The organism is Labilibaculum sp. K2S, from assembly GCF_030372765.1.
Lineage (GTDB): Bacteria > Bacteroidota > Bacteroidia > Bacteroidales > Marinifilaceae > Labilibaculum.
The window spans coordinates 57,672-115,342 of sequence record NZ_JAUCMW010000015.1; the positions used below are offsets into that span (position 1 = coordinate 57,672).

A 57,671-nucleotide genomic window follows, 5' to 3' on the forward strand; every position below is an offset into this window, starting at 1 on the left:
GGAGATCATGACCATGTATTTTAATAAATTCGATTTCTTAAACCTGGCAGTGGGTATTAAGTCGGCGGCAAACGTATATTTTAATACAACACCTGATTCTCTTAAGATTGAACAAGCTGCAATGCTTGTAGGAATGGCAAAAAACCCATCATATTTTAACCCGCTGAGACGTCCGGAGTTGACATTGAACCGACGTAATGTTGTTTTATCCCAGATGGTAAGATATGACTACTTGTCGAAAATGGAATTTGATTCGTTGAAAAACCTTCCTTTAGGAATTGATTTTCAGAAAGTGGATCACAAAAGGGGAATGGCTCCTTATTTTAGAGAGTATTTACGTACTTCTTTAACAGCGAATGAGCCATTAAGAGACAGGTATCCATCTTATGCTGATCAACAATTTGTGAAAGATTCGATTGAGTGGGAAACCAATCCTTTTTATGGATGGTGCAATAAAAATGTGAAAGCAGATGGAACTCCATACAATATATATAAGGATGGACTTAAAATATTTACAACCTTAGATTCCAGAATGCAGCGATATGCAGAAGAGGCTGTGGTTGAGCATCTAGGCTTGAATTTGCAAAAGGCATTTAACCGAGAGAAAGAGAATCATAAATACCCACCTTTTTCGGACGATTTAGCTAAGGAAGATGTAGAGCAGAATATCGAAACTTCCATGAGAAGAAGCGAAAGATATCGCGTTTTAAAGAAAAATGGCATGAGCATGGACTCCATTCGATTGGTATTCAAGAATCCAACGAAAATGAAAATTTTCACATGGAAAGGAGAAAGGGATACTATCTTGAGTCCTAATGATTCTATGCTTTACATGAAGGGATTTTTGCGTGCGGGATTTATGTCGATGGAACCTCAAACCGGAGAAGTACGTGCTTATGTAGGAGGTCCTAATTACGAGCATTTCATGTACGATATGGTTAATGTGGGTAAGCGACAGGTGGGATCAACTATAAAGCCATTTTTATATACGCTTGCCATGCAGGAAGGCCTGGGGCCTTGCGATAAGGTTCCCAATATCCCTCAGACTTTTATTTTGCCTGATGGAACACCTTGGACATCAAAAAATTCCACTGATGCCAGGAGCGGTGAAATGGTGACTTTAAAGTGGGGATTGGCTAATTCTGTGAATTATATATCCGCTTGGGTTTTGAAACAAACCACACCAGAATCGGTTGTTAAAATGGCTCATGAAATGGGTGTTATTAGTGAAATTGATCCAGTCCCATCTATCTTTTTAGGAACCTCAGAGATTACGGTATATGAGATGGTTGGCGCGTACTCAACTTTTGTAAATAAAGGGGTTTACATTAAACCAAGTTTCATCACTAAAATAGAAGATCACAAAGGAAATGTGCTTGCTCAATCGGTTCCTCGAAAACATGAAGTAATGGATGAACGAACAGCCTATTTAATGACAAATTTATTGCAAGGTGTTGTTCAGAGAGGAACCGGTAGAAGATTACGATTTACCTATGGTTTAAATAATCCGATAGGAGGCAAAACAGGAACGACACAGAATCATTCGGATGGGTGGTTCATGGGAATTACTCCTGAATTAGTTTCCGGCGTATGGGTTGGTGCTGAAGATCGTTCCGTTCATTTTGAGGGAATTTCGCTGGGACAGGGAGCAAATATGGCATTGCCAATTTGGGCTCTTTATATGCAGAAGGTTTATGCTGATAAAAGTTTGGGACTTACTCAGGGTGATTTTGAAAAACCAAGGGGTGTAAGTATAAATCTGGATTGCGATGATGAATCTAATGAATCAAATAACAAAGAATTGATAGAGTCGGAGAATGAAGATTTCTTTTAGATTTTCAGCAAATTTTTAGTTGGAAGATCAATATATTTTCTTTAAAATTGTAGTGAGTTTCGGGTTCCCGAAAGGGAATAATAGGGAATCCTGTTTAAGCAGGAGCTGTCCCCGCAGCTGTAGATTCCGGTTCGTTTTTCGAATCAATATTTTAAGCAATAAAACCACTGTTTCGGATGGGATGGGAAGGTGTTTAAAATTGGAATAAGCCAGAAGACCTGCCTGAGATCATGGATTTTAGCTTTCGGTGGAAAAAAGCGGAAAGATTCAGTTTATTTCTTTCTTATTCCGACGCTATTTGATTCGAACTGCCATACTCGAATCAACAAATTCATAGTAACTGTTAAAGGCCGAAACGTAAGTTTCGGCCTTATTTTTTATCTAAAAAGGGTTTGGAATACTTCTCCAACCTTGCTTACCAAATGAATTTTTATTTTAAATTTTGAGGTGTCAAGTCCTTTGGAATTATGCTTTGGAATGAAAATTTGCTTGAATCCCAACTTCTCAGCCTCACTAATTCGTTGATCTATTCTATTAACAGGTCTAATCTCTCCGGATAAACCTATTTCCCCTGAAAAACAGACTTCCTTAGGAATAGAAATATCTGTACTCGATGATAGTACAGCAAGAATTACTGCCAAATCGATAGCAGGATCGTTTACTTTAATTCCTCCTGCAATATTTAAGAATACATCCTTGGTCGAAAGCTTAAAACCGGCTCGCTTTTCCAAAACGGCTAAAAGCATATTTAATCGACGAAGATCGAAACCTGTTGATGAACGCTGAGGCGTTCCGTAAGCAGCAGAGCTAACCAGAGCTTGTATTTCGATAAGAAATGGACGCATTCCTTCTATCGATGCAGAAATAGTCACACCGCTCAGGCTTTCATCTTCCTGTGAAAGAAGAAGCTCTGATGGGTTCGATACTTCCCGGAGTCCATTGTGCTGCATTTCATAAATTCCCATTTCGGAAGTGGAACCGAACCGATTTTTTGTAGATCTTAATATTCGATACATGTGGTTTTGATCTCCCTCAAACTGAAGAACTGTATCCACCATGTGCTCCAAAATTTTTGGACCGGCTAAACTTCCATCTTTAGTGATATGGCCAATTAAAATTACAGGCGTTGATGATTCTTTAGCAAATCTTAATAGTTGCGATGTACATTCTCTGATTTGTGATACGCTGCCAGGACCCGATTCTATTGTTTCGGTTGCCAGAGTTTGAATAGAATCAATAACGATAATATTCGGAGAAGTGTTTTTTACATGAGAAAAAATATTCTCCATTGAGGTTTCGCTAACGATCAGACAGTTTTCGTTATCGGAATTTATACGATTGCCACGCAGTTTTATCTGTTGGGCACTCTCTTCACCCGACACATATAAGGTAGTATAACTTTTTAAATTTAGAGCAATTTGAAGTGCAAGTGTTGATTTACCAATTCCAGGTTCACCTCCAATTAATATTAGCGATCCGGGAACTAATCCTCCTCCTAAAACTCGATTTAATTCACCGTTTTTAGTGTCGAATCGGGACTCTTCAGTTGAAGATATTTCAGATATTTTTTGAGGTTTGTTTTTTTTGCCCTGTCCATTGATTCCAGCTATTGCTGATGTCGTTGATTTGACAACAACTTCCTCAACAAAGGAATTCCATTCTCCGCAAGAGGGACATTTTCCTACCCATTTTGTAGATTCTACTCCACAACTCTGACAAAACCAGGCACTTTTTGTTTTTGCTTTGGTGGCCATGTGTAATCAATTAGTAATTATTAATTAACAATTATGAATTGTTAAGAATTTTTGAGATTGATAATTATTTAAAGAGTCTGGTTTGCTTCTTTTTAATCTCTACCCTTTTTCTTTTATTTTATTGATGATACCCGTTGAAGAGAATCCTTCAATGAAATCAAGTGTTTTAATTTCCCCTCCTTTGGCTTTTACAATATCGTATCCAACAATGTCTTCAGTATTGTAATCGCTTCCTTTAACCAGAATGTCCGGCTGAACAAAATTAATTAACTCGTAAGGTGTTTGTTCTTCAAAGTAAATTACCAGATCTACAAAGCTTAATGATGCTAATAGAAAAGCTCTTGAATATTCATCAATAATTGGTCGGTTGGGACCTTTTAATTTTTGAACGGAGGCATCAGTATTTAAACCAATAACCAGCTTATTGCCCATAGAAGCTGCTGAAGCTAAATAGTTTAAATGTCCGCGGTGAACCAGATCAAAACAGCCATTGGTGAAAATAATTTTATTTTCCTTGAATCTCCAGGTTTGAAGGAGGTTGAAGGCATTTTCTTTATCAGATATGATCTTATTTTTTACGATATCAAGTTTATTCATTGGGCTGACTATATTTAAAGCTAATAATTTACAAGTATAGAGTATCGGAAACAAAGTATCAAGATTCGTGATCAAAATTGTTCAATTTCTATTCTTGAAATAGAATAGATAAGGCCATAAAAAAGGGCTGATCGGTTAGAACAGCCCTGTACTTATTACAGTAAATAAGGTAATTTAAATTAATTTGTTGGTAGCGGTATCAGGAAAAACCAAGCTAGGTTCCCATGATTTCGCTTCCTCAAATTCCATAGATGCATAAGAGATGATGATAACAATATCACCAACAGCACATTTTCTGGCGGCAGGGCCATTCAAGCAGATGATACCAGAGTCTCTTTCACCACGAATAACATAGGTTTCTAATCGTTCTCCGTTGTTTACGTTAACAATTTGAACTTTCTCATTTTCAATTAAATTGGCTGCATCCATCAAGTCTTCATCAATGGTTACACTTCCAACATACTGAAGATCAGCACCAGTTACTGACGCTTTGTGAATTTTCGATTTACAAACTTCAATGTACATATCGTTTTTTAACTAATTTTAAAAAGTAACGTTATCTATCAGGCGGGTTTTCCCAACCTGAACCGTAATACAGCCTATCTTATTATTTGACTCACTCCAGTCGTTAATCACCTCAAGGGTTGTATCGTTAACAATCTCAAAATACTCGACAGAAAGATAATTGTTTTTATTGATTTCTTCAACAACCCAGTCTTTCAATTGAGAAACACTTAATTCCGCTGCTAAGTTACGAGCTTTAAATAAAGTTTCAGAGATTTTACAAGCATTTTTTCTCTGATCTTCAGAGAGCAAAACATTCCTTGAGCTCATGGCTAAACCGTCCTTTTCCCTGATAATAGGGCAGGGAACGATATTAACATTTAACTTAAGATCTTTTGTCATCTGCTTAATAACAGCTACTTGTTGGAAATCTTTTTGTCCAAAGTAGGCATTTTCAGGGCTTACGATATCGAAAAGTTTGCTAACAACCTGAGCAACACCATTGAAATGACCCGGACGTTTTTTCCCTTCCATAACCCTATCAAGCACACCGAAATCAAAAATTCTGGTGTCAGGTTCAGGATAAATTTCATTTACTTCCGGAATAAAAATTAGGTCTGGTTTGCAGGCCGAAAGTTTCTCCAAGTCCTCTTCAATAGTTCTTGGGTAAGTCAATAAATCCTCGGGATTATTGAACTGTGTTGGGTTTACAAAAATACTAACAACTGTAATATCATTGTTTTTTACAGATGTATCGACAAGAGACAAATGCCCCTTATGAAGAGCTCCCATTGTAGGAACAAATCCGATTGTCTTTCCTTCTGCCTTAAACTTGCTGATCTTACTTTTAATCTCAGCAACAAGCTTTACTATTTCCATTCCTTGAATTGTGTCTGTAAAATCTAATTGATTTTTATTTGAGACTGCAAATAAAATAAATAAATATAAATTGGAGAAATATTAATTGCATTTAATTGTATTGTAGGAGCTTTAAGCTTCGCTTTCGGACAGGTATGTTAATTATTTTTACTAATTTTGCGCAGATAATCTGTATTATATTATTAGCGACTATATGGAAAAGACAAAAGTATTGTTTGTTTCACAAGAAATTACCCCTTATCTTCCTGAAACTGAAATGTCTGCAATAGGTAGATATCTACCTCAGGGAATCCAGGAAAAAGGAAAAGAAATCAGAACTTTCATGCCCAGATATGGGTGTATCAACGAGAGAAGAAACCAGTTGCATGAAGTTATCCGCCTTTCGGGAATGAATTTAATAATTGATGATACAGATCATCCATTAATTATTAAAGTTGCCTCGATTCAAGCTGCTCGTATGCAAGTTTACTTTATTGATAATGAGGATTATTTTCATAGGAAAGAGATTTTGTTAGATGAAAACGGAGATGCTTTTGAGGATAATGATGAAAGAGCTATTTTCTTTGCAAGAGGGGTACTTGAAACAGTTAAAAAATTAAGATGGGCGCCGGATGTTGTACATTGTCAAGGTTGGTTCACCGGTTTGGTACCTTTGTATTTGAAAAAATCATTTAATGAGGATCCATTATTTACAGATACAAAAGTAGTTTTCTCCATGTATGATGATGAATTCTCAACAAAATTCAGTAATCGGTTTAGAGAGAAATCAATTATTGAGGGAGTTAGTCAGGAGGATGTTAGTATTTTAGAAGATGCCAGTTATGTTGCACTTCATAAATTAGCAATTGATCAGTCTGATGCGTTGATTATGGGGAGTCCTCAGATAAACGAAGAAGTGATGGCATATGCGGTTGCTTCAGGAAAACCTTTTCTGGAGTATAAGAACAAGGATGAATATGTATTGGCTTATTCAGAACTTTATGACGAATTAGTAGCAGAATAGTTACGATATTACAATATATTCAAAAAGGTGTATTTAAGCATTTGCTTACTTACACCTTATTTTTTTATTCTTTAATATACTTTAAGAAGTTTGGAGAGCTTTCTAACTTATCGTATTTTTAGCTGGATTTATGATAATTCAATCGGTGATGCGTATTTTGATGCTAACTTATTGCTTACAAGATATGTATCTTTATTTGATGAATTGTTTTTTTAACAAGTTTCGTGTGGTACCGAAACTGAAATAATTGTATTTATGTGTGGAATAGTTGGTTACATTGGGGATAAGCAGGCTTATCCTATACTCATTAATGGTCTGAAAAGATTAGAATACCGAGGGTATGATTCTGCAGGAGTTGCTCTTCGTACAAATCGAACTCAGGTATTTAAGTGCAAGGGAAAGGTTTTGGATCTGGAAAATCATGTAAAAGGAAATGATGTTTCGGGAACCATTGGCATAGGACATACTCGTTGGGCAACTCACGGGGAACCTAACGATGAAAATGCTCATCCTCATAGTTCGATGAATAATAAATTTGTAATTATTCATAACGGAATTATTGAAAACTACTCAATTTTAAAGGATAAGCTGATTAAGAGAGGATATGCTTTTCAAAGTGATACCGATACTGAAGTTTTGGCAAATCTGATTGAGTATATTTATTTGAAAGGTGAAGTTTCTGCAGAACTTGCAGTTCGATTGGCTTTAACAAAAGTGGTTGGAGCTTATGGTTTGGTTGTTATTTGTGAAGATGAACCAGATAAATTAATTGCAGCCAGAAAAGGAAGTCCGTTGGTGGTTGGAGTAGGAAACGGAGAATATTTTCTTGCTTCGGATGCCACACCTATTATTGAATATACGAATAGTGTTATCTATCTGAACGATAACGATGTTGCAATTATAAGCAGAGATGAATTGGTTTTGAAAACCATTCAGAATGACAAATTAACTCCCCATATTCAACAATTGGATTTGGATATTGAGCAAATTGAAAAAGGTGGCTACGATCATTTCATGCTAAAAGAAATTTTCGAACAGACCAGCTCTATTCATGATACTATCCGGGGAAGAATCTCTACAACAAGTAAAGAGGTGTTTTTAGGTGGGATAAATGATGTTATTCCGCAATTGGTGAATGCTCGTCGAATATTAATTATTGGATGTGGTACATCATGGCATGCAGGAATGGTAGGTGAATATTTGTTTGAAGAATTTGCCAGAATTCCCGTTGAGGTAGAATATGCATCTGAATTCCGTTACAGAAATCCTGTGATATTTAAGGATGACATCGTTTTGGCGATTAGTCAGAGTGGTGAAACTGCCGATACCTTGGCGGCTATTAAATTAGCAAAAGAGGCTGGAGCTACTGTTCTTGGTATTTGTAATGTGGTCGGATCAAGTATTCCCCGTGAAACTCATGCGGGTGTATATACTCATGCTGGTCCGGAAATTGGAGTTGCTTCTACAAAGGCATTTACAGCTCAGGTTACCGTGCTAACTATGATGGCAATGCTTGTTGGATACCGCAGAGGAACTCTGGCTAAGGATGTATATGAAGAGCTTATTGCAGAGTTTGCAAATCTTCCGGAAAAGATAAAAAGAATCTTGGATAAAGAAGATGATATTAAAGAATTATCGAAACAATACATGAATTCTACCAATGCTCTTTATTTAGGACGAGGTTTCCTATTTCCGGTAGCTTTGGAGGGTGCTCTAAAACTAAAAGAAATTTCCTACATACATGCCGAAGGATATCCTGCCGCAGAAATGAAACACGGACCGATTGCTTTGATTGATGAGCAAATGCCGGTTTTTGTTGTTGCAACAAAGGATAAATCTTACGAGAAAATCGTTAGTAATATTCAGGAGGTAAAGGCAAGAAAAGGACATGTAATAGCTATTGTAACTGAAGGCGATACTGTAATTAGTAAGATGGCCGATTTCGTGGTTGAAATTCCAGAAACCTTGGAACCATTGGCACCATTGTTAACGGTTATTCCTTTCCAGCTGATTTCTTATTATATCGCTGTGTACAGGGGCTGTAATGTTGATCAGCCAAGAAATTTAGCAAAATCTGTTACTGTAGAGTAACTTAAGATTTAAGAATTATAAATAGAGCGGTGTGATTGTTTCACATCGCTCTTCTTTTTATCGGTTAGTATATTGTTGTTCGTAGAACTTTTCGTAGTCACCCGACAGAATATTTTCCATCCAGTCTGAATTTTTCAGATACCAGTCAATTGTTTGCTCAAAACCTTCTTCGAATTGAATGCTTGGTTTCCACCCCAATTCTTTTTCAATTTTTGATGCATCTATAGCATAACGTTGGTCATGACCTGCTCTGTCCTTCACAAAAGTGATTAGTTGCTGCGAACTTCCTGTTTCACGATTCAGTTTCTGATCCATAATATCACAAAGTTTTTTCACTAAATCCAAGTTAGTCCATTCGTTATCTCCTCCAATATTATAGGTCTCTCCAATTTTCCCATCATGATAAATGGAATCAATAGCCAAAGCATGATCTTCCACAAACAGCCAGTCTCTTATATTATCTCCTTTGCCATAAATAGGCAATGGTTTAGAATTTTTAATGTTATTTATTACCAAAGGAATGAGTTTTTCGGGAAACTGATTTGCACCGTAATTATTGGAGCAATTCGACAAAACAACCGGAAGTTTGTAGGTGTGAAAGTAAGCTCGCACCAAATGGTCTGAGCTTGCTTTTGAAGCCGAATACGGACTTCTCGGATCGTAAGAAGTTGTTTCGGTAAATTTTCCTGTTTTTCCTAAGGAACCGTATACTTCATCAGTGGAAATATGATAGAATTTTTTACCTTCCATATCGTTGACCCAACATTCTTTAGCTGCACTAAGAAGGTTTACAGTCCCAACAATATTGGTCATAATAAAGGCTAAAGGATCTGAAATTGATCTATCGACATGAGACTCTGCGGCTAAATGCAGAACACCTTCAAATTTATAATCTTTAAAAAGGTTTGATACGAATACCAGGTCTGTAATATCACCTTTTATAAAAGTGTAATTTGCTTTGGAGTCGATATCTTTTAAATTCTCAAGGTTCCCGGCATAAGTCAGTGCGTCAAGGTTAATGATTTGATAATTTGGATATTTGTTTACAAACAGACGTACCACATGAGAGCCAATAAATCCGGCACCTCCCGTAATTAATATATTTTTTTTCACGTTCAGATAATTTTTATAGTTATTTCACCTTAAAATACTCATAATATTTTCAAGGGTGAAAAATATTGGAAACAGTTTAAGTATTATTTTGATTGATATCAAAAATACAATAATTTACTTGACAGCTTCTCTTTCTAAAGGATGCATAATTCTTTTTGTGTTACGAAAGGCTTGGTTTATAGTTGATTACTTTTTTTACGATAAATTCAATTTGAGTGGTATGTATTTTTGATTATATTTGTGTATTATGCTGGAAGTATCAAAATATATTAAAGACCTTTTATTTATTCATGATTGCGTGATATTACCTGGGTTTGGTGGATTTGTTGCCAACTATAAACCTGCTAATATCGACGATAATTTGAATATTGTTTTTCCTCCATCCAAAGCTATTGGATTTAACCGTAATTTATCGAAGAATGATGGTTTGCTGATTAATAGATTGGCTGAATCGGAAAATCTGAGTTATTCAGAGGCTGAAAAATCTGTTCAGTTTTTTACTGAAGATATCCGTGTACGAATACAGCGTGGCGAAAGAGTTGTGTTGGATCAGATAGGATGTTTTTATAATGACAGAAGGCATAACATGCTGTTTGAGCCTTCAAAAGAGCTTAATTATTTGGTAGATGCATTTGGTTTGGAGCAAATAGATCTTCCTAAACTATCCTTATCTATAGAAGAAAAAATTCATCCGTCAATTATATCTCAAGCTAAAGTAAGGACACTTTTTACGACAAAACGTTTGTGGTATGCTGCAGCAGCTATTCCTTTTGTATTGACAATTGCCTTGCTTCCGATGAATTCTGAACGTTCATTCCTTGGTAACGAAGCTTCTATGGGAATGATGGAAGGAAAGAAAGAAATTACAGAGAAAATTATTCAATTAAAACCTGTAATTTCTCCACCGGAAGAAATGGTGATATTTGAGCCTAAGCTTACAAAAGAAGTGAAACTGGATGAGTTGTGTGAAGGCAGATTTTATTTGATTTCGGGTAGTTTTACTTCAATGAAAAATGCAGAAATATTAAAACAGGAATTGATTTCTAAATCTTATCCTGCTGTGATAATTAAAAATAAAAATTTGTATTCTGTTGCGATCAATCAATTTGAGAAGAGAACAGATGCAGATCAATTTAAAAAGAAGGTAATTGCTAAGAATTCAAAAGCTTACTGCTGGGTTCTGAAAAAATAATAATCTAAAAAAACGCTTTCTATCGGAAAGCGTTTTTTTTATCTTAAATTTTCAGTCCTGAATTATCTGATTTCAGAACCGGGTTTTATATTTTGATCCGGAGAAACAAAAGATAATTTTCCATCGGCATCTTCAGCCATCAAAATCATCCCCTGAGATTCAATTCCTTTTAATTGTTTTGGCTCCAGATTCACTAGTATACTAACCTGCTTGCCAATAATTTCTTCAGGTTTGTAGTGTTCTGCAATGCCGGAAACAATAGTTCTTTGATCAATTCCAGTATCAACAGTTAGCTTTAAAAGCTTTTTTGTTTTTGCCACCTTTTCAGCAGCTGTAATTGTTCCAACACGAACATCCAGCTTCATGAAATCATCGAAGTTGATATTTTCTTTGGCTGGAGCAACTACTTTTTTCTCTGCTTCGTTAGCTGCTTTTGTTGCCAAAAGCTTGTCTACCTGAGCTTGTATTGTTTCATCTTCAATTTTTTCGAAAAGTAACGATACTGTATTTATTCGATGACCATCTGCTATAACATTAGCACCAATATTTTCCCAGGCCAGAACTTCGATGTTCAAAAACTCACGAAGTTTGTTGGCAGTAAATGGCAAAAACGGCTCGATTAAGGTCGACAGATTAGCTGTAATCTGAAGACTAATATTCATGATCGTTTTAACTCTTTCTTCATCTGTCTTAATCAGTTTCCATGGTTCTGTATCTGCTAAATACTTATTTCCCAAGCGCGCTAAATTCATTGCTTCTTTTAGTGCTTCACGGAAATGGTAAGTTTCAAGGTTTTTTTCCACTTGTTCTTTAAGAACAGGAATCTGGGCTAATGTTTCTTTATCGAAATCGGTTAATTCTCCTTGTGCAGGAATTATTCCATTGTAGTATTTGTGAGTAAGAACTAAAGCACGATTCACAAAGTTTCCTAGAATTGCTACCAGCTCATTGTTGTTTCTTGCCTGAAAATCTTTCCAGGTAAAGTCATTATCTTTAGTTTCCGGAGCATTTGCAGTCAAAACATATCTTAAAACGTCTTGCTTATCTGGGAATTCCTCCAAATATTCATGCAGCCAAACTGCCCAATTTCTACTTGTCGAAATTTTGTCCCCTTCCAGGTTTAAGAATTCGTTGGCAGGAACATTTTCTGGTAAAATATAAGATCCTTCAGCCTTAAGCATAGCTGGGAAAATAATGCAATGGAATACGATATTGTCTTTTCCAATGAAATGAACCATTTTCGAATCATCAGCTTTCCAGTATTTTTCCCAATCAGGGGTTAATTCTTTTGTGGCCGAAATATATCCTATTGGAGCATCGAACCAAACGTAAAGAACTTTTCCTTCTGCGCCTTCAGCAGGAACAGGAACACCCCAATTTAAATCACGGGTTACTGCTCGTGGATGCAATCCGGTATCCAACCATGATTTACATTGTCCGTAAACATTTGGTTTCCATTCTTTATGATCTTCTAAAATCCATTTCTTTAGATCATTCTCATATTTATCTAAAGGTAAATACCAGTGTTTGGTTTCTTTTAATTCTGGCTTATTTCCTGTAATCGAAGAGGTAGGATTGATTAGATCAGTTGCATTTAGTGAAGTTCCGCAACTTTCGCATTGGTCACCATATGCACCGTCGTTGTTACAATGAGGACAAGTTCCGGTAATATATCTGTCTGCAAGGAATTGATTTGCAACAGCATCATAATATTGCTCACTTGTTTTTACGATAAACTCACCTTTTTCATTTAAGGTCTTAAAAAATTCAGAGGCAGTTTCGTGGTGTGTTTCTGAACTTGTTCTGGAATAAATGTCAAACGTAATTCCGAACTTCTCAAATGAATCTTTTATGATATTGTGATATTTATCCACAACATCCTGCGGGGTAATACCTTCCTTTTGTGCCTTAATAGTAATAGGTACACCATGTTCGTCTGAACCTCCAATTAGTAGTACATCTTCTCCTTTCATTCTAAGGTATCTTGTGTAGATATCTGCAGGAACATATACTCCAGCCAAATGACCAATATGAACCGGTCCGTTTGCATAAGGTAAAGCCGTGGTTACAAGTGTTCTATTAAATTTCTTCATTTGTGATTATATTTTTTCTTAAGGAATTGCCTTTTATTGTTTTGAGATTAAGGATTCCTCTGTTAATTTTGTTTACTGATTATTGTTCAAAACTTTGACTTTTGGTCGAATTGTTTGCAAAGATAAGATAGAATTGGCAAAAATGTAGTTATCCATTTGTATTTTATTCTTAATTTGTTCTTACTTCAAAAAAAACTAAATAGATATGTATCAGCCGGCTGCTTTAGTAAAAGGAGATAAAATTGGAATCATATCGCCTGCGGGAAAAATTAATCCCGAAAAGGTGGGAATTGCTGTTGTTAGGTTGGAAGATGCGGGCTACAAAGTCGTTCTGGGTAATCATGTTTTTGATGTTGAAAATCAATTTGCAGGCAGTGATATGAATCGGTTGTGTGACTTTCAGCTTATGTTAGATGATCCCGAAATAAAAGCAATTCTCTGTGCCAGAGGTGGATATGGTAGTGTGCGAATATTGGAGCATTTAGATTTTGACTTGTTTATTCGCAATCCAAAATGGATCGTGGGATATAGCGATATTACTGTATTTCATAGCTATTTGAACAACATATTAGGAGTGGAAAGTTTACATGGGATTATGCCTGTTAATTTTCCTTCAGAGAAGGAGGAAGAGAATAATTCGGTATCAACTCTTTTGCATTCATTAGCTGGTGATTTGGAAAATTATGAAATTTCTTCTCACGAATTAAATCGAAATGGGGTAACAGAGGGAGAATTGATTGGGGGAAATTTATCTATTCTTTATAGTTTACGGGGAACCGTAATGGATTTTGAATCGGATGGGAAAATTCTTTTTATTGAGGATGTTGGAGAAGAATTGTATCATTTGGATCGAATGATGAAGAATTTGAAAATGGGTGGTAAATTATCTGAACTTCAGGGATTTATTGTTGGAGGGATGAGCGATATGAAGGCTGGAAATCCTGATTTTGGGAAAACTGCTTATGAAATCATTTTAGAGTCCGTTGAGAATTATTCTTATCCGGTTGTTTTCGATTTTCCTGCCGGTCATATCAAGGAAAATTGGGCTTTGCCGTTTGGAAGATTTTTAAGGTTGAATGTAAGTGAAAAAGGAGTGAAGTTTACATGGGATAAATGTTAGGGAATGGAATAATTATGGCTGCACACAATGACTTAGGGAAAATGGGGGAAGACCTTGCTGCGAAGCATCTGCTTGAAAATGGATATAAAATTCTGGATCGTAATTGGATCTATCAAAAGAAGGAGTTGGATATTGTAGCTGTAAAAGATGATCTTTTGGTTGTTGTGGAAGTAAAATCGAGATCAACCGAATATTTTGAGCACCCGGCTGATGCCATTACACTCTCAAAAATTAAATTTTTGGTACGCGCAACACAGGGGTATGTCGATTTAAAAGAAATAGTACAAGAAGTACGATTTGATGTAATAAGTGTGATAAAAAAAGAGTCAAAATTTGTAATTGAACACATCGAAGATGCTTTTAGCGCACCAGTTGATTAATCGGCAAGATATTTATCGATAGTTGATAAAAGTTCCTCAAAACGAATTGGTTTGGATAGATAATCGTCACATCCGGCATCCAATATGCGTTCCTTGTCCCCTTCAAGTGCATATGCAGTTTGAGCAATAATTGGAATTTTTTTATGATTTTTTTTGATTCTGCGGGTGGCTTCACACCCGTCCATTATAGGTAATCTAATATCCATTAAAATGACATCGATATCATCTGATTCTTCAATGATATCAACCGCTTCTTTACCATTTTTCGCCCACAACAGTTTCGACTCAGTTCTACTTAGAGCTGCATCGAAAAACATGTTGTTTATCTCTTCATCTTCAACAATGAGAATTCGTTTGTTTTTCCAATTGTATTTTTGGGCGTAGCCAGTTTCTTTCATGAGTATATCTATCTATTTCTTACTTTTCTGTGAACTAAATATACAAAATTGAGAGAAGTAAAAAAAAAATCATTTGTTTCTTGGTTAAAAATATTTTTTTAGCGTTTAACAAAAGCCTCGTTAGTACTATTAACAGTTGAATTCTGTTTATAGCAAGGAGGTTTATGTTTGCAAATTTACAGGGACTTAAGAACCACATTTGTCTTCATCTTAATACATGAAAATTTAGGCTTTTATTTAAAAGTATTTATATTTGTTTTCATTGTTTAAATTGCAATCTAACAAATATATACAAATGAATATTGAGGAATTAAGAGAGTATTGTCTTTCAAAAATTGCTGTAAGTGAGGGATTTCCATTTGATGAGGAAACCTTGGTTTTTAAGGTGTTGGATAAAATGTTTTTGCTCACAAATATAACAGGTGAACTTCAAATGAATGTGAAGTGTGACCCCGAAAAAGCCATTGAGTTACGGGAGATGTATTCTTCGGTATTGCCTGGATATCATATGAATAAAAAATATTGGAATACGGTTGTATTAAATGGTAGTGTATCTGACAGGCAACTTGAAGAATGGATTAACGACTCGTATGATCAGGTTGTGAATAAGATGACTAAAAAGAAACAGAATGAATTAATGAATTTGAAATAGACTAAATAATAAGGTCCTTTAGATTATAATATACTAACAACAAATAAGTACTAAAACGATGAAGAAAACATTTTTAACAATCATTATTCTTGCCTTTTTTAGTGTTAATCTGACGATAGCACAAGAAACAACGAAAGAGGAAAAGGTTTATTCTACATTGGTAGATATTCCTACAACATCAGTTAAAAATCAGCAAAGTACAGGAACCTGCTGGTGCTTTGCCGGAATCTCGTATATCGAAACAGAATTACTGCGCATGGGAGCTCCAGCGATTGATTTATCAGAAATGTATATTGTTCGATTAGCTTATTCTCAGAAAGCCAAAAGATATTTTCGTTATCATGGCAAAGGAAACTATAGTGAAGGCGGACAAGCTCATGATGTTCTAAATGTGGTAAAAGAAAATGGATTTGTTCCGGAAAGTGTTTATTCCGGGAATAGGTATGGCGGCGGTTTTCACATCCATAAAGAGATGGTTCAATCGACCAAAGCTATGCTGGATGAGGTTATTAAAAATCCAAATAGAAAAATCACACCTGTTTGGGAGGAATCTGTAAATGCAGTGTTGGATACTTATATGGGAAAAGTGCCGAGTAATTTTGAATTGGATGGAGTTGAATATACTCCTGTTTCTTATGCAGAGAAGTTTGGCTTTAATCCGAATGATTACATTGAATTGACTTCTTATAATCATCATCCTTTTTATCAGAAAATTAATTTGGAGATTCCGGATAATTGGTCAGATGATTTGTATTATAATGTACCAATGGATGATATGATGGAGGTAATTAACTATGCTCTTAATAATGGCTTTTCAGTTTGTTGGGACGGCGATGTCAGCGAAAAAGGATTTTCTCATCGAAATGGGTATGCTGTTTTGCCATCAGAAAAAACTGTAGATATGACTGATTCTGAAATTGCAAAGTGGGAAAAAGATATTGCAAAGTATGAAAAAGGAAAAAGTAAAAAAGATATTGAGCCCGAAGTAAGTCAAGAGCTTCGTCAGGTCACCTTTGATGATTTTGAAACGACAGATGATCATTTGATGCATTTAACAGGAATTGTTAAGGATCAGTATGGAACGATTTATTATAAAACAAAAAATTCCTGGGCCGAAAACAGCAATCAATTTGGTGGCTATTTAAACATGAGTGAAGCTTATGTGAAGCTTAAAACGGTTGCTGTAATGGTTCATAAAGATGCCATACCTAAAGAATTGAGAAAGAAATTGGGATTGTAATAAGGATTGGTAAATAAGTGAAAGGATGTTCGTTGGACATCCTTTTTTTTGTATCAGTGATTTAAAAATTTGAATTTTATTTTGTGCATTAAAAAGTAAATTTTAGATCGTTTAAGGAAAATACTTGGTTGATAATTAGCATTATTCTGAAAATAATTTATAATATTGTTAGACCTGTTTTAATATTATTAACCACTACCAATTATGAAAACCTTTGATCAAACTTTCCTAAAGTTATTTAGGAATGGTAATCAGGACTCATTTAAAATCTTGTACGACAAGTATTTTGATGCGCTGTTTCTGTTTGGTAATAAATATGTTTCGGCACAAGATGTTGTTGAAGATATAATTCAGGAAAGTTTTATTAAAATTTGGGAAAAAAGATCATCTTTTTATCATGAAGGGGCAATGCGCGCATTTTTGTACAAAACAGTTCGTAATTCATGCTTAAATCAAATTGAACATCAAAAAGTCCGTAAATCTTACGAGGGGCAATCCGATAAAAATATCTGTGATGAGGATTACTTTCTTCATAATGTGATTGAAGAAGAAGTGAGTCGAATTATTAAGGAAACAGTTCATAAATTGCCTGAATCAGCCAGATTAATTTACTTATTAAGCCTAAAGGGATTAAAAAATGCTGAAATAGCTGAAGATTTGGATATATCTATCAATACTGTTAAGACGCAAAAGCAAAGAGCAAGTAAATTTTTAAAAGAGAATTTAAAGAATTTGTTCTCGATTCTATACTTCATTTAGAATTGAGTAGAAGCGAAATATTAAAAAGGGTGGTAAAAGTTAAAACTTTTGTCACCCTTTTTTTCATGTCACCTGTTATAATAAATGTTAATCGCACACAGAAAATTGTAATATGACTAATTTACCATCTGGTTTTAAAATTGCAGATTTAATTGTGAAGAGGCTTGAGGGGAAGCTGAACGCAGAAGAAGAGCAGTTTTTGGAGGAATGGAAATACGCGAGAGAGGAAAATCTTGTGCTTTTTCATAAACTTGCTCAAAACCCGGAGAAACTGTACTTCAAGAAAGAAGTAAAACTTGAAAGTGCAAATAAAGAAGATGTTTGGAGGCAAATACAAACTAAAGTACGAAGAGACAGGCGAATTCAATTAAAGCAACAGGTAATGAAAATTGCTGTAATGCTGATTGTTGCCGTAGGTGTTGGAGGCTTTTTGTATACTATTAGCAACAATCCTGTTCACGATGAGCCCATTGCTATTTTGCCTGGTAAAAATCAAGCCCTGCTGGTATTAAGCGGTGGTGAGAAATATCAGTTGAGCGAGAAAGTTAATCTGGAAGAAAAAGGTATGCAGATATCTAATAATTCTAAAGAGTTGGTTTATAGTAAGGTTGCAAAAAATGTAAGTGAGGAACAGCTGACATACAATACCATTATTATTCCCAAAGGCGGTGAATACAAGCTGACACTTGCTGATGGAACTAAGATTTGGTTGAATTCAAATTCTAAATTGAGATATCCTTCTCAGTTTGGAACGGGAGTGAGAAAAGTACAATTGGAAGGGGAAGCCTTTTTTCAGGTGGCAAAAGATAAGGAACATCCATTTATTGTTGATGTAACTACTGCTGAGGTTAAAGTTTTAGGAACGTCCTTTAATGTAAATGCATATAACGATCAGGATGAGATTTTCACGACTTTGGTTGAAGGCAAGGTTGAGGTTAACGATGATTTTCGTGGTACTAGTCAGAAATTATTACCGAATGATCAATTGTGTTTTAATAAATTGAATGGTAAAACTTCAAAAAAGATTGTTGACACAAGATTATATACGGCTTGGAAAGACGGACGTTTTGTTTTCGAAAACAAAAATTTGGAGGATATAATGATTAGATTGTCAAGATGGTATGATGTTGATGTGTTTTTCTTGACCAATTCCATAAAACAATTAAAATACACAGGAGATGTTGCCCGCTATGATAATATTAACAGCATTCTTGATATGATAGAAGTAACTGAAAAAGTAAAATTCACAATAAAAGGTCGTAGTGTTATGATCGAAGAAAATCGCAAATAAAAAAGCCGGAGTTTGCAGCCACAAACCCCGGCAAAGTCAATAAACATTTCTTTTTGAGGAGAAATGTAGTACTAACCAAATCACATTCAAAATTATGAAAAAAAATCGGGAAAAGTCTTTTATGCAGAAAAGAAAACCATTTCTTGCAAAAAGACTCTTGCTTTTGTTTCTGGTAGTTAATGTCTTTAGTTTTCAGACATTAGCAAACCTTCAGGGCGAAATTCTGGAGTTGGAAATGACAGGAGGTTCTTTAATTGAGGTTTTCGCAAAAGTTAAGGAGAAAACCAATTACACATTTCTTTACAATGTTGATGACATTAAAGAAGTGAATAACGTTACTATAAGCGCTTCACCCAAAAGCGTTCAAACCATATTAACGGATTGTTTAAAAGATACCGGACTTACGTACGAAATTAGAGACGAGGTAATTATTATTAAGCCGGAAGCTAAACCTGTAACTCCTGCAAAGGAAGCAAAACCTGTTGTGGAGGAAAAAAAGGTTGGCGGTGTTGTAACTGATAATACAGGTGTCGGGGTACCAGGTGTTTCTGTTTTTATTAAAGGTACAAGTATTGGAACTACCACAGATATTGACGGAAAATACAACATTCAATTGCCGGATGCATCAGAGGCCATTTTGGTTTTCTCATTTATTGGTATGGACACTCAGGAAATCACTGTTACGAATCAAAAAGTAATAGATGTTGTTCTTACTGCCGGTTCAGAACAAATTGATGAGGTTGTTGTGACTGGTATGGCCGTATTTGATAAGCGTTTGTTCACAGGAGCAAGTGAGAAATTAAAGGGTGACGAGATAAAATTGGCTGGTTTAGCTGATGTAAGTAGAGGATTGGAAGGTAGAGCGGCAGGCGTATCTGTACAAAATGTATCGGGTACATTTGGTGCAGCACCGAAAATTCGTGTACGTGGTGCTACCTCTATTTATGGTAGTTCAAAACCTTTATGGGTAGTTGATGGTGTTATTCTGGAAGATGTTGTTGAACTGAGTTCCGACGCTCTTTCTTCGGGAGATGTAAATACATTGATTAGTTCAGCTGTTGCAGGATTAAATGCAAATGATATTGAAAGTTTTGAAGTGTTGAAAGATGGTTCAGCAACTTCAATTTATGGTGCCAGAGCTATGGCTGGGGTAATTGTAATTACCACTAAGAAAGGTAAGGCTGGAGTTAGTAGAATAAATTATACAGGAGAATATACTTATCGATTAACTCCATCGTATAATGATTTTAATATCATGAACTCGCAGGAGCAGATGTCCGTTTATGAGGAGATGCGCGAAGGTGGTTGGTTGAATTATGCAGATGTAGCCAATGCTAACGAGAGTGGAGTTTACGGAAGAATGTATCAAATGCTTAATCAAACTGATGCTTCTGGAAATTTTTTATTGGCCAATACTAATGAGGCAAAAGCAGCCTTTCTTCGTAAGGCAGAATATAGAAATACAGATTGGTTTAAGGAATTGTTCAATACCAATATTATGCAAAGTCATTCGGTGAGTATGTCATCAGGGACCGAAAAATCGACTTATTATGCTTCCATTAGTGCATTGGTTGATCCGGGATGGACTCAATCGAGTAAGGTAAATCGCTATACTGCAAATTTTAAATCGAATTATAAGATTTTGGATAATTTGTCAATTAATACTATTAGTAGTGCGTCATATCGTAAGCAAAAAGCACCGGGAACTTTGGGGCAAGAGACTGATGAAGTTACAGGTAAAGTAAAAAGGGATTTTGATATTAATCCATATTCTTTTGCTTTAAACTCATCTCGAACCCTTGATCCAGATGCTTTTTACACTCGCAACTATGCACCATTTAGCATCAAAAAGGAATTAAATGAGAACTATGTAGATTTGAACGTCGCTGATGTAAAATTTCAAACTGAGTTGAATTGGAAGGTAACGTCTAAAGTTGCTTTGAGTGCATTAGGTGCTATCAAGTATTCGTCAACTTCACAAGAACACAATATTACCGAGTTTTCGAATCAAGCAGAAGCGTATAGGGCTATGCCAAATTCAACCATTCGGGATAAAAACTCTTTCCTATATACTGATCCTGATGATCCATATGCGTTGCCAGTAAGCATTTTACCACAAGGAGGTATTTATAAACGTACCGATTATAATATGATTGGTTATGACTTTAGGACTACTGCTTCTTACAAAGATGTATACAATGATGTTCATATCTTGAATCTGTATGGAGGAATGGAGATCAATTCTGCTGACCGTAAAAGAACAAATAATACAGGTTGGGGAATGCAATACTCTATGGGTGAGATTCCTTTTTATGACTATCTGTTGTTTAAAAAAGGAATTGAAAACAACAACCTGTACTACGGTATGGAAAATACAAGATACCGTAATTTAGCTTTCTTTGGGAATGCTACTTATTCGTACAAAGGAAAATATACACTTAACGGTACCCTGCGTTACGAAGGATCTAACAAATTAGGAAAATCAAATAGTGCCCGTTGGTTACCAACATGGAATATATCTGGAGCATGGAATGCTCATGAGGAGGTATTTTTTGAACAATTAAAACCTGTTCTTTCGAATTTTACATTGAAGGCATCATATAGTTTAACTGCTGACAGAGGACCTACTAATGTAACAAATTCTTTAATCGATATCAGAAGTAAGACCCCTTGGAGACCAACTGCTGGAGTTAAAGAAAGTGCATTATATATTAAATCTTTGGAAAATAGTGAACTAACTTACGAGAAAAAGCATGAATTTAACGTTGGTGCAGAGGTTGGGTTTCTGAATAACCGTATTAACACGACAGTAGATTGGTATACCAGAAATAACTACGATTTGATTGGTATTGTAAATACTCAAGGTCTTGGAGGTGAAGTTGAAAAATTTGGTAATGTTGCTACTATGAATTCGCATGGTTTTGAGTTTTCTGTTTCTTCAAAGAACATAAATACTAAAGATTTTTCATGGATAACTAACTTTGTTTACTCAAAAGCCATAAATAAGATTACAGATTTGACAACTCAATCGAAGGTTATTGATATGGTTAAAGGAAATGGATTTGCCCGTGAAGGTTATGCGGTTCGCTCTATTTTTTCAATTCCATTTAAAGGTCTTAATGATCAGGGATTACCAACATTCTTAGATCAAAATGGAGATATTACTGTTAGCGATGTCTATTTTCAGGAAAGAGAGAATCTTGATTTCTTAGAGTACTCTGGTTCTGCAGACCCTACGGATATTGGTAGTTTAAGTAATATATTTACTTATAAAGGTATTTCTTTAAATGTTTTCATGACCTATTCATTTGGAAATGTGGTTCGTTTAGATCCTGTCTTTAGTAATTCGTATTCAGATCTGATTGCTCTTCCTCGTGAATTTAAAAATCGTTGGGTAAAACCGGGTGATGAAAAATATACAAATATTCCTGCTCTTGCCACAAGTAGACAAGAAGATAATATTGGTAGATCTGACTTGGCTATAGCATATAATGCTTACAACTATTCTTCGGCTCGAATTGCTAAAGGTGATTTTGTAAGAATGAAAGAGATATCAATTGGATATGCATTTCCAAAAACTTTAGCTACCAAGATGGGAGTGAATACTTTATCTGTTAAAATACAGGCAACCAATTTGTTTTTATTGTATTCTGATGATAAATTGAATGGTCAGGATCCAGAATTCTTTAATTCAGGAGGGGTGGCAACACCAATACCAAAGCAGTTTACTTTTACTTTAAATTTAGGTTTATAAAAGCAAAAAAGTTATTAACATGAAGAAAATAAATATATTATATATTGTCCTGCTTTCTTTGTTTGCCATTTCGTGTGATAGTTATCTTGACGAAACCCCAGACAACAGAGCAGAGGTAGATAGCCAGATCAAAATTAGAAAATTGTTGGTTTCAGCCTATTCGGAAGGGAGTCCTACATTGGTTACAGAGTTATCTTCGGATAATATTATTGACATGGGAAGTTCTAATCCAAATACGACTCGTTTTTATGAGCAATTGGCTAATTGGGAATCTGTAACAGAAACAGATAACGATGATCCTAAAAGTGCATGGGAAGCTTCGTATGGCGCAATAGCTAACTCGAATGAAGCCTTGGCAGCTATTGAAAAACTTGGTAGTGAGAATTTGTTGCCAGAAAAAGGTGAAGCCTTAATAACAAGAGCTTATGCTCATTTTGTTTTGGTTAATGTGTTTTGTAAACATTACAATTCACAGTCGAGCGCTACTGATTTGGGAATTCCTTATATGGAAAAATCAGAAACAACTCTTAATCCAAAGTATGAGAGGGGTACTGTAAAAGAAGTTTATGAAAAAATTAATGCTGATATTGAAGCTGCATTGCCTTTAATTAGTGATGATATGTATGAAGTTCCCGCATATCATTTTACAAAAAAGGCTGCTTATGCTTTTGCTGCTCGTTTTAATTTGTATTACGAACAATGGCAAAAAGCAAAAGATTATGCAAGTACTGTGTTAACTGTAAATCCTGCTACACTGTTAAGAAGTTGGGATGACTTAGGCGCCCTGCCACGCTCACCAGGTCCTGTTACAAATGCATATATTAATAATTCGGCTAATCTGTTAGTTCAAACTGATGGATCCAATTTGGGATTGTATTTTGGAGCATATTATACAGGATCTCGTTTTAATCACTCAAGAAAAATTGCAGATGAGGAAACCTTATTTGCGCCTGCTCCTTGGGGTGGAGTGGCTAGTTCCGCCTATCATTTAAGGCCTTTTGTATACTCAGGCAACAATTTGGATAAAACTCTATTCATGAAAATCCCTTATCTGTTTGAATATACTGATCCTGTAGCTGGAATAGGTTATCGAAGAACTGTTGTAGTACCGTTTACAACGGATGAAACTTTATTGGTTCGGGCAGAAGCTGAAGTAATGCTGGGAGAAAATGATTTGGCTATGACTGACCTAAATACATGGAGTAAGAATTTCTTTGTAGATAAGGAGACAACATTGGAAGCTGTGAATACGTTTTATTCAAATTTGCCTTATTCAACAGCTGATGTTCCCACACAAAAAAAAGTGTTAAATCCCAAGTTTACGTTAGCTGCTGGTGTACAAGAGAATTTAATTCACTATGTACTTCAGTGTCGTAGAATTTTAACCTTACATGAAGGTTTGCGTTGGTTCGATATTAAACGTTATGGCATTGAAATAAATCGTCAGCAAATTCAGTCTGATGGTACTACAGCCATTGTGTTGGATGTGTTGAAAGTGGATGATTTACGTAGAGCTATTCAGTTGCCTCAAGATGTGATTGATGCAGGTTTGGTTTCAAATCCACGATAAATAATAATTCTTAAAATAAATATTATGAACAAAATAAAATATTGGTTGTTCGTTATGGTTATGGTATTCGTTTTGAGTGCTTGTTCCGAAGATGATGAACCAAATCCAGATGAAAGTGTGATTAGCGTTGAAGCTGCTGAAAAAAATGATTTTGACAGATATTTAGAAAAAACGTTTGTTGATACCTATAATATCAGTTTTCAATATAAATTGCAGGATATAGAATCGGATATGAATTATGCCTTAGTGCCTGCATCTTATGAGAATTCTATTAAAATGGCAAACTTGATTAAGTATTTGTGTTTAGATGCTTATGAAGAAGTTGCACCTGAAGGATTCTTAAAGAAATATTTTCCTAAAATGTTTATGATGGTTGGTTCTGCTGGTTGGCATAACAATGGAACTTATACACTAGGTACCGCTGAAGGAGGATTGAAAATCACACTGTACTTAATTAATGATTTAGATGTTACAGATGTTCAGACTCTGTATTCACATTATTTTCGAACTATTTTTCACGAGTTTTCTCATATTTTACATCAAACCAAAGATTACACAACTGATTTTGATAAAATATCAGTAACAGATTATGTTGGAGATTCATGGAATGATGCCTGGGATGGACAATCTTCTTTAGCCAGAGGTTTCATTAGTGATTATTCCAGCAAGGAAGCAAACGAAGATTTTGTGGAGTTGATCGCTCATTACATAACCAATACACCAGAATCTTGGGACGCAAAAATTGAACCCGCAGGTGATACAGGTAAAGCAATTTTAGCGCAGAAGATGGCGATTATAAAATCTTATTTGAAAGAGGTTTGGAACATTGATATTGATGCTTTACGCAATGCAATTCAAACTCGGGCTGAGAAGTTGGGTGAACAAGATCTTGATAATATAACTATAGAATAAGAACTATGAAAAAAAATATTTATATAGTACTGTTTGGTTTGTTATTAAGTATGGGTGTTGTTTCATGTGACAATAATACCGATTTACTTTTTGATGAATCTGCAGCACAGCGAAAAACAACTGCTATTACTGAGTATAACGAAGCCTTAAAATCTGCTGATCAAGGATGGTTATTTCAATATTTTCCAGAGGAGACTCAAAAATATGGCGGATATAATTATGTGGTGAAATTTAATCAGCATGATAGTGTTACCGTTTGGTCTGAATTAATGCCGGATGTAACCAAACCAGAAATATCTTTTTACGATGTGATTTCTTATGGTGGACCAGTGTTAACATTTAATACTTATAACCCACTTATGCATTATTTTGCTAATCCTTCAGCTGGAGAATACCTTGCAAAAGGGGGTGATTACGAGTTTTTAATCATGTCGAACGAAAAGGATGTGATGACTGTAAAAGGTATTAAGACGGGAAATACGATGCATTTGATAAAGATGAATGAGCCTGTTGATGTTTATTTAAGTAAGTTGAAAGGAAATACTGATTTTATTGGGCAGGGATCCTTTGATGCTAATGTAGATGGGACTGAAGTTTCAGTACAGGAAATGAATCGTAATTTTACCTTTAGCTATTCTGAGAATGACGAAGTAAAGTCGGTTACGGCACCATACATTGTTACTGAAACAGGATTGTCATTTTATGAGCCAGTGGAGATTTTGGGGCAAACTTTTCAGGATTTTACTCTGGACAAAGCGTCTTATCAGTTAATTTCCAACGAAGGAGATATGAAGATTATCATTGTTATACCTCCTATTGATTTGAATCAAGCTACTTGGTATTTAGATATCAGCACTGAAACTGATCGTTCGGATGCTGTGTTGGCTGGTTGGCAAGCTGCCTATGATGCCAATGATCAGGCTTGGGGTGAACAATTAGCTAGTTTTATTGCAATGGGTGAGGCTAGTGCTACCTATGGTGATTATGGAATGTCGTTTTATTCATATCCTGGACCATATCGTTCTCACTATAACATAGCTTTTGGCGGTGTTGCAGGTCATTCTGATTATCTTGATATAATTAAGCTATCAGCTGGTTTCAATTGGAATTGGTATACACACCTTTCTGTTATGGTAGATTTGGTAGTGGATAATGCTCCGTATATTGTTGAAATAGATGATCCGGAGGCTCCAATGGTAGTAAAATTAACCAGTGTTGCAAATTCTGATGTTTGGTTTATTCTTCGAAAATAAACTTAAAGAATTTTTATAAACAGTTTAGTATGTGGTTAAAAAGACAGTCCTTGTGGCTGTCTTTTTTTTTGGTTGATACTTTTAATGGAATAAATCGACCAGATCACCAACCAGTACCTAACAGTTGAAAAAATGATTATATTTGTTTTTTCAATTACGATCTAAATATCAATGCAATATGCCATCGAACATCTTTACAGTATCTGCAGAGTCTGGAATTCCTAAGTACAAACAGTTGATAAATTCTTTGTATCAATCTATTGAAAATGGGGATGTTGCTATTGGCGATCAGTTGCCTTCAATTAATGCGATTTGTAAGGAATTCAATTTGTCCAGAGATACTGTATTGGTTGCCTTTAATGAGTTAAAGGCTCGTGGTGTTATTTCATCTGTACCGGGAAAAGGATATTATTTGGAGAGCAATATTACTCAGCTGAAGCACAAAATTTTCTTGTTGTTCGAGGAGTTTAATGTATTTAAGGAGATTTTGTACAATTCATTTTTAGAAAGTTTAAAGGGGCTGGCTACTGTTGATATTTACTTTCATCATTTTAATGAAAGGGTATTTAAAGAGTTGATTGAGAATAACAATGGGAAATATACGTCCTACGTTATTATGCCGGCAAAATTTACAGATGCCTATTCGGTACTAAAACAGTTGCCTCAGGATAAAGTGTACATTTTGGATCAAACCAATGCAAATTTAAAGAAGCATTATCCTGCAGTCTATCAGAATTTCGAAAAGGACGTTTTTACTGCACTTTCTTCAGGAGTTGATTTGTTAAAGAAATACAGGAAGTTGTTTTGGGTTTTTCCTGGGGGAAAAGAACCGGTTGGACAGATGAAGGGATTTAAGAAATTCGCAAAAGAGTTTGCAAGCCAATGGGAATTTAAAGTAATTGAAAGTATTCAGGGACATGCAATTAGTAAATCAGAGGCGTACATAGTTCCCAATGACAATGACCTGGTCTATTTGGTAAAAGAGGCAAATAGTAAGCGGTTTAAAATAGGAGAAGAGCTTGGGATTATTTCTTACAATGACACACCGCTAAAAGAAGTTGTTGCCGATGGAATAACAACGATAAGTACTGATTTTAAAGAGATGGGAGAAATCTTGGCAGAAATGGTGTTGGGATCGAAAAAAGACTTGATAGAGAATGAATCCCGTTTGATTCGTAGAGGATCTTTGTAGGGAAATTAAAACAGATAAATTTCAAATAGTAAAAATTTTTTTGGGAATTAATTAAAAACATCTATATTTACCGACCAGTACCAACCAGTAAGAAAAAGTTATGCGTGTTGATAATTTGAAAAAAGAGTTTGAAAATTTTTATGGAGCCGGTGATTGTAATGTCTATTTTTCGCCGGGCAGGGTAAATTTAATTGGAGAACATACTGATTATAATGGGGGATTTGTTTTTCCATGTGCATTATCATTCGGGACCTATTGTTTGATTCGTAAAACTGAACGAAAGTCTTTCCGTTTTCGCTCCTTGAATCAGGAGATTGTACAGGAAATTGATTTGGATTCTTTATGCAATCCTTTGCCTAAAGGAACATGGGTAAATTACGCAATTGGTGTAATTGCTCAGTTTGTGAAGAACGGACAAAAGCCTAATACCGGTGCCGACATTTTAATTTGGGGAAATGTGCCAAATGGTGCAGGTTTATCTTCCTCTGCTTCATTGGAAGTGGTAACAGGTGTTGCAGTTAATGAGGAATTTCAGTTTGGTCAGGATCGGTTGACCATCGTAAAGTACAGTCAGAAAGCAGAGCATGAATTTGCAGGTGTGATGTGCGGAATTATGGATCAATTTGCTTCCGGAATGGGAAAAAAGGATCATGCAATTTATTTGAACTGTGATAGTCTTGAGTACGAATTGGTACCTGTAAAACTATCAGGAGTTAAAATTATTATCGGAAATACAAACAGTCCGCATAGTTTGGATGCGGGAAAATACAATGAACGGGTTGATGAATGCCGGGCTGCTGTTGATGCAATTACCCCCTCAAAGTTAATTGCCAACTTGGGTGAATTAAGTCCGGCAGAATTCAACTCTTTATCAGCAAGTATTGAAAACGATATTGTACGAAAAAGAGCCCGCCACGTGGTTAGTGAAATTGAGCGTACTAAAAAAGCAGTTGAAGAATTAAAATTGGGTAACTTGTTGGCTTTTGGGGAATTAATGAATCAATCGCACGATTCGCTTCGCGATGATTATGAGGTGACTGGAAATGAGTTGGATGCAATGGTTACTGCAGCCCGAAAAATTGAAGGAACCATTGGTTCCCGAATGACTGGAGGTGGTTTTGGTGGTTCAACAGTAAGTTTGGTAAAAGATGAATTTGTTGATGAATTTATTGAAAAAGTGGGCGCCGAATATTTCGAAAAAACGGGAATAAGAGGAGAGTTTTATGTTGCTGAAATTGGCGATGGAGGCAAACGTGTAGAATAATGAGTGTTGAATTATGAACTAAAGAGAATTGTTTTTAACAGATGAGTAAAAGCTTTCTTTTTAGTTCATAACTCATAATCAATAATTGATAATGATGGATAAGTTTGATTATATAGAGAATCCTCACAGAAGGTACAATCCTTTAACCGGAGAATGGATATTGGTTTCGCCTCACAGATCGAAACGGCCTTGGCAGGGACAGGTTGAAAAAGTAGTGGAAGATGTTCGTCCGCCTCATGATCCAAATTGTTACCTATGCCCGCGTAATGAGCGTGTTGGAGGCGAAAATAATCCTGATTACAAGGATGTGTACTCTTTTCAGAACGATTTTAGTGCTTTGCTGCAGGATACTCCGAAAGGGAAATTTGAAGATGGTGAACTTTTTAAAGCGGAGAGCGAATCAGGAGTATGTAAAGTGCTTTGTTTTAGTCCTGATCATAGTTTAACAGTTCCGGAAATGGAAGTGGATAATATCCGTAAAGTGGTTGATCTTTGGTGTAAAGAATACGACGAACTGGGATCCAGAGAGGACATTGGCTATGTTCAGATATTTGAAAATAAGGGTGCTATTATGGGATGTTCGAATCCGCATCCGCATGGTCAAATATGGGCTTCGGCATTGGTTCCTTTAGAAACTTCGAAAGAATCGGAAACTCAGAAAGAATATTTCGATAAGCACGGAAGAACTATGCTGTTCGATTATTTGAATAGTGAATTGGAGAAGAAAGAACGTATTTTAGTTGAAAATGATTCGTTTGTTGCTCTGGTTCCGTTTTGGGCAGTATGGCCTTTCGAAACCATGATTATTAGTAAAAGACCAGTTTCTAACTTATTGGAATTAACCGATGAGGAAAAAACTGATTTAGCAGATATATATAAGAAACTGACAATAATGTATGATAACTTATTTGAGGTTTCTTTTGCGTACTCAGCAGGATTGCATCAAGCACCAACCGATGGTGAAGAGCATCCGGAGTGGCACTTGCACATGCATTTCTATCCACCATTATTACGCTCGGCTAGCGTTAAAAAATTTATGGTTGGATACGAAATGTTGGGCACGCCGCAAAGAGATATCACAGCCGAAGGTGCAGCATTGCGATTACGGGAACTTTCGAAAGTACATTATAAATCAAAAACTAATAAACATCCTTAAATATGGAAAATGCGTTTTCAACTCTGGATTATATCATCTTTATTTTATATGGATTAGTAATTGTTGGAGTAGGCTTATGGGTATCCCGCGATAAAGAGGGACATCAAAAAAATGCCGATGATTACTTTTTGGCTAGTAAATCGTTGCCATGGTGGGCAATTGGAGCTTCCTTAATTGCTGCAAACATTTCTGCAGAGCAGTTTATTGGAATGTCAGGTTCTGGTTTTGCAATTGGTTTGGCTATTGCTTCCTACGAATGGATGGCTGCTCTAACTTTAATAATTGTAGGTAAATACTTTTTGCCAATTTTTATTGAAAAGGGATTGTATACCATTCCTGAGTTTGTGGAGAAACGGTTTTCGACCAATCTGAAAACCATTCTAGCCGTATTTTGGATTGCATTGTACGTATTTGTAAACCTAACTTCTGTACTTTATTTGGGAGCATTGGCTATGGAAACGATTATGGGGATTCCTATGATATATGGAATTCTTGGTTTGGCTTTGTTTGCTGCCAGTTATTCTCTTTACGGTGGACTTTCTGCTGTGGCATGGACTGATGTTATTCAGGTTGTATTTTTAATCATGGGAGGTTTGATTACAACCTATTTGGCCTTAAATAATGTATCTGGTGGTGAAGGTGTTGTTGCGGGCTTTAAACACATTTATGAAGCGGCTCCGGATAGTTTTCAAATGATTTTGGATAAAGCAAACAGTCAGTATGTAAATCTTCCTGGAATTGGAGTAATTGTTGGGGGTTTATGGGTTGCAAATTTATATTATTGGGGATTTAATCAATACATTATTCAAAGAACTTTGGCTGCAAAATCTTTGGGCGAAGCTCAAAAAGGAATTGTATTTGCAGGTGTTCTGAAATTGATCATTCCTTTAATTGTTGTGATTCCTGGTATTGCTGCTTTTGTAATGGTTAACGATCCTGCAATTATGGCTCGCTTGGGTGTGGGAGCGATGGATAACATTCCAACAATGGATGCTGCGGATAAAGCATATCCATGGTTATTGCAGTTTCTTCCGTCAGGATTGAAAGGGGTAGCTTTTGCTGCGTTGGCTGCGGCTATTGTATCTTCATTGGCATCTATGTTGAATTCTACTTCAACTATTTTCACAATGGATATTTACAAACCATATATTAATCCGAATGCTACCGATAAGGAAACTGTAAATGTTGGTCGTCTTTCTGCTGCAGGTGCTTTATTAATCGCTGGAATTGTTGCTCCGTTATTGGGAGGTATAGATCAGGCATTTCAGTTTATTCAGGAATATACCGGTGTGGTTAGTCCGGGTATTTTAGCTGTTTTCTTGTTAGGATTGTTCTGGAAAAAGACAACAAATAAAGGTGCTATTATTGGTGTTTTATCATCAATTCCTATTGCTATGTTCTTTAAAATTGGTCCAAAAGGCTGGTTGGCAGGAAGCTCTTTTGAAGGCATTTTCCCGAATGTTCCTTTTCTGGATCAAATGGGATATACTGCTTTGTTATCTGCAGCTGTTATTGTATTGGTTAGTTACATGCAAAACAAAGGGGCAGATGATGAAAAAGGAATTGAAATTAATAGAAAAACATTTGCTACAGGCAAGGTTTTCAATATTGTATCTTATGCGATCTGCATTGTTCTTGTTGTTTTGTATTCAATTTTTTGGTAGTAAAACTAAATAGTACATTCGATATTTTTGAATAAAGTTGAATGTATACTAATATAGGTGAAAGAAATAATTCTTTTAGAATCTAGATTATGGTGAATAAAGTATTAGTAACAGGGGGAACCGGATATATTGGTTCCCATACTGTAGTCGAACTTCAAAATAGTGGATGTGAAGTAGTGATTGCAGATAATTTATCAAATTCTAAAATTGAAGTTTTAGATGGTATTGAAGCAATTACCGGTATTCGTCCATTGTTCGAAAAGGTAGATTTAAGTTGTGCAAAAGAGTGTACAGAATTCTTCACGAAACATACAGGAATAAATGCAATCATTCATTTTGCAGCCTCAAAAGCGGTAGGGGAATCGGTTGTGAAGCCATTGTTGTACTACAGAAACAATTTGAATTCATTGATGAATATTTTGGAAGCAATGAAGGAATTTAATGTTCCCAATTTGGTTTTTTCTTCATCGTGTACGGTTTACGGACAGCCTGATAAATTGCCTGTAACAGAGGCCACACCTCGTAAAGAGGCAGAATCTCCTTACGGAAATACAAAAACGATTTGTGAAGATATCATAAGAGATACGACCAAAGCAAATCCGGAATTAAAAGGAATCGCCTTGCGTTATTTCAATCCGATCGGGGCTCATCCATCAACAAAAATTGGCGAATTGCCTTTGGGTGTTCCTGGTAATTTAATTCCGTTTTTAACACAAACAGTTGCAGGAATGCGTTCTGAGTTAAGTGTGTTTGGAAATGATTACAATACGCCTGACGGTTCTTGTATCCGCGATTATATTAATGTTGTTGATTTGGCTAAAGCTCATGTTGTAGCAATAAACAGATTGATCGGTGAAAAACAGAAGGCGAATTATGAATTCTTTAATATTGGAACAGGAAAAGGAGTTTCAGTATTGGAACTTATTGAATCGTTCGAACGGGCTACAGGAGAAAAAGTACCTCATAAAATTGTGGGACGACGCGCCGGTGATATTGAACAAATCTATGCAGACACTACTTTTTCAAATAAAGAATTAGGATGGAAATCTGAAAAAAGCCTTGACGAAACCTTGCTTTCAGCTTGGAACTGGCAGGTAGCTTTAAATAAATAAGCATTAAAAATCTAATGTTAGGTTCCTTTTGGTAGGGGGATCTATAAGCATCAAATAGAGTTGGTTTACATTCATTAAACTCTATTTGGTGTTTTCTTTTTTACTCATTCACCAGCAAATTGCAGCCTCTGATATCGGAATGGTCAAAACGACCCAGAATTTCGAAGCTTCCATCTGCATGAATCCGGCCCAAATCCTGTGTTTCGATAAAGGAACAAGAGTGTATGTTGGCCAGATCAATAACATTAACGCCTCCGCTTCTGCCTTGCTGTTCGTAAGAAAAAGGATCGTAAGTATCCCGAATCAATATCTTCATCCAGCTTGGCGTAAAAAACAGACTGTCTCCTTTCGAGTAAGCCTGCGATAAAAGTTCTGTCATTCCATATTCCGAATGAATTTTTCCAACACCCAATCGTTGGGTCAGAAAAGCATGCAATTCCTCTCGTGTAATTTCTTTTCTGCGTCCTTTCATTCCCCCCGTTTCCATTACTATTACGTCATCTAAATCTAGCTGGAATTTTTCAGCCAGATCGAGCAAAGCGAAACTGACACCTAACAAAAGAATCTTTTGATTCTGTTTTTTCAGATCAGAAATGGTCGCAATCAATTCTTCATGATTGTGCAGGTAAAAGCCACTTTTTTCATGTTTGCTGTCCTTTATCAACTTCTCCATCATATAAATAAGAGAAGAGCCTTCCCGCTCCAAATATGATGGCAATAGAGCCAGAATGCAGTAATCACTTACAGCTCCGTAGTATTGTTCAAATCCTTTGGTAAAGCTGGCTTCATAAATTTTTAAATCGGGCACATAGTGGCGGCTGGTTAAATTTCCTGTTGTTCCGCTGCTGGTGAAAATGGCTTGCTCCTTTTTAGTGGTAGAAACCACTTTGTGCGATTTAAAGAAATCAATGGGAAGAAAGGGAATTTGAGTAAGGGTTTTAACCGTTGAAATATCGAATTTTAAATGCTTCAGATATTCCTTGTAAACTATATTATTCGTTGCCTGATATTGAAAAATCCGTAGTGCTGTTTTTTCAAAATCATTTTCGTTTGTAATGGCAAATATTTCCTCTTCCCAATTCATTTATCTGATAGCTTAATGTTGATTTATTGACAAAGATAATTGAAAAACCTAAAGATGACAGTGCCCTTGCAAGGCTTATCTGTCAACTCCCACCTCATTGGGCCTTAATGTATGTCTGGGAAGTTTTGCCCTTTGTTCCGGGCAAACAACTTTGTGTCTTGGAGGTACTTCCTTCTGTCTTGGAAGAGTTGCTTTGGGTCTTGGAAGCACTGGCTGGTGTCTTGGAAATATTTTTGGCTTGTCTTGGAAGCACAGGCTGGTGTCTTGGAAGATTTTCAGATTGTCTTGGAAGAGTTGCTTTCTGTCTTGGAAAGTGTCTTATCCTGAAACAACTAGACAGATTATTACTGTGTTTGGGATTGTCGTATAAAAAAACGCAGCTCCGTTACAGAACTGCGTTTGGTTTCCCGAAGGGAAGTATTTTGGATTTAATTATCCTCTGATAGCTGTTACACCTGGTAATTCTTTTCCTTCGATGTATTCTAGTAAAGCACCGCCACCGGTTGAAACGTAACTTACTTTGTCAGCAAGACCGTATTTGTTGATTGCAGCAACAGAATCACCACCTCCGATTAAAGAGAAAGCACCTTTTTCAGTAGCAGTTACAATCGCATCAGCAATTGCTTTGGTTCCTTTTGCAAAAGTATCCATTTCGAATACACCAACAGGTCCATTCCAAAGAATAGTTTTTGATTCTTCAATTACTTTTGAGAAGCTGGCGATCGTTGCATCAGCAACATCCAGTCCCATCCATCCATCAGGAATTGCATTTACATCACACACTTTAGTGTTAGCGTCGTTAGAGAAGGCATCAGCAATTAAAGCATCAGAAGCAAGGTGTAGCTGCACGTTGTTCTCTTTTGCTTTTTTAAGAATTTCTCTGGCCATTTCTAATTTATCATCTTCAACCAATGAGTCTCCAATAGTTCCACCCATTGCTTTCACAAAAGTGTAAGTCATTCCACCACCAATAATCAAATGATCAACTTTTGACATTAATGTCTGGATAATTTCAATTTTTGAAGAAACTTTAGCACCTCCCATAATTGCAGTTAACGGATGCTTGGTATCTTTCAATACTTTATCAACACTTGATAATTCGCCTTCCATTACATATCCGAACATTTTAGCTTCAGGGAAAAATTTAGCGATAACAGCAGTCGAAGCATGTGCACGGTGTGCAGTTCCAAATGCGTCGTTGATCCAAAGGTCAGCTAAATCAGCTAATTTCTTTGCGAATCCTTCATCGCCTTTTTCTTCTTCTTTGTAGTAACGAAGATTCTCCAATAAAAGAACTTCACCAGGCTTTAAATTAGCAGCCATAGTTTTTGCACTTTCACCAATACAATCATCAGCAAATTTTACTTCAACACCAATCGATTTTGTAAGGTGAGCAACAATGTGCTTCAATGAAAATTTCTCATCTACACCTTTTGGACGACCAAGATGCGACATCAAGATAGCAGAACCATTACCATCTAATACTTTTTTGATAGTAGGCAGAGCAGCACGAATTCGTGTGTCGTCAGTAATTTCGAATTGCTCGTTTAAAGGCACATTGAAATCTACTCGGATAATAGCCTTTTTACCTGAAAAATTGTAAGTGTCAATACTTTGCATGATATAATTGTCTTTAGTTTTTTTTCGTGTATCCAAAGGTAGCTTTTTCTGCAAATGAGTGCAAAAAAGATAGGGTAAACTATTGTATCTGTAATTAATGCAGTGGGTTAGATGTTCTGTGCCCTAGGTTTTGAAACGATTGCATAAAAAAATAAATTTGAATAATAGGAGCTAAAACGTCAGATTTGGAGACTTCTTAATTGCAAGATGATTACTTTTAGCAAAGCACTTGGATATTTTTTTAACTTTGGGTAGCCTAATGAGTTTTTGCAGCTAATTTTGCATTTTAGTGATCGCTCAGAAATCAATGTTAAGTGATGGATAACATTAGGATGCCTGTAACAGAATCGAAATTAATTTCATGCAATTCAAAGATATAATTGGACTTGACCCGGTAAAGAGTCAGTTCATACAAACAGTAAAAGAGAATAGAATTAGTCACGCTCAACTATTGGTTGGGCCGGCCGGAGTTGGAAAATTACCTTTAGCAATTGCTTTTGCGCAATATGTGTCTTGTTTAGATCAAAAGGAGAATGATTCATGTGGTGTTTGTTCATCGTGCAAAAAATATCAGAAATTAATTCATCCCGATTTACATTTTGTTTTCCCTGTAGTAACAGGTAAGGGTTTTACAAATCCGGTGAGTGATAATTTTATTGGCAGCTGGAGATCTCAAATTGAAAGTGATCCGTATTTTGATTTGGGCGAATGGTACAAAACTCTGGGGGTAGATAATTCTCAGGGCTTAATTTATTCTTCGGAGAGTAATGAAATTATCCGTAAGTTAAATCTGAAGACTTATGAGTCTGATTACAAAATAATGGTGATTTGGTTGCCGGAAAAGATGCATCGGTCCTGTGCCAACAAATTGCTTAAAATGATTGAAGAACCGCCAAAGAAAACATTGTTTTTAATGGTTTCGGAAGAGCCGGAAAAAATTCTTCAGACAATACTTTCCAGAACACAGATTGTAAATGTGCCAAAAATTGAATCCAAAGATTTATCGCAGGCGCTTACATCCGAATTTAATTTATCGGGAACCGAGTTAAGCAATGTGGTTCGTTTGGCTGGCGGCAGTTATCGTAAAGCCCGGATATTAATTCAGAATTCAGATGAAAACGCTTTTAATTTCGAGAATTTTGTTGCTATTATGCGATTGAGCTATGCGCGTAAGGTGATGGAAATAATGGATTGGTCGGAGCAAATTGCAGGGATTGGACGCGAACGTCAAAAGAGTTTTTTAAACTATTGTGTTCGTATGGTGCGCGAGAATTTCATTTTGAATTTAAAAAAGCCTGAAATGGTATTTCTGAATGGCGAGGAAATGAATTTTTCTCAACGGTTTTCGCCTTTTATTAATGAGGAAAATGTATGGATTCTTGCTGATGAGCTTTCAAAAGCACATTCGGATATAGGAAGAAATGCCAATGCTAAAATTGTTTTTCTCGATTTGAGTTTGAAGCTGGTTAAATTATTAAGGCCATAAGAGGCTATTAATTCGGCGAATTAGTATCTTTAAAAGTTTATAAATTAAAATCATTATTTTTGCGGTCGGTTACCGACTAATAATCAATATACATATGACAGAAAATAAGGAACCAAAAGGGAAGTGCGGAGGTTGTGCTTCCAATAAAAAGGATGATAGACTTCTGTATGGAAAACTAGATGTTTATGATTGGTTGAGTGATGTTCCTGAGAGTGTATTATGTCCAGATATCGTTGAAGTAAAATTTAAAAATACCCGAAAGGGATTCTTCTCAAATTCGAATCAATTAAGACTACAAAGAGGCGATGTTATTGCTTTGGAAGCATCACCGGGACACGATATAGGAATTGTTACACTAACAGGAGATTTGGTTGTAGAGCAAATGCGAAAGCAGAAACTGAATCCGAAAACATACGAGGCAAAAAAAATATACCGAAAGGCTAAGCCGGTGGATATTGAAAAATGGCATGAGGCCATTGCGCTGGAACACAAAACAATGATTAAGGCCCGCCAGCTGTCTGCAGAACTGAAACTCAATATGAAGATTGGTGATGTAGAATATCAGGGCGATAAAACCAAAGCAATTTTTTACTACATCGCCGACGATCGGGTCGATTTTCGTCAATTGATTAAGGTGCTTGCCGAACAGTTTAAAATTCGGATTGAAATGCGTCAGATTGGTGCAAGGCAGGAGGCTGGAAGAATTGGAGGTATTGGTCCTTGCGGAAGAGAACTTTGTTGCTCAACCTGGATTACTAATTTTGTGTCGGTAACTACAAATGCTGCTCGTTACCAGGAGATTTCATTGAATCCGCAGAAATTAGCCGGTCAATGTGGCAAGCTTAAATGTTGTTTGAATTTCGAATTGGATTGTTACATCGATGCTCAAAAAGATTTTCCGAATACAAATATTCCGTTGGAAACTAAAGATGGTACAGCTTATCATCAGAAGACAGATATTTTTAAGAGGTTAATGTGGTATTCGTACGACAAATACAATACGATAAATATGGTCCAACTATCGGTTGATACCGTTAAGGATATTATCAAACAGAATAAAAAAGGCATCAAGGTTAATAAATTGGTAACAGAATTTGTTGCAGAGCCTAAGAAAACTTTGGAATACGAAAATGTAGTTGGTCAAGATAGTTTGAATCGTTTCGATTCGGTGGAAAAACCGGCAGCGAAAAAAGCGAAACGAAAATTCCGACGTAAACCACGAAAAAATAATAATTCGTCCGAATCATGAAGATGTTGAGGATTCTTTGCACATTATTACTGGGAGTCGTAGTACTTTCCTGTGATTCTAACAGAGTGTACGAACAGTATGAGAATATTCCTGATTTCGAATGGAATCAGGAAAATGTTCTTCGTTTTGAAGTAGAAATAACAGATACGATTCATGCAAATAATATCTTCATTAATCTGCGCAATTCCGGAGATTATGCCTATAGTAATTTGTGGGTATTTGTGAAGGTGATATCTCCTGATAATGAGCTTGATGAGGAGAAAGTTGAAATTGAGTTAGCCGATGAAACCGGTGATTGGTATGGAAGCGGATTTGGTGATATTTTTGATTTACAGGTTTCATTTAAACAAAAAGTTGTTTTTCCAAAATCAGGAAAATATGTGTTTGAAATTACTCAGGGCATGTACGACCGGAAATTGAAGGGAATTGTGAATGTTGGAATCCGTATTGAGAAGGAAAATAGATAATATAAGAGGTTTTAAAAGTGGGAAAAAATAAATTACAGCGTTTTGCTGAAATGAAGTCTTTTGATAATGTTTTTCAACCGACCCACAACGAAGTTTGGGAAACGAACTATCAATTTAAAGGAAAATGGAACAAGGATATATTTAAGAATGATAATCCTATAGTTCTTGAAGTTGGTTGTGGAAAGGGTGAGTATACAGTTGGTTTGGCAAAACAATTTCCAAATAAAAATTTTATTGGAATAGACATAAAGGGAGCCCGTATCTATTGTGGTGCAAAAGAAGCTCTCGATAATGGTTTAAGTAATGTTGCTTTCATCAGAACCTATGCAGAGTTGCTTCAATCTATTTTTGAAGCAGGAGAAATTGCCGAAATTTGGATTACTTTTCCTGATCCTCAAATGAAAAAAGTTGGGAAAAGACTTACAGGAACCCGGTTTTTAAAGTTGTATAGTAATCTTCTTTCTAAAGAGGGAATTGTTCATTTAAAAACGGATAGTAACTTTTTGTATGAATACACTAAATACGTTATCAAGGAGAACAATCTAAAAGTTCTTGTTGATACCGACAATTTGTATAACTCCGGCAAGGCTGATGAAATTCTCTCCATCAGAACTTTCTACGAGCAGCAATTTTTGAATCGGGGAATTCCGATTAAGTATCATAAATTTATGCTTGAGGGTAAAACCGATTTTGTTGAACCTGATGTAGAAATTGAATTGGATTGGTACCGAAGCTTTGGCAGGGAGAAAAAAGAATAGCTAATGTCTGATTTGTATTCCCGAATTTACGATGTAGTACGATTAATTCCGGCAGGACGTGCAACCAGTTATGGAGCAATTGCCCGTTTTGTGGGTTCTCCACGAGGATCGAGAATGGTAGGTTGGGCTATGAATCAGTGTCATTCTCACAAAGAATACACGCCCGCACATCGGGTGGTGAACCGATTGGGAATGCTTTCGGGGAAACATCACTTTCCAGGAGAAAATGTAATGCAGGAACTTTTGGAAAGTGAGGGCATTGTAATTATCGACGATCAAATTCAAAATTTCGATCGTGTTTTTTGGGATCCATTCAAAGAACTCGGCGGGATAACTATTTAAATAGAATCTAAATACATACATTTGTATGTATTCTTTAAATAATTCAAAGACTTAAAATTTATTATATCATGAGTTATACTCAAAAACAGGTTACGGATGCTTTGCGATTGGTAAAGTTTCCAGGTTCCGATAAGGATATCATGGCCCTGGATATGGTTCGTAACATTAAAATTGAAGGCAAAAAAATTGGTTTTGATCTGGTTTTCCAAAAATCAGATGATCCAAATATTGTTACCTTAAAAAAACTTTGTGTTTCGGCTATTTTGAAATTTGTTGATAAAGACGCTGAAATTAAAGGAAACATCAAGGTGAAAGCGGTTCATATTGTTGATGAGCCTGGAGTTCTTCCAAACGTGAAAAATATCATTGCAATTGCTTCCGGTAAAGGTGGTGTAGGAAAATCAACCGTAGCTTCAAATTTGGCCGTAGCTTTGGCCAATGCCGGCGCAAAGGTAGGGTTAATTGATGCTGATATTTTTGGGCCGTCAGTTCCTAAAATGTTCGGTTCTGAAGCGGCACGTCCGAGCTTAATTAAGATTGACGATAAAGACAGAATTGAGCCTCATGAAAAATTTGGCGTGAAAATGTTGTCGATCGGCTTTTTTGTAGATCCTGCTCAGGCAACCGTTTGGCGCGGACCAATGGCTTCGAATGCATTAAAACAAATGATTGAAGAAGGAAACTGGGGCGAGCTGGATTTTGTATTAATCGATTTGCCACCGGGAACAAGTGATATTCACCTTACTTTGGTGCAGACAGTTCCGGTTACCGGTGCTATTATTGTTAGTACACCTCAGGAGGTGGCTTTGGCTGATGCAATTAAAGCAATCAGCATGTTCGAAGGAGCGGGTGTGAATGTTCCTGTTTTGGGAATGGTTGAAAATATGGCTTGGTTTACCCCTGCCGAATTACCTGAGAATAAATACTACATTTTTGGTAAAGATGGTTGTAAAAACCTTGCTGAAGAAAAAGGCATTGATTTATTGGGACAAATTCCAATAGTACAGAGTATTAGAGAGGGTGGCGATAACGGAACTCCGGCAGCAGTTAATACAGATACAGTTACGGGTATGGCTTTCGCCGATTTGGCTGCAAAACTGATGTCAGTTGTTGATAAAAGAAACGCAGACAAAGACCCAACAAAGCGCGTAGAAATTACTCGATAGAGTATTAAATATTATGATTTAAAAAGGAGCATCTGATGCTCCTTTTTTATTTTCGCTTAAATAAGCTTATATTCAGAAAGTTTTAATAATTTTCGAGAGTATTACTATTTATAATCAGATTTAGATTAACTGTTTGATTCATATAGTTTATGAAGAAGTTGTGAATGAATTTTTACTTTTTATTGTTTCTTTGTATACTAATTTCTCAATTTTAACGGTTATCTAACAAAACGATAAGTCTTGGCTAGTAAATTTTTTCAAAAAGGGTATATTGGAGTATGTTGTTTACTTTTTGTGTTTGGTTGTTCAAATCAGAAAAACACATTTGTAAGCAGACAATATCATGCATTGACCACACATTACAATGTTTATTTTAATGGGAAAGAAAGCCTGAAGAAAGGTGAAAAGAAAATTGAAGACGGAATTACCGAGAATTATTCTTTGCTTCTTCCTGTTTTTGAGTATCAGGATCCAACAGCCAGAGCATTGTCTTTTTCTGATATGGACAGAGCCCTCGAGAAGGCAACCAAGGCTATAAAAATACATTCGATTACGCGTAACCCTAAACGTAAAAAAGACAATCAATCGGAGAAATACAGAGAGTTTAGAAAAAAGAAGGAATACAATGATTGGATAGATGATTGTTACCTGTTAATTGGGAAAGCAAAGTTTTATAAGGGCGAGCATCGTGTGTCTGAAAAAGCATTTGAGTTTATTTTAAAAGAATATCCTGAATCGGATTTAATTCCAGAAGCAAAACTTGGTTTGGCCCGCAGCTTAATTGATAGAGGTGAGTTGATTGCTGGAAATGAAATTCTTGACCGCTTAACAGATGATCCTAAACTTCCTAAAGATTTTATTCTTCACATATCAACTTTGCGTGCAAGTACTGCAATTCAGCAAAAAAAGTATGAAAGGGCAATTGATGAACTGGGAAGAGCGATTATTCTTGTACACTCTAAAGTAAAAAAGGCACGATACTATTATCTGACTGCGCAGCTTTATCAAAAGTTGGGGGATTCGGATGCTTCGCTGCGTACCTTGCAAAAACTGGTTGATTTAAATGCATCTTATGAAATGACATTTAATGCTAAAATCAGCAGTGCATTGTCATACACAGGAAATGAGAATGGCGAAGAAATTCGTAAAAGTTTACGAAAAATGCTTCGCGATGAAAAAAATACAGAATATCAGGATCAGATTTACTATGCTCTAGCGGAAATGGACGTGAAGGATGGGGATATGGATGCTGCGGTTCCCAACTATTGGGAATCAACTAAACGAACTGTTTACAATGAAAATCAGAAGGCAATATCATTCTTAAAATTAGGAGATTATTATTTTCAAGATCTGAATTACCCAAAATCTCAAATGTGTTACGATAGTTCTATGACATATTTGGGCAAAGATTATCCCAACTATTCTGAAATATCAGTTCGTATTGGAAATTTGACCGAATTGGTAAATAATCTTAATTTGGTTGAAAGAGAAGATAGTCTGCAGCGGGTGGCTTCTTTGAGTCCTGCTGATAGAAACAAATTGATTCAGGGAATCATTCAGAAAATCAGCGATAAGGAAAGAGAACAAAAGCAAAAAGAAGCAGAGGCAGTTTCCGAAAGAGCTTTTTTTAGTCAGAATAATATGTTGGGAAACTCCAACAGAGCTACTACAAGTCAAGGCAATTGGTATTTCTATAATCCGACTAATATTGGTTTGGGTAAATCAGATTTCCAACGGAAGTGGGGACGACGAAAATTGGAAGATAACTGGCGAAGGAAAAATAAATCGTCTTTTAACCTTGACGATGTTGAGCTTGCTCTGGAAGATAACCCGGGAACTAATTCTGTGGATCCATCACTTAAAAAGGATCCAAAATCGAAAGATTATTACCTGGTTGATTTGCCGGTGACAAAAGGTGGAATGGAAAAATCCAATGAACGAATCATGTTGGGTCTGTATCAGGCAGCATTGGTGTATGAGGAAAAATTGAATAATACGGAAAAGGCTTTGGAGACAATGGAAATACTCATTCAGAGATTTCCGGATAATCCATATCTTTTGTCAGCATACTACCATCTATATTCGTTAAATAAGGAGGCTGGAAATTCTTCGAAAGCTGGTGTTTACAAGAATAAGATATTAACTGAGTTCAAGGGAAGTGATTATGCGAAAGCGCTTAGCGATCCTAATTTCTTTGCTAAAATTGAAGCCGAAGGTCAAAAGGCAAATCAATTGTATGCTGCAACTTATGAGGACTATCAGAATTTCTACTACCTAAGAGTTATAAAAAGCTGTAACGAAGGTTTGTTGAGATATCCGGAAAGTGAATTGCGTCCCCGCTTTTTATTTTTACGGGCCTTGTGTATCGGACGAACAAAAAGTGTTTCACAATTCCGGCAATCATTGGATCAGTTGATTGAATCGAAACCTACACCTGAGATTGCAAATACGGCAAAAGCCATTTTAAAAGGACTTGATGATGGTGCCGTTCCGATGCAGTATACTGAATTGGATATGGAACAGGCCCGACAAAATCGTTTGCTTCGAAATTGGCGGATTGAAGGTGATCAGGCCCCTGTTGCACTTGCCCGAAATGAGAAAGAGGTAAAAGCAAAGTCGATTTATAAATTTGCCGAAACAGAAGAGCATTACTTTATATTGCTGTTTGACAAGAAAGATGCAGATCCTAACCGAACGTTGTTTAATATTTCCAAATACAATTCAGAGGCATACAATAACCGTGTTTTTAAAGTAGATAGACTCTCCTTAAACAAAGAGCAAATCATGATTATGGTGAAGGGCTTGGAGAATAAAGAAGATGCCTTGAATTATTTTAATGGAGTTATCACGAATGATAATGCTTTTGCAGGTTTAGAGAATGCTGATTATCGTAATTTTGTGATTACTGCCTCTAATTTTAAAGTCTTTAAGAAGAATCAGGATGTTGAAGGTTATTTGGATTTTTATACCAAGAGCTATTTTAATATCAGCAGGGCAGAAAACAAAACAACCGTTAGGAGGAATGATAAGCTGGTTTCGGTGAATTCTAATTTGGATTCAACAAAATTCATAGTTAATTCCAACGATAACCATAAATTTATTCTTTTGGTGCCGGTACGAAAAGTAAATATTGGCAAATTGAGGACAGATATTTTCAATCATGACAAAGATTTTACCGTATTAAAAGAGCAGTACGATGATGACTTAAATATGATTGTTGTGAATAATGTTGGCTCTAAGGCCGAGGCAATGAATTATTTTAGGAATTTGATAAAAGATGAGTCGGTGTATGCACAACTGGCAAATGTTGAATATCGAAATTTTGTGATCACCGAAGAGAATTTTAATAAATTCTACATCAGTAAAACCTTGTTCCCGTATCTTGATTTTTTCAAAGAAAATTATCTGAATAATGAAAACCCCGAGGTAGTTAAACCAAAAGAGAAATTGGTTCAGGAAGGGATATACACTTACAAAGAAGAGGTGCCTCACTATTTTGCATTGGTTTATTCTACAGATAATGTAAATAGAAAACAGCTCTTAAACGGAATTAAGAAATACAATACAAAAAGTTTAAAAGTAGAAGTTCGTACTTTGGATGAGAATCGGGAAATTCTTTTAGTTACCAATATGCGTAATAAAAAGCAGGCCATGATGTATTTCAGGGCAATTGTCACGAATCGTATGCTTTTTGAACCCGTTGAGAAGGTTAACTACCGTAACTTTGTTATTTCTGATGAAAATTTAGATGTTTTCATGAAGGATGGTGATCCTGCTATTTACCTGGAATTCTTTAAAAAGTGGTACCTTAAGTAAACTTTGCGAAATAAAAGGTTCCATATTTCGTTACCTCTAGTACTAAGCCTGGTTATTTCCCGGTTGAACTAAAAATGAACGTTTGTGAAAGATATTACGATACTTTGGGTGGATGATGAGATTGAGCTGTTGAAACCTCACATTATTTTTTTGGAAGGAAAAGGATACAATGTAAAATCATGCAATAACGCTCATGATGCAATAGACATGGTTCGCGAGGATCATTTCGATTTGGTTTTGCTGGATGAAAATATGCCTGGCATGAGTGGCTTGGAAGCTTTGGGTGAAATTAAATCCATCGATTCGGCGTTGCCGATTGTCATGATTACCAAGAGTGAGGAAGAGGATATTATGGATGAGGCAATTGGAAAGCAAATTTCTGATTATCTGATAAAACCTGTAAACCCGAACCAGATATTGCTTACCATTAAAAAACACATCGATAAAAAAAGATTGGTTTCGGAAAAAACTACGATTGCTTACCAGTCGCGGTTCGGACAATTGGGAATGGAGATCAACGATTGCCGAGATTTTACCGATTGGATGAAAATGTATCGGAAGCTGGTGTTCTGGGAATTGGAACTTGCAAATATTGAAGAATCGGGAATGGATGAAATTCTGCGCATGCAAAAGAACGAAGCCAATAATTTGTTTGCCCGGTTTATAAAAAAGAATTACTTAGGCTGGCTGGAGCCGGGTAATAAAGAAAAACCACTGCTAACTCCTGCTGTGTTCAAAGAAAAGGTTTACCCTTTGCTTGATAAAGGACAAAAAGTAGCTTTTATTCTCATTGATAACCTGCGCTACGATCAGTGGCAAACCTTATATCCGGTAATTAACAATTACTATTCGGTGGTGGACGATGATATGTATTATTCCATTTTACCAACGGCAACGCAATACGCCCGAAATTCAATGTTTTCAGGCTTAATGCCTTTGGACATTCAAAAAAAACATCCGGGACACTGGATTCACGAGGATGAGGAATCAAGTAAGAACATTCATGAAGAGGAGTTTATCGGATTTCAGTTTAAACGTGATTACAAGGATGTAAGCTACCATTACGAGAAAATAAATAACGAAAAAATGGGTGCGAAAGTAATGGAGAATATCAGCTCTATTCTGGAATCTCAGTTGAGCGTTTTTGTATATAATTTTGTGGATATGCTCTCGCATGCCCGCACCGAAAGCGATATGATTCGTGATTTAGCTCCCGATGAGGCTGCATATCGTTCTTTGACTCTTTCCTGGTTTGAACACTCCATGTTGTTGGAATTAATTAAGAAGCTGGCAGAAAAGAATGTAAAGCTGATTATTACAACCGATCATGGTTCCATCCGGGTTCAAAATGCGGTAAAGGTGATTGGCGACAGACTAACAAATACCAATTTGCGATATAAAATGGGTAAGAACCTGAACTACAATCCAAAGCATGTTTTTGAGGTGACCGATCCACGAAAAGCACTTCTGCCTCAGGTAAATGTAAGTTCTTCTTATATCTTTGCATTTGGCGAGGATTTTTTGGCTTATCCAAATAACTTTAACTACTACAGTTCTTATTACCGAAATACTTTTCAGCATGGAGGAATTTCGCTCGAGGAAATTTTAGTTCCGTTAATAACACTAAATCCGCGCTAGAAGTTAGATTTCAATTGTTTTCGAAAATGAGTGTATTAAAAATTAACTCGCTGAAAGAGATTAATGCAGCAGCAAAAGAATTTCTTTCCTTAGTGGGAAAAAAGCGTGTATTTGCTCTTTATGGAGCAATGGGTGTTGGGAAAACCACCTTTGTAAAAGCAATTTGTGATGAAATGGGCGTTGAGGATACCATCAATAGTCCTACGTTTTCTATTGTGAACGAATATCATACACCGAAAGAGGACATTATTTATCATTTCGATTTCTATCGGATTGAGGATGTAAAAGAGGCTTATGATTTTGGTTACGAGGATTATTTTTACAGCAACGCAATGTGTTTTATCGAGTGGCCCGAAAAAATTGAATCTATTTTACCTAACGATACCGTAGAAGTCTTTTTTAAGGAAGAAATGGATGGCAGTCGCTCGATTACCATTCAGTAATTAGGAATATGCATAATCGTAAAAAATTGTTTAAATTGTAGATTCATTATACTTGTTATAATCTTCTTTAATATTACAATTTACATATGGCGCCACTAAGTGAAAGATCGAGGAATTTTCCGATTGGGCAGAAATTTTACCAGCCTAAAGAAGAAATGTTGGAAGTTGAACGCCAACGTAAACAATTAGCCATTGGTATCCCAAGAGAAGAAGGTAAAGGTGAAAACCGTATTTGTTTGACTCCTCAGTCTGTAGATGTTTTGGTAAACAATGGTCACGATGTTAAGATTGAACGTGGTGCAGGACTGGCATCCAATTATACCGATAAGGAATACAGCGAAAACGGTGCGCAGATAGTCAATAGTAAGAGTGAGATTTATCAATGTGATGTGATCATTCAGGTTTCACCCTTGTCGTCTTCAGAGATTGATATGCTTCGGGGAAATCAAATTCTGTTTTCCGCTCTTCAAATTAAAAGTCAGTGTGGTGAGAACATTCGCAAATTAATGCAAAAAAAGGTGACGGCTATTGCGCTGGAATTGGTGAAGGATGAGAATGATTTTTTTCCGGTTGTTCGTTCTATGTCCGAGATTGCTGGGATTTCTGCAGTAATGATTGCCGGTGAATATTTAAGCAAGGCTCATGGAGGAAAAGGGGTTATGCTGGGTGGAATTACCGGAATAACACCAACCGAAGTGATTGTTTTGGGTGCAGGAACAGCTGCTGAATATGCAACAAGATCTGCCACAGGATTAGGTGCTATGGTTAAAGTGTTCGACGATTCAATTTATCGCCTGCGCAGATTGGAAGATCATTTGGGACATCGTGTATTCACATCAATTTTTCATCCTCATGTTTTGGAAAAAGCCTTGGCCTCGGCCGATGTAGTAATTGGTGCATTGCGTTACGAAAAAAATGTAAGTGGTTTTATTGTTACCGAAGATATGGTTTCAAAAATGAAGCCGGGTTCTATCATTATCGATCTGAGTATCGATCAGGGGGGGTGTTTCGAAACCTCAATGATGACCACGCATAAAGATCCGGTATTTAAAAAGTTTGGTGTTTTGCATTATTGTGTTCCCAACGTGCCTTCTCATGTAGCCAGAACGGCCTCTCTTGCCTTAAGCAACATCTGTTCGCCGTTGTTATTGCAAATTGGAAACAACGGAGGCGTTCATCAGTTTATTAAACATGATATTGGCTTGCGGCATGGAACGTATATCTACAGAGGAATTTTAACCAATCGTCGCTTGGGCGATTCGTTTGGCATTTTAGCTAAAGACATCGATTTGCTGCTTGCTGCGATGTAGTTTGTTTCTCGAGTGTACATTCTACAGCTTTGGAAAAACCATCATCAGTAACACTATCAGTCACCTGATATTTTAACCGCAATTCTTTGGGAGCATTGGCTACCACAAAACTGTGTTCACCCCAATCGAGCAGATCAAAATCATTGTAGTCATTCCCTATTGCAATCGATTCGCTTGCTTTAATTTGTAATTTGCTGCAAAGCCATTGGCATCCACGCCCTTTCGAAATGTGCTCGGGGAAAATCTCCATCCAAATCGATTCATGATCGAGTGGCGATGTTGCCCGAATGATTTTAATATCCGTAAATTTTGTCTTTAATTCCTCAAACCAATCTACCTTATTGGGCAGTATGGCCAAAATCTGGCAGGCATCCCGTTTGGTATCCTCCAGTTTACCCACAGGCGTCGCAAATTGCTTGTAAAGCGCCAGTCTTCGCTCAAAATCTAAATTTTTATTTCCACTTTGATAGTACCAGAACTGATGATTCAATGGAATGGGATCGAGAATCATAAAATCAATCTCATGATCGATTAAAATTTTCGATACCTCCAAAACTTCTTCAGCCTCAATTTGCTGAGAGTAGATTAATTCTTTCGTATTCCATTGCATAATGCCTGCTCCCGATGAAAAAATAAGGTAATCAATCGGAAAATCTTCCGGCAATACCGCCAAAGCTGAGTAAAGGGTTCTTCCCGTGGCAATCACTCTAATAATTTCTTGTTCTTTTAGTTTGTACAGAGTGTCGTAATTCTTTTTGCTGATACTACCCAGCGAAGGAAGCAAAGTGCCATCTAAATCAGTAACTACGATTTTTATTTTTGGAGTCATAAAAGAGAGTTTTGGAAGAATTCTCAATTTACCGATTTAGAATGACAATTCTATAGGAGATGATGCTTATATAGGGAAAATGCATTTTCTTGATCTTCTGTATTTCCAATCAAATTACACTTTCGGGAGAACAATTATTGTCAGTTGTAATTCCATACGCTTACCCCAAACCCCTAAAGGGGCTTATGGATAGTCGTTTTTTTGAGTTCTCTCCCACCTCCCGCAAGTCTGCAACCTGTGGCAATTAGCGAGACATAATAATCTCAATTACACAAATTCTTATCACATTCGGTTTTCTTACTTGTAAAGTAGTTTTGAATTGCATTATTACAAATGTAGTAGTGCAAAAAATGATGCAGGAGAAGTAGGACAGATTTCGGTTGAAATATGATAGTTTTTTTGACTGCTTTAGCAGAATACGAGCTGCAAGCTCGCGTTAGTAGGGAATTGTAGTGCTTATCAAGATGAAAATTCAGTATTCTATAATCTGTTTGTAAATTTGAATTGTTCCCAAACAAGCCTATGTTTTGTAGGTACAAGTCTGAAGTGTTCCGCCATAAGTCTAAGGCTTTCCGCGATAAGTCTGAAGTGTTCCGGCACAAGTCTAAGGCTTTCCGGCATAAGTCTGAAGTGTTCCGGCGTAAGTTTGCAATTGTGCGCCACCGGTAATTCCAAAACTGATGTCGAAAACGGATAAACCGGGCATAACAAGAGAAAAAGTGGGAAGAAACAAGGATAAAAGGAGTGCTTACAAGCAAGGTCTCACCTCCCGCAATTCTGCAACCTCTGGCAATTAGCGAGACATAATAATCTCAATTACACAAATTCTTATTACATTCACTTCTCTTACTTACAAAGTAGTTTTGAGTCGCATTATTACAAATATAGTAGTGCAAAAAATGATGCAGTAGAAGTAGGACAGATTTCGGTTGAAATATTGTAGCGTATTATTTATTTCGCAGAACACGAACTACAAGATCGCGCTAGCAGGGGATGGGAAGAATTAATTAAACAATTTAAATCAAATGATGATCAAAGCAATGATTAAAAATATTTACAGATTTTATCATCCTTTACCGATGGTCGTTTTAGCATTATCTATTATAATACTTACTGTGTTATATTGGACGAAAGTAGGTGCTTTTAATTATTTTAGTTTAATTATATTTATTATAAGCACTGTATTCCTTTTTTCTTATAAACAATTGGTGGTTAGTCATAATAGATGTGAATTTCATACGCGAATATTATTTTTTCGACTTGCCAATAAAGAAATAGAGATAGGTGAAGTTCAAGAAATTATTCTTATTAGCAATATAAGTTCTACAATAATTCAAAGTTTAGGAGCAAGGGGGCAGACAGGACGAGAGATAACTAATATATCTAATGATTTGTTTCTTAAAAATAAATATGAGGATCCAATTGTAATTTTTAGGTCTGCTAATTTTAGTAAAGTTAATAAGTTAGCAATATTTTTTTCTAAGTATTATAACATACCAGTACAAATACATAAGAAGGAAAACTTTTATTCCTCTAATACTGATCCCGGAAAAGAAAAATAAATGAACCTCGCTAGTGCGACCTTGTAGCTCCTATTCTGCACAAGCAGTTAAAATTAAGAAGTAAAATACAAGTCCCTGCAGATATCTTACCTACAGGTTTCGAGTTCTAGGATTTGTAATCCCTTGTCATTCCCTCACTTCCCGCAATTCTTCGCCTTGTGCTACCAATGGAAAACATTCATAATCGAGATACAGGCTTAAAATTCAAATCATTCTTTAAATTTTCAGACAAGTGTGCAGCGCATACTTTTCTGTATTTCCAATCAAATTACACTTTTGGGATAACAATTATTGTCAGTTGTATTTCCATACGCTTACCCCAAACCCCTAAAGGGGCTTACTGGTGCGGTTTGGAAAAGTCCCCTTTAGGGAATTGAAGCGAAGCGGAAATCGATGAAGTCCATTTAGGGGTAGGTTAAAGGAAATTCTCTTTAAAAACAGCAAAGCCCTAAAAATAAGCCTTCACCTCCATACTGCCCACATGAATGGTTTTGCCGCCCTCGCTGTTGCGGCCATTGTACGAAACGCTCAATTGAAATAGTTTGCTTAGTTGTTGGTTGTAGCCCAGGCTCCAGGTTGTGTTGTTGCCCGGTAAAAAGCCTTCGAGCATTTCGTAGGCTATCGAGCTGTTCGATTCGGCATTAAAATCAACCAGTAAATAGTTAAGCGTGGCCATTAATTGGCCGGTTTTGGCCAAGGAATACTGGCAGTCGGCGCCTATGTTGTGCGTGTTCGATTTTTCGGTGGCCAAGTCATTTTCCTTGCTGTTGTAGGTGTAGTTCAATCCGAACTGAAAGGCCAATGTTGGCTGAAACTGAAGCTTTAATTCGTTTTTAATTTCCTGCAAAGAATAATTTTTATCGGCGAACGATTCATTGTTTAAGTTCTTCTCGCCAAAATCGGTTCGGTTGCTCAGCTGGTTCGAGTCTCCAATTTTCCATTGAAAGCGAAATCCGTTCTGCATGTATTTTCGGCGTTCGAAACCCTGGGTAAGCAGTTGTTTGCCGTTACTGCTTAAATGAATAAGGTCCCAATTGGTTTTCGATTTGGGTTTATGGTACGAAAAGGTATTCTGAAAACTCGAATTGATGGTGATGAGGTTTTCGTTGGAAGCATGAGCCAGGAAGGGATTCGCATACAGATTAAAATCATTTGCCAAACTCTTTTTCGAAATGCGGTAGGCAAAGCGGTTGTTGAATCGTTTCAAAAAAGAGACAAATTTCTGTTCTGATTTAAGTCGACTCAATCTCAAATTGAATGTCTGTCGGAATTCGCTGGTAAACACCTTTTGATAATTGTTGGTATTGGTGCCAACACGAATGTAATTGGCCTCGTCTTTAAAACTGGCAATCTCAAATTCATTAATCTCTTTCACTTCATTTCCGTTGTAATCCGTCCAGCGATAAATTCCCTGTCCTTCGTTTACCTCCACAAACGAAAATTCTTTTTCGCTCTCCAGGCCCGATCCCAGTTCATAGTAGGTAGATGTTTGCAGCAATCCTTTTTTAATTCGTGCCTGATGTTCCAATTTTCCTAAAAAAGTATTTTCGGGCTTCTCGTCGCTGTAGCTGTTGTCCAAAATGGATAGTTTCCGGTAAATCGTTTCTATTTTCAGTTGATTGTTCCGGTTCTTCTTCAGCCAGATTTGTGCCCCAAAATCCTGCGATTCGCTTTGTGCTTTCAGGTCATTTCCCTTGGGCAGATAATCTTTTCTTTTCTGATAGTAGACCTGAAATTGATTTTCGGATGAGTCACGGTTGGTAATATATACTTTATAGGAATGAAAAGAAGAGCTGTTTGCCAACAGATCATGACTGGTTTTATTTTCCCACTGATTGTTTTCGCTTTCGGTTTGCACACCAATTTTGGCAAAGCCAAGTGCATAAGATGTATTCAGCTGGTGACGGTAGAATTTTGTTTCAAGGCTTTCCTGATCGGTGGCCAAAGCATTTCCTGTAAAGTCAATTGTCAGATTCTTTTTCGAGAACTGTAAACCCAAAGAATGTTTGTTTCCCTGATAATCGCTGTCCTTTTTCAAAACAGAGAATTCGTATCCGGCCTGTCCCCAGTTTTGGTTCGAAAAAACGTTGCTGAGCGAATAAAAATTCTCATTCGAATCCGTAAAGTCATCCTGTAAATTCCAGTTCCGTTTATATTCTGCCGATTGAAATGGCTCTATCTCCGAAAAGTTTTGGTTGATATGGTGAAAACTCAGTTTCGTTTTCAGAAGTTTAAGTGTATCCGCAAAATTGGAACTCTTCTCCAGCGAAAAATCCACAGCAATGCCTTGATTGTCGCCATCGTCAAGGGACGAAAAGGTGTTCAGATCACGATTGCTCAGCGCCAATTCGAATTTCGAATTTAGCTTTTCAGTCAGGTTCACATCTCCGCCAAAGGAAAATAATTGTTGTTTTTGAGGAGCGACCAATTGCACTACCGGCTCAAATTCTCCTTGCGGAACTCCGTTTACCGGATCAATCCATTGGTACACCCGCCCGTTGGCAGCACCGTTTACCTGCTGGTAGTTTCCGTTATTTGCTCCGGTAAAAGAAAAGTTGGCCCGGTAAATGGCACTGTCGGCATTGGTGGAGTATTGGTAAATGTCGTATTCAATGTTCTCAATGCTTCGCTTGATTTTTTTGTACAAAACAAAATCGTTCGAGTAGTCAACTTCTTCAACATTGGGCACCTTGGCTAATTCCAGATTGTCTCCAACAGTACTAAGCAGCAGTTTGTTTTCATCGCTTAACGACTGATCGATAGACTGACTTTTGCTGTCCTGTTCGTGATAGAAATTGAACCAGAATTTTCCGGTTCTGGTTTTCAGTTCATTGCTGTTAAAAAGCAAATACCTCGAATAATTTTCTTCTGAGTATTCAAATTCGATAATGATTCGGGAGTTTCGGGTGATTGGCTGTTTTGTGGTAAATGTAAGTTCCGCAGTATTGTAATTAATTACGTAATCGTTTTGTTCTCCTCTGTTCAGGAGCTTTCCATCCACAAAAACTTTTTCGGTACCCGCCAAAACAATAATATAGCTTTCGTTGTTGGCGCCAATCATCCGGTAAGGCCCTTGAATTCCTTCCGAACCCTGCAGTTCCATTCTGTTGAATTTTCCTTTGGCAATAGAGGCACTAATGGTCGATCTGAATTCAGCCTTACTCTTTTTTCCTTTTGCCAGCAGACCCGAGAATTTTCCTCCCTGCACTTTTTTGTGAAAACGCATGAATTTCCCTGTTGGAGACTGTACTTCGTAATCGCCCAAAGTGAGTTCTTTGGTGTCGTCGTACAATTGAATGTAGATTCGGTCAAAATCATTAATGGTTTGCGTGTTCCCGTCGGGTTGTATGGGAATGTTATTGTCGGAGATGGCCGCTAAAATACTTACATCATTGGTTAGTTTGCCCGATAGCTGCAGATTCAGGTTCGAGTTCACCACCACATCCTGATTGTTGCCGTAGGAGATCCCGCGGGTGTAATTCCCTTGTTTCTCCAGTTGTCCGCCCGAAAAGGCTTCTCTCCTTGTATAGGATGGATCAATAGCAAAAGGTTTGGAGCGGTTATTTCCCGATAGCTTTAGTTGCGATAAATCCCGGTTGTATCTTGGTTTTGTTATGTTGTAATCGAATACGCGGTATTCTATTTTTACCAATTCGCTTTTTTGTTTCAGTTCCTGCGAAGGAATAAAAGTTCCTTTGCCAATATTAATCTGATACCAATCTTTGTTTACCAGTTTATTTTGCTGATACACTTTAACCGTTCCCGGCAATATTAACATCGAATCCAGTTGAATCGTATCCTGGTTCAGATGTGCAATTTGGCTTCTTAAATTGCTTTGAGTTTGACCAAGCATTTTAAAACCAGATAAAATCAGCAATATGAAAAGGATTGGGAATCTCAAATGAGTTTGTCTTTTTAGTAATTGTTTCTGGCCTGTAAAATAAAATCGCTTGGTGTTAAAACGAAATCCTCCACCTAAAATTATTAGTTTTGCAGTGAATAAATATAAGGAAGCTATTCCGGTTAACAGTAACAAATTTCAATTATGGTTCTCTTTTACAACCTTTCGATACGATTCTATGTTTTAATGGTGCGAATTGCAGCTTTTTTTAATCCAAAAGCAAAGCAATGGGTTGATGGTAGAAAAAACTTATTGCCTAAAATTGCAGAGGCGGTTAAAGGGGAAGAGAATTTGGTTTGGTTTCATTCTGCATCTTTGGGTGAATTTGAGCAAGGCCGACCGGTCATCGAAAAGTTCAAAAAGGAGCATCCTGAATATAAAGTTGTACTCACCTTCTTTTCTCCCTCGGGTTACGAGGTTCGTAAGAATTACGCCGGCGCGGATTTTATTTTCTACCTGCCACCTGATTTTCCTTCTTACGCAAGACAGTTTGTCGATTTAGTGAACCCCAAAATGGCTTTCTTCATTAAATATGAATTCTGGCATCATTACTTGAAGGAATTGAAAAAAAGAAATATTCCAACCTATATATTCTCTACTATTTTCAGACCCAACCAACTGTTTTTTAAGCCTTGGGGCGGATTTTACAGAAGTATGCTCTCAGCTTTTACTCATTTCTTTGTACAAAATCAGGAGTCGGAAAATTTATTGAAAGGCATTGAATTCAAAAATGTGTCGATAGCGGGTGATACTCGATTCGATAGAGTGTATTCAATAGCAACCGGATCGAAAACATTACCCAAAGTGGAAGGTTTTAGTCAAGGGAGACTGGTTTTGATTGCAGGCAGTACCTGGCCAAAAGATGAGGAGTTTCTGATTAAGTATATCAATACCTCTAAAAATAACTACAAATACATTATTGCTGCTCACGAGGTAGACGAGAACCATATAAAGAATATTGTTGCTCAGATTGAGAAGCCTTGGGTGCGTTACACCAATGCCTCGAAAGATGAAATTCAGGCTGCCGAAGTTTTGGTGATTGATTGTATTGGAGTTCTTTCATCTTTGTACAGATATGGTGATGTTTCATATATTGGTGGTGGTTTCGGTCGTGGAATTCACAATACTTTAGAGGCGGCTACCTTTGGTTTGCCTATTATTTTTGGGCCTAATTACCACAAATTTCAAGAAGCAAAAGATCTGATTGAATTGGGTGCTTCATATTCTTATGAAAAATATGATGATTTACAGATTCTATTGGATAACTACTTCGAAAATGAAAAAGAGCGGCTGTTTTCCGGTGATAAATCGAAAAAATACGTCGACTCAAAAAGAGGAGCAAGCGCTCAAATTCTTTCCGTAATTTAATCCTAACTGAACCGAATTATTAGTTTGAATTTTAAAAACTCAATGTTTGTTGAGGGTGCCGCGTTTTGCAAACTTGTTTTTATTAAAAGTGCTTTTTTGGTGACTAAAATGCTTGTGAATGCCAATTGCTTTTTTAAGTAAATTTTATCAGGTATTTTCTTTTTTGAAAACTTTTCACTTTTTTATTAAAATTATCTACCTGTAGATGAATCTATTAACATGTAGTTGTGGATAACTTTATTTTAAAGTTGTGTAATAATATTGCTCGGTGTTATCAAGTTGTGTACCTTGCATACTACAAAATTTACCCTGTTCGAAAAGGGCAAATTGTTGATAATAAACAAAGAAACTTATATAAATAACCCCACTTTTTTACGATCTTAATGGAAGTACAAGAGCAGAAGAAACAGGCAACAGAAATGAATGAAACTTTCAATCCCGAAGAAGCTTTTCAGGCAACATTTCAATATTTCAATGGAGATGAACTGGCAGCACGTGTTTGGTTAAACAAGTACGCGTTGAAGGACTCTTATGGAAATATTTATGAAAAGACTCCGGATGATATGCATCGACGAATTGCATCAGAAATTGCAAGAGTTGAAAAAAACTATCCAAACCCACTAAGCGAAGAAGAAATTTTCGCGGTGCTAAAAGATTTTAAATACATCGTACCTCAAGGGAGTCCTATGTCGGGAATTGGAAACCGATACCAGATTGCATCCTTGTCGAACTGCTTTGTGATTGGAAATGATGGAGATTCTGATTCCTATGGTGGAATTATGAAGATCGATCAGGAACAAGTACAGCTGATGAAACGAAGAGGAGGTGTAGGACACGATCTTTCCCACATTCGTCCTAAAGGTTCACCTGTTAAGAATTCTGCTTTAACTTCCACAGGAATAGTTCCTTTTATGGAGCGTTACTCCAATTCAACCCGTGAGGTTGCTCAAGATGGTCGTCGTGGCGCTCTAATGTTAAGTGTTTCTGTTCGTCATCCCGATTCGGAAGATTTTATTGATGCGAAAATGGAACAAGGCAAAGTTACAGGAGCTAATGTTTCTGTAAAAATGCACGATGAGTTTATGCAGGCTGTTGTTGATGGAACCGAATTTACCCAGCAATATCCAATCAATTCAAAGAATCCTACCTACAGTAAAAGTATTGATGCCGGTAAGCTTTGGAATAAAATTGTTCACAATGCATGGAAATCAGCAGAACCGGGAATTTTATTTTGGGATACTATCGAAAGAGAGTCGGTTCCTGATTGTTATGCCGATTTAGGATACAAAACGGTTTCAACGAATCCTTGCGGCGAAATTCCATTGTGCCCATACGATAGTTGTCGTTTGCTGGCTATCAACTTGTACAGTTACGTTGAAAATCCATTTACAGAGAAGGCTGAATTTAATTTCGGACTGTTTCGTAAGCATGTTGCAATGGCGCAAAGAATGATGGATGACATCATTGATTTGGAGTTGGAGAAAATTGATGCAATAATTGACAAGATTGAAGAAGATCCTGAAGGTAGCGAGATTAAGAGAGTAGAGCGTAATCTTTGGAAAAATATACGCGAGAAAGCAGAAGAAGGAAGACGAACCGGAGTGGGAATTACTGCTGAAGGAGATATGCTTGCCGGTTTAAACCTGCGTTACGGAACTGATGAAGCAATTGATTTTTCGGTAGAAGTTCACAAAACAATTGCTGTTGAAGCTTATCGTTCTTCAGTACATATGGCTAAAGACCGAGGAGCATTCAAAATCTACGACAAAGAGCGTGAAAGCAAAAATCCATTTATTTTGCGCTTAAAGGAAGCAGATGAAAGCCTTTATAAAGAAATGGTTAAATACGGTCGACG

Annotated in this window: 43 protein-coding genes and 1 riboswitch (2 of these 44 cut by a window edge); of the genes, 32 read left to right on the forward strand and 11 right to left on the reverse strand. The window is 36.6% G+C overall.

What is annotated here, in order from left to right; all coding sequences use genetic code 11:
- Nucleotides 1-1,834 carry the 3' portion of a penicillin-binding protein 1A gene (locus tag QUH73_RS15395; protein ID WP_289531333.1) on the forward strand. The gene continues 548 nt to the left of window position 1, outside the view, so 1,834 of the gene's 2,382 nt are visible here — the last part of the coding sequence; its start codon lies beyond the left edge, outside the window; its stop codon occupies nucleotides 1,832-1,834.
- Between the two features lie 44 nt (nucleotides 1,835-1,878).
- Nucleotides 1,879-2,074: riboswitch (cobalamin riboswitch) on the forward strand.
- A gap of 137 nt (nucleotides 2,075-2,211) precedes the next feature.
- On the opposite strand, the gene radA is transcribed toward QUH73_RS15395, so the two are convergent.
- From radA to panC, 4 genes are all read right to left on the reverse strand, one after another.
- On the reverse strand, nucleotides 2,212-3,588 hold the full coding sequence (radA, locus tag QUH73_RS15400) for a DNA repair protein RadA (RefSeq protein WP_289531334.1): 1,377 nt from the start codon (nucleotides 3,586-3,588) through the stop codon (nucleotides 2,212-2,214).
- A gap of 99 nt (nucleotides 3,589-3,687) precedes the next feature.
- Entirely contained in the window at nucleotides 3,688-4,185 is a 498-nt protein-coding gene (rfaE2, locus tag QUH73_RS15405; protein ID WP_289531335.1) for a D-glycero-beta-D-manno-heptose 1-phosphate adenylyltransferase, read from the reverse strand.
- 174 nt (nucleotides 4,186-4,359) lie between these two features.
- Nucleotides 4,360-4,710 carry an aspartate 1-decarboxylase gene (gene panD / locus QUH73_RS15410; protein ID WP_289531336.1) on the reverse strand — a complete coding sequence of 117 codons (351 nt, stop codon included), beginning with the start codon at nucleotides 4,708-4,710 and terminating at the stop codon, nucleotides 4,360-4,362.
- Between the two features lie 18 nt (nucleotides 4,711-4,728).
- On the reverse strand, nucleotides 4,729-5,568 hold the full coding sequence (panC, locus tag QUH73_RS15415; protein ID WP_289531337.1) for a pantoate--beta-alanine ligase: 840 nt from the start codon (nucleotides 5,566-5,568) through the stop codon (nucleotides 4,729-4,731).
- Between the two features lie 193 nt (nucleotides 5,569-5,761).
- Between panC and QUH73_RS15420 the strand changes: the two genes are divergently transcribed.
- Both QUH73_RS15420 and glmS read left to right on the forward strand, forming a co-directional pair.
- Complete coding sequence (locus tag QUH73_RS15420; RefSeq protein ID WP_289531338.1) at nucleotides 5,762-6,571, forward strand: glycogen/starch synthase; 810 nt, start codon at nucleotides 5,762-5,764, stop codon at nucleotides 6,569-6,571.
- A 255-nt stretch (nucleotides 6,572-6,826) separates the two neighbouring features.
- Nucleotides 6,827-8,662: a glutamine--fructose-6-phosphate transaminase (isomerizing) gene (gene glmS, locus QUH73_RS15425; RefSeq protein ID WP_289531339.1), complete on the forward strand. Its 1,836-nt coding sequence runs from the start codon at nucleotides 6,827-6,829 to the stop codon at nucleotides 8,660-8,662.
- 57 nt (nucleotides 8,663-8,719) lie between these two features.
- Here the strand turns inward: glmS and rfbB are convergent, their stop codons facing one another.
- Nucleotides 8,720-9,775, reverse strand: coding sequence for a dTDP-glucose 4,6-dehydratase (gene rfbB / locus QUH73_RS15430; protein WP_289531340.1), 1,056 nt, complete (start codon nucleotides 9,773-9,775; stop codon nucleotides 8,720-8,722).
- A gap of 247 nt (nucleotides 9,776-10,022) precedes the next feature.
- On the opposite strand from rfbB, the gene QUH73_RS15435 reads away from it, so the two are divergent.
- Complete coding sequence (locus QUH73_RS15435; RefSeq protein WP_289531341.1) at nucleotides 10,023-10,967, forward strand: SPOR domain-containing protein; 945 nt, start codon at nucleotides 10,023-10,025, stop codon at nucleotides 10,965-10,967.
- Between the two features lie 62 nt (nucleotides 10,968-11,029).
- Here QUH73_RS15435 and metG read toward each other — a convergent pair whose 3' ends face one another.
- Nucleotides 11,030-13,060, reverse strand: coding sequence for a methionine--tRNA ligase (gene metG, locus QUH73_RS15440; protein WP_289531342.1), 2,031 nt, complete (start codon nucleotides 13,058-13,060; stop codon nucleotides 11,030-11,032).
- A 205-nt stretch (nucleotides 13,061-13,265) separates the two neighbouring features.
- Here metG and QUH73_RS15445 point away from each other — a divergent pair, with 205 nt between their 5' ends.
- Entirely contained in the window at nucleotides 13,266-14,180 is a 915-nt protein-coding gene (locus QUH73_RS15445) for a S66 peptidase family protein (RefSeq protein ID WP_289531343.1), read from the forward strand.
- Nucleotides 14,181-14,194: 14 nt separating this feature from the next.
- A complete protein-coding gene (locus QUH73_RS15450) occupies nucleotides 14,195-14,560 on the forward strand; it encodes a YraN family protein (RefSeq protein WP_289531344.1) in 366 nt (121 codons plus the stop codon).
- Here QUH73_RS15450 and QUH73_RS15455 read toward each other — a convergent pair.
- Nucleotides 14,557-14,958: a response regulator gene (locus QUH73_RS15455; protein ID WP_289531345.1), complete on the reverse strand. Its 402-nt coding sequence runs from the start codon at nucleotides 14,956-14,958 to the stop codon at nucleotides 14,557-14,559. The two genes, QUH73_RS15450 and QUH73_RS15455, sit on opposite strands and share 4 nt — an antisense overlap.
- A gap of 295 nt (nucleotides 14,959-15,253) precedes the next feature.
- Here QUH73_RS15455 and QUH73_RS15460 point away from each other — a divergent pair, with 295 nt between their 5' ends.
- From QUH73_RS15460 to galE, 13 genes are all read left to right on the forward strand, one after another.
- A complete protein-coding gene (locus QUH73_RS15460; protein WP_289531346.1) occupies nucleotides 15,254-15,610 on the forward strand; it encodes an MmcQ/YjbR family DNA-binding protein in 357 nt (118 codons plus the stop codon).
- A gap of 58 nt (nucleotides 15,611-15,668) precedes the next feature.
- Nucleotides 15,669-16,850, forward strand: coding sequence for an aminopeptidase C (locus QUH73_RS15465; protein ID WP_289531347.1), 1,182 nt, complete (start codon nucleotides 15,669-15,671; stop codon nucleotides 16,848-16,850).
- Nucleotides 16,851-17,054: 204 nt separating this feature from the next.
- Nucleotides 17,055-17,609, forward strand: coding sequence for an RNA polymerase sigma-70 factor (locus tag QUH73_RS15470; RefSeq protein WP_289531348.1), 555 nt, complete (start codon nucleotides 17,055-17,057; stop codon nucleotides 17,607-17,609).
- Between the two features lie 112 nt (nucleotides 17,610-17,721).
- The gene (locus QUH73_RS15475; RefSeq protein WP_289531349.1) at nucleotides 17,722-18,900 is read left to right on the forward strand and encodes a FecR family protein; all 1,179 of its coding nucleotides are present in this window, start codon (nucleotides 17,722-17,724) and stop codon (nucleotides 18,898-18,900) included.
- A gap of 94 nt (nucleotides 18,901-18,994) precedes the next feature.
- Nucleotides 18,995-22,654, forward strand: a complete 3,660-nt coding sequence (locus tag QUH73_RS15480; protein WP_289531350.1) for a SusC/RagA family TonB-linked outer membrane protein — start codon at nucleotides 18,995-18,997, stop codon at nucleotides 22,652-22,654.
- 19 nt (nucleotides 22,655-22,673) lie between these two features.
- Nucleotides 22,674-24,224, forward strand: a complete 1,551-nt coding sequence (locus tag QUH73_RS15485) for a RagB/SusD family nutrient uptake outer membrane protein (protein WP_289531351.1) — start codon at nucleotides 22,674-22,676, stop codon at nucleotides 24,222-24,224.
- Between the two features lie 24 nt (nucleotides 24,225-24,248).
- A complete protein-coding gene (locus tag QUH73_RS15490) occupies nucleotides 24,249-25,136 on the forward strand; it encodes a zinc-binding metallopeptidase (protein WP_289531352.1) in 888 nt (295 codons plus the stop codon).
- Between the two features lie 5 nt (nucleotides 25,137-25,141).
- A complete protein-coding gene (locus QUH73_RS15495; protein ID WP_289531353.1) occupies nucleotides 25,142-26,389 on the forward strand; it encodes a DUF4302 domain-containing protein in 1,248 nt (415 codons plus the stop codon).
- 178 nt (nucleotides 26,390-26,567) lie between these two features.
- Nucleotides 26,568-27,581 carry a GntR family transcriptional regulator gene (locus tag QUH73_RS15500; RefSeq protein WP_289531354.1) on the forward strand — a complete coding sequence of 338 codons (1,014 nt, stop codon included), beginning with the start codon at nucleotides 26,568-26,570 and terminating at the stop codon, nucleotides 27,579-27,581.
- Nucleotides 27,582-27,681: 100 nt separating this feature from the next.
- The gene (locus tag QUH73_RS15505) at nucleotides 27,682-28,845 is read left to right on the forward strand and encodes a galactokinase (protein ID WP_289531355.1); all 1,164 of its coding nucleotides are present in this window, start codon (nucleotides 27,682-27,684) and stop codon (nucleotides 28,843-28,845) included.
- 94 nt (nucleotides 28,846-28,939) lie between these two features.
- On the forward strand, nucleotides 28,940-30,001 hold the full coding sequence (locus QUH73_RS15510) for a UDP-glucose--hexose-1-phosphate uridylyltransferase (protein ID WP_289531356.1): 1,062 nt from the start codon (nucleotides 28,940-28,942) through the stop codon (nucleotides 29,999-30,001).
- A 2-nt stretch (nucleotides 30,002-30,003) separates the two neighbouring features.
- A complete protein-coding gene (locus tag QUH73_RS15515) occupies nucleotides 30,004-31,665 on the forward strand; it encodes a sodium/sugar symporter (RefSeq protein ID WP_289531357.1) in 1,662 nt (553 codons plus the stop codon).
- Between the two features lie 89 nt (nucleotides 31,666-31,754).
- Nucleotides 31,755-32,777 (forward strand): UDP-glucose 4-epimerase GalE, encoded by a 1,023-nt coding sequence (gene galE / locus QUH73_RS15520; RefSeq protein ID WP_289531358.1) that lies wholly within the window; start codon nucleotides 31,755-31,757, stop codon nucleotides 32,775-32,777.
- Nucleotides 32,778-32,877: 100 nt separating this feature from the next.
- Here the strand turns inward: galE and QUH73_RS15525 are convergent, their stop codons facing one another.
- Nucleotides 32,878-33,861: a LuxE/PaaK family acyltransferase gene (locus QUH73_RS15525; protein WP_289531359.1), complete on the reverse strand. Its 984-nt coding sequence runs from the start codon at nucleotides 33,859-33,861 to the stop codon at nucleotides 32,878-32,880.
- A gap of 432 nt (nucleotides 33,862-34,293) precedes the next feature.
- Complete coding sequence (locus QUH73_RS15530) at nucleotides 34,294-35,517, reverse strand: phosphoglycerate kinase (RefSeq protein WP_289531360.1); 1,224 nt, start codon at nucleotides 35,515-35,517, stop codon at nucleotides 34,294-34,296.
- Between the two features lie 325 nt (nucleotides 35,518-35,842).
- Here QUH73_RS15530 and QUH73_RS15535 point away from each other — a divergent pair, with 325 nt between their 5' ends.
- The 10 genes from QUH73_RS15535 (at nucleotide 35,843) to QUH73_RS15580 (ending at nucleotide 48,156) form a co-directional block, all read left to right on the forward strand.
- A complete protein-coding gene (locus tag QUH73_RS15535; RefSeq protein ID WP_289531361.1) occupies nucleotides 35,843-36,967 on the forward strand; it encodes a DNA polymerase III subunit in 1,125 nt (374 codons plus the stop codon).
- Nucleotides 36,968-37,061: 94 nt separating this feature from the next.
- A complete protein-coding gene (locus tag QUH73_RS15540) occupies nucleotides 37,062-38,216 on the forward strand; it encodes a PSP1 domain-containing protein (RefSeq protein WP_289531362.1) in 1,155 nt (384 codons plus the stop codon).
- Nucleotides 38,213-38,683, forward strand: coding sequence for a gliding motility lipoprotein GldH (locus tag QUH73_RS15545; protein WP_289531363.1), 471 nt, complete (start codon nucleotides 38,213-38,215; stop codon nucleotides 38,681-38,683). Before QUH73_RS15540 ends, QUH73_RS15545 begins: the two co-directional genes overlap by 4 nt.
- Before the next feature lie 17 nt (nucleotides 38,684-38,700).
- Nucleotides 38,701-39,441 carry a tRNA (guanosine(46)-N7)-methyltransferase TrmB gene (gene trmB / locus QUH73_RS15550; protein WP_289531364.1) on the forward strand — a complete coding sequence of 247 codons (741 nt, stop codon included), beginning with the start codon at nucleotides 38,701-38,703 and terminating at the stop codon, nucleotides 39,439-39,441.
- Between the two features lie 3 nt (nucleotides 39,442-39,444).
- On the forward strand, nucleotides 39,445-39,783 hold the full coding sequence (locus QUH73_RS15555) for an MGMT family protein (protein WP_289531365.1): 339 nt from the start codon (nucleotides 39,445-39,447) through the stop codon (nucleotides 39,781-39,783).
- Between the two features lie 68 nt (nucleotides 39,784-39,851).
- The gene (locus QUH73_RS15560) at nucleotides 39,852-40,949 is read left to right on the forward strand and encodes an Mrp/NBP35 family ATP-binding protein (RefSeq protein WP_289531366.1); all 1,098 of its coding nucleotides are present in this window, start codon (nucleotides 39,852-39,854) and stop codon (nucleotides 40,947-40,949) included.
- A gap of 240 nt (nucleotides 40,950-41,189) precedes the next feature.
- A complete protein-coding gene (gene porW / locus QUH73_RS15565) occupies nucleotides 41,190-44,765 on the forward strand; it encodes a type IX secretion system periplasmic lipoprotein PorW/SprE (RefSeq protein ID WP_289531367.1) in 3,576 nt (1,191 codons plus the stop codon).
- Between the two features lie 84 nt (nucleotides 44,766-44,849).
- Nucleotides 44,850-46,403, forward strand: a complete 1,554-nt coding sequence (gene porX / locus QUH73_RS15570; protein WP_289531368.1) for a T9SS response regulator signal transducer PorX — start codon at nucleotides 44,850-44,852, stop codon at nucleotides 46,401-46,403.
- Nucleotides 46,404-46,429: 26 nt separating this feature from the next.
- Nucleotides 46,430-46,846 (forward strand): tRNA (adenosine(37)-N6)-threonylcarbamoyltransferase complex ATPase subunit type 1 TsaE, encoded by a 417-nt coding sequence (tsaE, locus tag QUH73_RS15575; protein ID WP_289531369.1) that lies wholly within the window; start codon nucleotides 46,430-46,432, stop codon nucleotides 46,844-46,846.
- Between the two features lie 86 nt (nucleotides 46,847-46,932).
- Nucleotides 46,933-48,156, forward strand: coding sequence for an alanine dehydrogenase (locus QUH73_RS15580; RefSeq protein WP_289531370.1), 1,224 nt, complete (start codon nucleotides 46,933-46,935; stop codon nucleotides 48,154-48,156).
- On the opposite strand, the gene QUH73_RS15585 is transcribed toward QUH73_RS15580, so the two are convergent.
- Nucleotides 48,122-48,985, reverse strand: a complete 864-nt coding sequence (locus tag QUH73_RS15585; protein ID WP_289531371.1) for an HAD family hydrolase — start codon at nucleotides 48,983-48,985, stop codon at nucleotides 48,122-48,124. The two genes, QUH73_RS15580 and QUH73_RS15585, sit on opposite strands and share 35 nt — an antisense overlap.
- 1,025 nt (nucleotides 48,986-50,010) lie before the next feature.
- Here QUH73_RS15585 and QUH73_RS15590 point away from each other — a divergent pair.
- Nucleotides 50,011-50,547, forward strand: coding sequence for a hypothetical protein (locus tag QUH73_RS15590; RefSeq protein ID WP_289531372.1), 537 nt, complete (start codon nucleotides 50,011-50,013; stop codon nucleotides 50,545-50,547).
- Between the two features lie 448 nt (nucleotides 50,548-50,995).
- Here QUH73_RS15590 and QUH73_RS15595 read toward each other — a convergent pair whose 3' ends face one another.
- The gene (locus QUH73_RS15595; protein ID WP_289531373.1) at nucleotides 50,996-54,448 is read right to left on the reverse strand and encodes a hypothetical protein; all 3,453 of its coding nucleotides are present in this window, start codon (nucleotides 54,446-54,448) and stop codon (nucleotides 50,996-50,998) included.
- A 144-nt stretch (nucleotides 54,449-54,592) separates the two neighbouring features.
- Between QUH73_RS15595 and QUH73_RS15600 the strand changes: the two genes are divergently transcribed.
- Together QUH73_RS15600 and QUH73_RS15605 are read left to right on the forward strand one after the other, a co-directional pair.
- Nucleotides 54,593-55,816 carry a 3-deoxy-D-manno-octulosonic acid transferase gene (locus tag QUH73_RS15600; RefSeq protein ID WP_289531374.1) on the forward strand — a complete coding sequence of 408 codons (1,224 nt, stop codon included), beginning with the start codon at nucleotides 54,593-54,595 and terminating at the stop codon, nucleotides 55,814-55,816.
- 383 nt (nucleotides 55,817-56,199) lie between these two features.
- Nucleotides 56,200-57,671, forward strand: partial view of an adenosylcobalamin-dependent ribonucleoside-diphosphate reductase gene (locus tag QUH73_RS15605; protein WP_289531375.1) — the 5' portion only. Its footprint extends 1,078 nt past the window's final position; only the first 1,472 of its 2,550 coding nucleotides appear in the window; the start codon lies at nucleotides 56,200-56,202; the stop codon falls past the right edge of the window.

Coding starts and splice junctions, on each gene's coding strand:
- QUH73_RS15555 (WP_289531365.1), top strand. CDS start 39,445: ATGTCTGATTTGTATTCCCGAATTTACGATGTAGTACGATTAATTCCG.
- QUH73_RS15490 (WP_289531352.1), top strand. CDS start 24,249: ATGAACAAAATAAAATATTGGTTGTTCGTTATGGTTATGGTATTCGTT.
- QUH73_RS15585 (WP_289531371.1), bottom strand. CDS start 48,985: ATGACTCCAAAAATAAAAATCGTAGTTACTGATTTAGATGGCACTTTG.
- metG (WP_289531342.1), bottom strand. CDS start 13,060: ATGAAGAAATTTAATAGAACACTTGTAACCACGGCTTTACCTTATGCA.
- QUH73_RS15495 (WP_289531353.1), top strand. CDS start 25,142: ATGAAAAAAAATATTTATATAGTACTGTTTGGTTTGTTATTAAGTATG.
- radA (WP_289531334.1), bottom strand. CDS start 3,588: ATGGCCACCAAAGCAAAAACAAAAAGTGCCTGGTTTTGTCAGAGTTGT.
- galE (WP_289531358.1), top strand. CDS start 31,755: ATGGTGAATAAAGTATTAGTAACAGGGGGAACCGGATATATTGGTTCC.
- QUH73_RS15545 (WP_289531363.1), top strand. CDS start 38,213: ATGAAGATGTTGAGGATTCTTTGCACATTATTACTGGGAGTCGTAGTA.
- panC (WP_289531337.1), bottom strand. CDS start 5,568: ATGGAAATAGTAAAGCTTGTTGCTGAGATTAAAAGTAAGATCAGCAAG.
- QUH73_RS15485 (WP_289531351.1), top strand. CDS start 22,674: ATGAAGAAAATAAATATATTATATATTGTCCTGCTTTCTTTGTTTGCC.
- rfaE2 (WP_289531335.1), bottom strand. CDS start 4,185: ATGAATAAACTTGATATCGTAAAAAATAAGATCATATCTGATAAAGAA.
- QUH73_RS15505 (WP_289531355.1), top strand. CDS start 27,682: ATGCGTGTTGATAATTTGAAAAAAGAGTTTGAAAATTTTTATGGAGCC.
- QUH73_RS15580 (WP_289531370.1), top strand. CDS start 46,933: ATGGCGCCACTAAGTGAAAGATCGAGGAATTTTCCGATTGGGCAGAAA.
- QUH73_RS15500 (WP_289531354.1), top strand. CDS start 26,568: ATGCCATCGAACATCTTTACAGTATCTGCAGAGTCTGGAATTCCTAAG.
- QUH73_RS15475 (WP_289531349.1), top strand. CDS start 17,722: ATGACTAATTTACCATCTGGTTTTAAAATTGCAGATTTAATTGTGAAG.
- QUH73_RS15460 (WP_289531346.1), top strand. CDS start 15,254: ATGAATATTGAGGAATTAAGAGAGTATTGTCTTTCAAAAATTGCTGTA.
- QUH73_RS15420 (WP_289531338.1), top strand. CDS start 5,762: ATGGAAAAGACAAAAGTATTGTTTGTTTCACAAGAAATTACCCCTTAT.
- tsaE (WP_289531369.1), top strand. CDS start 46,430: ATGAGTGTATTAAAAATTAACTCGCTGAAAGAGATTAATGCAGCAGCA.
- QUH73_RS15560 (WP_289531366.1), top strand. CDS start 39,852: ATGAGTTATACTCAAAAACAGGTTACGGATGCTTTGCGATTGGTAAAG.
- QUH73_RS15445 (WP_289531343.1), top strand. CDS start 13,266: ATGTATCAGCCGGCTGCTTTAGTAAAAGGAGATAAAATTGGAATCATA.
- QUH73_RS15525 (WP_289531359.1), bottom strand. CDS start 33,861: ATGAATTGGGAAGAGGAAATATTTGCCATTACAAACGAAAATGATTTT.
- QUH73_RS15535 (WP_289531361.1), top strand. CDS start 35,843: ATGCAATTCAAAGATATAATTGGACTTGACCCGGTAAAGAGTCAGTTC.
- QUH73_RS15480 (WP_289531350.1), top strand. CDS start 18,995: ATGAAAAAAAATCGGGAAAAGTCTTTTATGCAGAAAAGAAAACCATTT.
- QUH73_RS15465 (WP_289531347.1), top strand. CDS start 15,669: ATGAAGAAAACATTTTTAACAATCATTATTCTTGCCTTTTTTAGTGTT.
- panD (WP_289531336.1), bottom strand. CDS start 4,710: ATGTACATTGAAGTTTGTAAATCGAAAATTCACAAAGCGTCAGTAACT.
- QUH73_RS15455 (WP_289531345.1), bottom strand. CDS start 14,958: ATGAAAGAAACTGGCTACGCCCAAAAATACAATTGGAAAAACAAACGA.
- QUH73_RS15540 (WP_289531362.1), top strand. CDS start 37,062: ATGACAGAAAATAAGGAACCAAAAGGGAAGTGCGGAGGTTGTGCTTCC.
- glmS (WP_289531339.1), top strand. CDS start 6,827: ATGTGTGGAATAGTTGGTTACATTGGGGATAAGCAGGCTTATCCTATA.
- QUH73_RS15450 (WP_289531344.1), top strand. CDS start 14,195: ATGGCTGCACACAATGACTTAGGGAAAATGGGGGAAGACCTTGCTGCG.
- QUH73_RS15590 (WP_289531372.1), top strand. CDS start 50,011: ATGATGATCAAAGCAATGATTAAAAATATTTACAGATTTTATCATCCT.
- QUH73_RS15470 (WP_289531348.1), top strand. CDS start 17,055: ATGAAAACCTTTGATCAAACTTTCCTAAAGTTATTTAGGAATGGTAAT.
- QUH73_RS15600 (WP_289531374.1), top strand. CDS start 54,593: ATGGTTCTCTTTTACAACCTTTCGATACGATTCTATGTTTTAATGGTG.
- QUH73_RS15515 (WP_289531357.1), top strand. CDS start 30,004: ATGGAAAATGCGTTTTCAACTCTGGATTATATCATCTTTATTTTATAT.
- QUH73_RS15435 (WP_289531341.1), top strand. CDS start 10,023: ATGCTGGAAGTATCAAAATATATTAAAGACCTTTTATTTATTCATGAT.
- QUH73_RS15510 (WP_289531356.1), top strand. CDS start 28,940: ATGGATAAGTTTGATTATATAGAGAATCCTCACAGAAGGTACAATCCT.